Annotated in this window: 68 protein-coding genes (2 of these 68 only partly in view); 30 read left to right on the top strand and 38 right to left on the bottom strand. The window is 61.4% G+C overall.

The features are described 5' to 3' along the window. From AC2T4A_RS27065 to AC2T4A_RS27140, 16 genes are all read right to left on the bottom strand, one after another. On the bottom strand, nt 1-33 hold the 5' portion of the coding sequence (locus AC2T4A_RS27065; RefSeq protein ID WP_486742223.1) for a hypothetical protein. Its footprint begins 147 nt before the window's first position; the window shows 33 of its 180 coding nt (coding positions 1-33); the start codon lies at nt 31-33; its stop codon lies off the left edge, out of view. Further along, nucleotides 33-308 (bottom strand): hypothetical protein, encoded by a 276-nt coding sequence (locus AC2T4A_RS27070; protein ID WP_486742224.1) that lies wholly within the window; start codon nt 306-308, stop codon nt 33-35. Before AC2T4A_RS27070 ends, AC2T4A_RS27065 begins: the two co-directional genes overlap by 1 nt. Continuing rightward, the gene (locus AC2T4A_RS27075) at nt 298-525 is read right to left on the bottom strand and encodes a DUF7940 domain-containing protein (RefSeq protein ID WP_440466890.1); all 228 of its coding nucleotides are present in this window, start codon (nt 523-525) and stop codon (nt 298-300) included. Before AC2T4A_RS27075 ends, AC2T4A_RS27070 begins: the two co-directional genes overlap by 11 nt. 222 nt (nt 526-747) lie before the next feature. Beyond that, complete coding sequence (locus AC2T4A_RS27080) at nt 748-1,065, bottom strand: hypothetical protein (RefSeq protein ID WP_486742225.1); 318 nt, start codon at nt 1,063-1,065, stop codon at nt 748-750. Continuing rightward, on the bottom strand, nt 1,065-1,292 hold the full coding sequence (locus AC2T4A_RS27085) for a hypothetical protein (RefSeq protein ID WP_486742226.1): 228 nt from the start codon (nt 1,290-1,292) through the stop codon (nt 1,065-1,067). Before AC2T4A_RS27085 ends, AC2T4A_RS27080 begins: the two co-directional genes overlap by 1 nt. A gap of 96 nt (nt 1,293-1,388) precedes the next feature. Continuing rightward, the gene (locus AC2T4A_RS27090) at nt 1,389-1,967 is read right to left on the bottom strand and encodes a hypothetical protein (RefSeq protein ID WP_486742227.1); all 579 of its coding nucleotides are present in this window, start codon (nt 1,965-1,967) and stop codon (nt 1,389-1,391) included. Nucleotides 1,968-2,027: 60 nt separating this feature from the next. After that, complete coding sequence (locus AC2T4A_RS27095) at nt 2,028-2,276, bottom strand: hypothetical protein (protein WP_486742228.1); 249 nt, start codon at nt 2,274-2,276, stop codon at nt 2,028-2,030. Then, nucleotides 2,273-2,851 (bottom strand): recombination protein NinG, encoded by a 579-nt coding sequence (locus AC2T4A_RS27100; protein WP_486742229.1) that lies wholly within the window; start codon nt 2,849-2,851, stop codon nt 2,273-2,275. The genes AC2T4A_RS27095 and AC2T4A_RS27100 overlap by 4 nt, the downstream gene beginning before the upstream one ends. Further along, nucleotides 2,851-3,378: a KilA-N domain-containing protein gene (locus AC2T4A_RS27105; protein WP_486742230.1), complete on the bottom strand. Its 528-nt coding sequence runs from the start codon at nt 3,376-3,378 to the stop codon at nt 2,851-2,853. The genes AC2T4A_RS27100 and AC2T4A_RS27105 overlap by 1 nt, the downstream gene beginning before the upstream one ends. Beyond that, the gene (locus tag AC2T4A_RS27110) at nt 3,375-3,821 is read right to left on the bottom strand and encodes a recombination protein NinB (RefSeq protein ID WP_486742231.1); all 447 of its coding nucleotides are present in this window, start codon (nt 3,819-3,821) and stop codon (nt 3,375-3,377) included. Before AC2T4A_RS27110 ends, AC2T4A_RS27105 begins: the two co-directional genes overlap by 4 nt. Next, nucleotides 3,814-3,939, bottom strand: a complete 126-nt coding sequence (locus tag AC2T4A_RS27115; protein WP_256233804.1) for a hypothetical protein — start codon at nt 3,937-3,939, stop codon at nt 3,814-3,816. The genes AC2T4A_RS27110 and AC2T4A_RS27115 overlap by 8 nt, the downstream gene beginning before the upstream one ends. Further along, on the bottom strand, nt 3,932-4,117 hold the full coding sequence (locus AC2T4A_RS27120; RefSeq protein WP_486742232.1) for a hypothetical protein: 186 nt from the start codon (nt 4,115-4,117) through the stop codon (nt 3,932-3,934). Before AC2T4A_RS27120 ends, AC2T4A_RS27115 begins: the two co-directional genes overlap by 8 nt. A 118-nt stretch (nt 4,118-4,235) precedes the next feature. After that, nucleotides 4,236-5,576, bottom strand: a complete 1,341-nt coding sequence (gene dnaB, locus AC2T4A_RS27125; RefSeq protein WP_486742233.1) for a replicative DNA helicase — start codon at nt 5,574-5,576, stop codon at nt 4,236-4,238. After that, nucleotides 5,573-6,562, bottom strand: a complete 990-nt coding sequence (locus tag AC2T4A_RS27130) for a replication protein (RefSeq protein ID WP_486742234.1) — start codon at nt 6,560-6,562, stop codon at nt 5,573-5,575. Before AC2T4A_RS27130 ends, dnaB begins: the two co-directional genes overlap by 4 nt. Beyond that, a complete protein-coding gene (locus tag AC2T4A_RS27135; protein WP_486742235.1) occupies nt 6,559-6,750 on the bottom strand; it encodes a hypothetical protein in 192 nt (63 codons plus the stop codon). The genes AC2T4A_RS27130 and AC2T4A_RS27135 overlap by 4 nt, the downstream gene beginning before the upstream one ends. Nucleotides 6,751-6,817: 67 nt before the next feature. Further along, nucleotides 6,818-7,249: a phage regulatory CII family protein gene (locus tag AC2T4A_RS27140; RefSeq protein WP_064979670.1), complete on the bottom strand. Its 432-nt coding sequence runs from the start codon at nt 7,247-7,249 to the stop codon at nt 6,818-6,820. A 90-nt stretch (nt 7,250-7,339) separates the two neighbouring features. Here AC2T4A_RS27140 and AC2T4A_RS27145 point away from each other — a divergent pair, with 90 nt between their 5' ends. After that, on the top strand, nt 7,340-7,573 hold the full coding sequence (locus tag AC2T4A_RS27145; RefSeq protein WP_486742236.1) for a hypothetical protein: 234 nt from the start codon (nt 7,340-7,342) through the stop codon (nt 7,571-7,573). Here AC2T4A_RS27145 and AC2T4A_RS27150 read toward each other — a convergent pair. Next, nucleotides 7,533-7,733: a Cro/CI family transcriptional regulator gene (locus tag AC2T4A_RS27150; RefSeq protein ID WP_486742237.1), complete on the bottom strand. Its 201-nt coding sequence runs from the start codon at nt 7,731-7,733 to the stop codon at nt 7,533-7,535. The two genes, AC2T4A_RS27145 and AC2T4A_RS27150, sit on opposite strands and share 41 nt — an antisense overlap. A 107-nt stretch (nt 7,734-7,840) precedes the next feature. Between AC2T4A_RS27150 and AC2T4A_RS27155 the strand changes: the two genes are divergently transcribed. The 26 genes from AC2T4A_RS27155 (at nt 7,841) to fdxA (ending at nt 27,215) form a co-directional block, all read left to right on the top strand. Continuing rightward, a complete protein-coding gene (locus AC2T4A_RS27155) occupies nt 7,841-8,353 on the top strand; it encodes a helix-turn-helix domain-containing protein (RefSeq protein WP_486742238.1) in 513 nt (170 codons plus the stop codon). Next, entirely contained in the window at nt 8,313-9,173 is an 861-nt protein-coding gene (locus AC2T4A_RS27160) for a HipA family kinase (protein WP_486742239.1), read from the top strand. The genes AC2T4A_RS27155 and AC2T4A_RS27160 overlap by 41 nt, the downstream gene beginning before the upstream one ends. Nucleotides 9,174-9,208: 35 nt before the next feature. After that, nucleotides 9,209-10,033 (top strand): hypothetical protein, encoded by an 825-nt coding sequence (locus AC2T4A_RS27165; protein ID WP_486742240.1) that lies wholly within the window; start codon nt 9,209-9,211, stop codon nt 10,031-10,033. A gap of 22 nt (nt 10,034-10,055) precedes the next feature. Continuing rightward, on the top strand, nt 10,056-10,679 hold the full coding sequence (locus tag AC2T4A_RS27170; RefSeq protein ID WP_486742241.1) for a hypothetical protein: 624 nt from the start codon (nt 10,056-10,058) through the stop codon (nt 10,677-10,679). 175 nt (nt 10,680-10,854) lie between these two features. Further along, complete coding sequence (locus tag AC2T4A_RS27175) at nt 10,855-12,294, top strand: ATP-dependent nuclease (protein ID WP_486742242.1); 1,440 nt, start codon at nt 10,855-10,857, stop codon at nt 12,292-12,294. Nucleotides 12,295-13,564: 1,270 nt separating this feature from the next. Next, on the top strand, nt 13,565-13,846 hold the full coding sequence (locus tag AC2T4A_RS27180; protein WP_486742243.1) for a hypothetical protein: 282 nt from the start codon (nt 13,565-13,567) through the stop codon (nt 13,844-13,846). A gap of 33 nt (nt 13,847-13,879) precedes the next feature. Continuing rightward, nucleotides 13,880-14,164, top strand: coding sequence for a hypothetical protein (locus tag AC2T4A_RS27185; RefSeq protein WP_486742244.1), 285 nt, complete (start codon nt 13,880-13,882; stop codon nt 14,162-14,164). 261 nt (nt 14,165-14,425) lie between these two features. After that, nucleotides 14,426-14,866 carry a hypothetical protein gene (locus tag AC2T4A_RS27190; protein WP_486742245.1) on the top strand — a complete coding sequence of 147 codons (441 nt, stop codon included), beginning with the start codon at nt 14,426-14,428 and terminating at the stop codon, nt 14,864-14,866. A 10-nt stretch (nt 14,867-14,876) separates the two neighbouring features. Continuing rightward, nucleotides 14,877-15,197 carry a hypothetical protein gene (locus tag AC2T4A_RS27195; RefSeq protein WP_486742246.1) on the top strand — a complete coding sequence of 107 codons (321 nt, stop codon included), beginning with the start codon at nt 14,877-14,879 and terminating at the stop codon, nt 15,195-15,197. Continuing rightward, a complete protein-coding gene (locus AC2T4A_RS27200; protein WP_486742247.1) occupies nt 15,194-15,586 on the top strand; it encodes a hypothetical protein in 393 nt (130 codons plus the stop codon). Before AC2T4A_RS27195 ends, AC2T4A_RS27200 begins: the two co-directional genes overlap by 4 nt. Continuing rightward, nucleotides 15,583-15,780: a hypothetical protein gene (locus AC2T4A_RS27205; RefSeq protein WP_486742248.1), complete on the top strand. Its 198-nt coding sequence runs from the start codon at nt 15,583-15,585 to the stop codon at nt 15,778-15,780. Before AC2T4A_RS27200 ends, AC2T4A_RS27205 begins: the two co-directional genes overlap by 4 nt. A 384-nt stretch (nt 15,781-16,164) precedes the next feature. Then, complete coding sequence (locus AC2T4A_RS27210) at nt 16,165-16,308, top strand: hypothetical protein (RefSeq protein ID WP_486742249.1); 144 nt, start codon at nt 16,165-16,167, stop codon at nt 16,306-16,308. A gap of 165 nt (nt 16,309-16,473) precedes the next feature. Beyond that, nucleotides 16,474-17,271, top strand: a complete 798-nt coding sequence (locus AC2T4A_RS27215; protein ID WP_486742250.1) for a hypothetical protein — start codon at nt 16,474-16,476, stop codon at nt 17,269-17,271. Next, a complete protein-coding gene (locus AC2T4A_RS27220; RefSeq protein ID WP_486742251.1) occupies nt 17,268-17,594 on the top strand; it encodes a hypothetical protein in 327 nt (108 codons plus the stop codon). The genes AC2T4A_RS27215 and AC2T4A_RS27220 overlap by 4 nt, the downstream gene beginning before the upstream one ends. Before the next feature lie 42 nt (nt 17,595-17,636). After that, entirely contained in the window at nt 17,637-18,368 is a 732-nt protein-coding gene (locus AC2T4A_RS27225; RefSeq protein ID WP_486742252.1) for an ERF family protein, read from the top strand. A 3-nt stretch (nt 18,369-18,371) separates the two neighbouring features. Continuing rightward, on the top strand, nt 18,372-18,989 hold the full coding sequence (locus AC2T4A_RS27230) for a lambda exonuclease family protein (RefSeq protein ID WP_486742253.1): 618 nt from the start codon (nt 18,372-18,374) through the stop codon (nt 18,987-18,989). Further along, nucleotides 18,986-19,333 (top strand): LytTR family transcriptional regulator DNA-binding domain-containing protein, encoded by a 348-nt coding sequence (locus AC2T4A_RS27235; RefSeq protein ID WP_486742254.1) that lies wholly within the window; start codon nt 18,986-18,988, stop codon nt 19,331-19,333. The genes AC2T4A_RS27230 and AC2T4A_RS27235 overlap by 4 nt, the downstream gene beginning before the upstream one ends. Before the next feature lie 8 nt (nt 19,334-19,341). Continuing rightward, a complete protein-coding gene (locus AC2T4A_RS27240) occupies nt 19,342-19,506 on the top strand; it encodes a hypothetical protein (protein WP_486742255.1) in 165 nt (54 codons plus the stop codon). Nucleotides 19,507-19,565: 59 nt separating this feature from the next. Continuing rightward, nucleotides 19,566-19,814 carry a hypothetical protein gene (locus tag AC2T4A_RS27245; RefSeq protein WP_486742256.1) on the top strand — a complete coding sequence of 83 codons (249 nt, stop codon included), beginning with the start codon at nt 19,566-19,568 and terminating at the stop codon, nt 19,812-19,814. Then, a complete protein-coding gene (locus AC2T4A_RS27250; protein WP_486742257.1) occupies nt 19,807-20,688 on the top strand; it encodes a DNA cytosine methyltransferase in 882 nt (293 codons plus the stop codon). Before AC2T4A_RS27245 ends, AC2T4A_RS27250 begins: the two co-directional genes overlap by 8 nt. A gap of 278 nt (nt 20,689-20,966) precedes the next feature. Continuing rightward, on the top strand, nt 20,967-22,274 hold the full coding sequence (locus tag AC2T4A_RS27255) for a hypothetical protein (RefSeq protein ID WP_486742258.1): 1,308 nt from the start codon (nt 20,967-20,969) through the stop codon (nt 22,272-22,274). A gap of 204 nt (nt 22,275-22,478) precedes the next feature. Continuing rightward, on the top strand, nt 22,479-22,682 hold the full coding sequence (locus AC2T4A_RS27260; RefSeq protein ID WP_243778939.1) for a DUF4224 domain-containing protein: 204 nt from the start codon (nt 22,479-22,481) through the stop codon (nt 22,680-22,682). Between the two features lie 10 nt (nt 22,683-22,692). Beyond that, on the top strand, nt 22,693-23,691 hold the full coding sequence (locus AC2T4A_RS27265) for a tyrosine-type recombinase/integrase (RefSeq protein WP_486742259.1): 999 nt from the start codon (nt 22,693-22,695) through the stop codon (nt 23,689-23,691). Further along, nucleotides 23,681-24,250 (top strand): hypothetical protein, encoded by a 570-nt coding sequence (locus AC2T4A_RS27270; RefSeq protein ID WP_486742260.1) that lies wholly within the window; start codon nt 23,681-23,683, stop codon nt 24,248-24,250. The genes AC2T4A_RS27265 and AC2T4A_RS27270 overlap by 11 nt, the downstream gene beginning before the upstream one ends. A gap of 8 nt (nt 24,251-24,258) precedes the next feature. Continuing rightward, a complete protein-coding gene (mutS, locus tag AC2T4A_RS27275; protein ID WP_486742261.1) occupies nt 24,259-26,826 on the top strand; it encodes a DNA mismatch repair protein MutS in 2,568 nt (855 codons plus the stop codon). Nucleotides 26,827-26,891: 65 nt separating this feature from the next. Further along, nucleotides 26,892-27,215 carry a ferredoxin FdxA gene (gene fdxA, locus AC2T4A_RS27280; protein WP_015476292.1) on the top strand — a complete coding sequence of 108 codons (324 nt, stop codon included), beginning with the start codon at nt 26,892-26,894 and terminating at the stop codon, nt 27,213-27,215. A gap of 433 nt (nt 27,216-27,648) precedes the next feature. Here the strand turns inward: fdxA and rpoS are convergent, their stop codons facing one another. From rpoS to AC2T4A_RS27320, 8 genes are all read right to left on the bottom strand, one after another. Then, nucleotides 27,649-28,653: an RNA polymerase sigma factor RpoS gene (gene rpoS, locus AC2T4A_RS27285; protein ID WP_045210031.1), complete on the bottom strand. Its 1,005-nt coding sequence runs from the start codon at nt 28,651-28,653 to the stop codon at nt 27,649-27,651. 95 nt (nt 28,654-28,748) lie between these two features. Continuing rightward, nucleotides 28,749-29,597: a peptidoglycan DD-metalloendopeptidase family protein gene (locus tag AC2T4A_RS27290; protein WP_416747712.1), complete on the bottom strand. Its 849-nt coding sequence runs from the start codon at nt 29,595-29,597 to the stop codon at nt 28,749-28,751. A 73-nt stretch (nt 29,598-29,670) separates the two neighbouring features. Then, the gene (locus tag AC2T4A_RS27295; protein WP_088418250.1) at nt 29,671-30,306 is read right to left on the bottom strand and encodes a protein-L-isoaspartate(D-aspartate) O-methyltransferase; all 636 of its coding nucleotides are present in this window, start codon (nt 30,304-30,306) and stop codon (nt 29,671-29,673) included. 25 nt (nt 30,307-30,331) lie between these two features. Further along, the gene (gene surE, locus AC2T4A_RS27300) at nt 30,332-31,090 is read right to left on the bottom strand and encodes a 5'/3'-nucleotidase SurE (RefSeq protein WP_416747710.1); all 759 of its coding nucleotides are present in this window, start codon (nt 31,088-31,090) and stop codon (nt 30,332-30,334) included. After that, complete coding sequence (gene truD, locus AC2T4A_RS27305; protein WP_486742263.1) at nt 31,078-32,136, bottom strand: tRNA pseudouridine(13) synthase TruD; 1,059 nt, start codon at nt 32,134-32,136, stop codon at nt 31,078-31,080. Before truD ends, surE begins: the two co-directional genes overlap by 13 nt. After that, complete coding sequence (gene ispF / locus AC2T4A_RS27310; RefSeq protein WP_416747706.1) at nt 32,133-32,606, bottom strand: 2-C-methyl-D-erythritol 2,4-cyclodiphosphate synthase; 474 nt, start codon at nt 32,604-32,606, stop codon at nt 32,133-32,135. The genes truD and ispF overlap by 4 nt, the downstream gene beginning before the upstream one ends. A 59-nt stretch (nt 32,607-32,665) precedes the next feature. Next, nucleotides 32,666-33,517, bottom strand: coding sequence for an S-formylglutathione hydrolase (gene fghA / locus AC2T4A_RS27315; protein WP_486742264.1), 852 nt, complete (start codon nt 33,515-33,517; stop codon nt 32,666-32,668). A gap of 45 nt (nt 33,518-33,562) precedes the next feature. After that, nucleotides 33,563-34,675: an S-(hydroxymethyl)glutathione dehydrogenase/class III alcohol dehydrogenase gene (locus tag AC2T4A_RS27320; RefSeq protein ID WP_486742265.1), complete on the bottom strand. Its 1,113-nt coding sequence runs from the start codon at nt 34,673-34,675 to the stop codon at nt 33,563-33,565. Between the two features lie 215 nt (nt 34,676-34,890). Here AC2T4A_RS27320 and AC2T4A_RS27325 point away from each other — a divergent pair, with 215 nt between their 5' ends. The 3 genes from AC2T4A_RS27325 to yedF all read left to right on the top strand — a co-directional run bounded on the left by AC2T4A_RS27325 (nt 34,891) and on the right by yedF (nt 37,293). After that, nucleotides 34,891-35,784 carry a LysR substrate-binding domain-containing protein gene (locus AC2T4A_RS27325; protein WP_486742266.1) on the top strand — a complete coding sequence of 298 codons (894 nt, stop codon included), beginning with the start codon at nt 34,891-34,893 and terminating at the stop codon, nt 35,782-35,784. 68 nt (nt 35,785-35,852) lie between these two features. Further along, complete coding sequence (gene yedE, locus AC2T4A_RS27330) at nt 35,853-37,079, top strand: selenium metabolism membrane protein YedE/FdhT (protein WP_486742267.1); 1,227 nt, start codon at nt 35,853-35,855, stop codon at nt 37,077-37,079. Then, nucleotides 37,045-37,293, top strand: a complete 249-nt coding sequence (gene yedF, locus AC2T4A_RS27335; protein WP_486742268.1) for a sulfurtransferase-like selenium metabolism protein YedF — start codon at nt 37,045-37,047, stop codon at nt 37,291-37,293. The genes yedE and yedF overlap by 35 nt, the downstream gene beginning before the upstream one ends. Before the next feature lie 194 nt (nt 37,294-37,487). On the opposite strand, the gene ispD is transcribed toward yedF, so the two are convergent. The 13 genes from ispD to lpxD form a co-directional block, all read right to left on the bottom strand. Then, the gene (ispD, locus tag AC2T4A_RS27340) at nt 37,488-38,186 is read right to left on the bottom strand and encodes a 2-C-methyl-D-erythritol 4-phosphate cytidylyltransferase (RefSeq protein ID WP_478377120.1); all 699 of its coding nucleotides are present in this window, start codon (nt 38,184-38,186) and stop codon (nt 37,488-37,490) included. Further along, nucleotides 38,183-38,467, bottom strand: coding sequence for a cell division protein FtsB (gene ftsB / locus AC2T4A_RS27345; protein ID WP_416747694.1), 285 nt, complete (start codon nt 38,465-38,467; stop codon nt 38,183-38,185). The genes ispD and ftsB overlap by 4 nt, the downstream gene beginning before the upstream one ends. A gap of 63 nt (nt 38,468-38,530) precedes the next feature. Further along, nucleotides 38,531-39,820, bottom strand: a complete 1,290-nt coding sequence (gene eno, locus AC2T4A_RS27350; protein ID WP_416747692.1) for a phosphopyruvate hydratase — start codon at nt 39,818-39,820, stop codon at nt 38,531-38,533. Between the two features lie 107 nt (nt 39,821-39,927). Then, a complete protein-coding gene (gene kdsA, locus AC2T4A_RS27355; RefSeq protein WP_416747690.1) occupies nt 39,928-40,773 on the bottom strand; it encodes a 3-deoxy-8-phosphooctulonate synthase in 846 nt (281 codons plus the stop codon). Nucleotides 40,774-40,775: 2 nt separating this feature from the next. After that, the gene (gene pyrG / locus AC2T4A_RS27360; RefSeq protein WP_169940904.1) at nt 40,776-42,404 is read right to left on the bottom strand and encodes a CTP synthase; all 1,629 of its coding nucleotides are present in this window, start codon (nt 42,402-42,404) and stop codon (nt 40,776-40,778) included. Between the two features lie 171 nt (nt 42,405-42,575). Further along, the gene (gene tilS / locus AC2T4A_RS27365) at nt 42,576-43,895 is read right to left on the bottom strand and encodes a tRNA lysidine(34) synthetase TilS (protein ID WP_486742269.1); all 1,320 of its coding nucleotides are present in this window, start codon (nt 43,893-43,895) and stop codon (nt 42,576-42,578) included. 69 nt (nt 43,896-43,964) lie between these two features. After that, complete coding sequence (accA, locus tag AC2T4A_RS27370) at nt 43,965-44,915, bottom strand: acetyl-CoA carboxylase carboxyl transferase subunit alpha (RefSeq protein WP_416747685.1); 951 nt, start codon at nt 44,913-44,915, stop codon at nt 43,965-43,967. Nucleotides 44,916-45,029: 114 nt separating this feature from the next. After that, nucleotides 45,030-48,560, bottom strand: coding sequence for a DNA polymerase III subunit alpha (dnaE, locus tag AC2T4A_RS27375; RefSeq protein ID WP_478377123.1), 3,531 nt, complete (start codon nt 48,558-48,560; stop codon nt 45,030-45,032). Between the two features lie 154 nt (nt 48,561-48,714). Further along, nucleotides 48,715-49,326 (bottom strand): ribonuclease HII, encoded by a 612-nt coding sequence (gene rnhB / locus AC2T4A_RS27380; protein ID WP_486742270.1) that lies wholly within the window; start codon nt 49,324-49,326, stop codon nt 48,715-48,717. Next, on the bottom strand, nt 49,326-50,468 hold the full coding sequence (gene lpxB / locus AC2T4A_RS27385) for a lipid-A-disaccharide synthase (protein WP_486742271.1): 1,143 nt from the start codon (nt 50,466-50,468) through the stop codon (nt 49,326-49,328). The genes rnhB and lpxB overlap by 1 nt, the downstream gene beginning before the upstream one ends. Before the next feature lie 2 nt (nt 50,469-50,470). Continuing rightward, a complete protein-coding gene (lpxA, locus tag AC2T4A_RS27390; RefSeq protein ID WP_416747677.1) occupies nt 50,471-51,247 on the bottom strand; it encodes an acyl-ACP--UDP-N-acetylglucosamine O-acyltransferase in 777 nt (258 codons plus the stop codon). Then, on the bottom strand, nt 51,244-51,684 hold the full coding sequence (fabZ, locus tag AC2T4A_RS27395) for a 3-hydroxyacyl-ACP dehydratase FabZ (RefSeq protein ID WP_138522697.1): 441 nt from the start codon (nt 51,682-51,684) through the stop codon (nt 51,244-51,246). The genes lpxA and fabZ overlap by 4 nt, the downstream gene beginning before the upstream one ends. Nucleotides 51,685-51,732: 48 nt before the next feature. Next, nucleotides 51,733-52,357, bottom strand: partial view of a UDP-3-O-(3-hydroxymyristoyl)glucosamine N-acyltransferase gene (lpxD, locus tag AC2T4A_RS27400; RefSeq protein WP_416747675.1) — the 3' portion only. 437 nt of this gene lie beyond the right edge of the window; 625 of the gene's 1,062 nt are visible here — the last part of the coding sequence; the start codon falls outside the window, past its right edge — the gene reads right to left on this strand; it ends in the stop codon at nt 51,733-51,735.

Below are 52,357 nucleotides of genomic sequence, written 5' to 3' on the forward strand. Positions count from 1 at the left end.
CTTGATGGAGACGGTCATGGTGCAGGTGGCCATCAGCAGGTAATCACCGGCTGGCCCAGGTAGTACGGGTCGTGCGGGCGGCGGAATGGCCACACATCGTGCGATCGCTTTCCGGCCTCACGGATCGACTCCACGATCTTGTCGAGGTCGCCAGTAGGCGCCTTGATGTCGACCCTGACCTCCGGCGTCACCTTCACGAACACGGTCTTCAGGTGATCCTTGATGGACTGCCATTGCTCGGCGGTAGGCTCGGAGCCGTTCAGCTCAACGAAGCCTTGCAGCCAGTAGGCGAACTGTTCAGACGTCATCTTGCTTCACCTCTCGCGGAATCGAGGGCTGAACGATCACCCGGGACACCGCAACCGCCACGCCGAGAACCATGTTCACGGCAGCGAAGATCATCGGGTCCACGGCGCCCTGGAATGCAGACCACCCGGTTGCCGCGGCGTTGAGCGCCACTCCGAGGATGGACAGCTGCACACTGCTCAGCCGCCACCAGTGCTTGGCTTCAGGGATGAGCTTCATCGGGTTTCACCGCGGGTAGTTGTTCGAGGCTTTCGGCGTAGCGCTTCCACTCGGCCGCTTCTTTCATGGCCTGGCGGAGCTTTCGCCGGATCGGTCCAATCGGTTCGCACTGACAGTCGCACTCGCGGACTATCGGTGTTGGCGTGTACGGCCTAGAGGGCATTGGCGCCATCTCCTGCTGGTTCGCGCAACCGGCGAGCAGTAGGACCAGCAGCAGCCGTTTCACTTCGGCCTCGTCTGAAGAACCAGCCCCTTCTGCCAATCCATGATCTGGGTGACTTTGAACTTGTTCTCTTGGACGTCGATGCGCAGGTTATCGACCAGCCGGTCGTTGGCATCGCGCGAACGCTCCAGGCCTTCAACTCGCTGAGTGATAAGGGCCTGATTGGTCTGGTAGCTGTTGATCTGGGCCTGCATCGATTGGATGGAGCCATACACGTACATGAAGGCACCTACAGCAACGGACGCGAGGAGAGTCTGCAGCAATGGTACGAAAAGCTTGAACCATGTGCTGTCAGCAATCCGGGAGGCGTCGGTCACTACGGTGTCTCCAGGGGATAAAACGCCGGTGATGTGCCATTGGGCCCGGCAGAGGGCTCCGGATTCTCCAGAGCGGGGGTTTGGTAGCCGAGCACGCGAATGGGCAGGAATGGAAAGTCCCGGCAGGCTCGGTCGTAGTCGTTGGGATGGATCAGGATGCTCTGGAGCGTGATTCCGCGTCTCTGCGCCTCGTAGTACCAGCGCTTGATGCGGGCTTCGAGAGGCATGCGGACTCCAGAAACGAAGAAGCCCCGGCAATTTGCCAGGGCTCCGAGCGGTAAAACCGCAGAATGGGGAAATATTCGGCCATGCGGCCACTAATGTCAAGCGGCCATATTCAGAAGCACACCTTCCGAATCAAGAATCTCACCGGCAGCAATCAGCGCCTCTTCCTCCATCTGGTTGAGTGTACTGTTTACGTCAGCTTTCCAACGGCGCCTGGTTCGCTCAGGCGTGGCCTCGGTATCCCAGTTGTTCATGTCGTAGAAGTGGCCTGGCAGTACGATCATGTCAGTGCTGCGCTTGCCTTCAGCTCCTTTCAGTGGGGGTATCGCCCAAGCGGTGACGGCCTTCTGGACGAAGAGCTGCGGCGCATGGCTGGCAATCAGGGGGCAAAGCCTGCCGATGGATTGAACCTTACGGGCCTTGTGCGTGCTGTACTTGGCGACGAGCGAGTCCCAGTGCCGGGGCTTAAGCATGCTGTGCAGGCGGGCGAATACCCAGCAGTCTGCATCAGTGCGCTGGATCCCTTCGGAGCCACCGCTACGGATCAGGGTGGCCAGGTCTAGCCCATTCTGGTAGCCCGGCCGATAGAGCTTCTGCCATGCCTGCTTGCTAGTGTTGTCGATTGTCTCGGCGGCGAGGGCCGAAACGACGGCGGCAAGTACGCTGGTATAGATCATTCCACTTCTCCCCTGATCAGCCCGTATTCCCGAAGGATTGCCCAATGCTGGGCGATGTATTCAGAAAGACTCATTGCCAGCCTTCATTGCCCGAGCCTTGTCCCGCTTTATGATTGCCGTGCAGCGGGCATCGCCGTAAAAGCATTCATCAGGCATTCCATTTGGCGCAGAGCCGCAGCAATCAGAGCAAATCCACCCGCATTCGCCGCGGGCGGCCTGGTCTGTCCACTCCCGAGTCGCGGCATTCATGCCTTCAATGTGGGACTCAAGATTCGCTGCAGGCATTACCGTCACTTTGAGTTCCATCATGCTGCTCTCCCCTTCAGCTCGCGCACCTTGGCGCGGTAGTGGGCCTTGATGGCCTTGATCTCTTCTTTGCTGAGCTTCTGTGGCTCGTGCGGGCCTTCCAGCCTCGCAACACGCTCGGCGCCGATCTTTGCCACCAGGTTGATCCGGTAGTTCACGATGTCGCCGGACTTGTGGTTGTTGCAGGGCGCGCACTGCTTGTGGACGTTGTCCTCGTCGAACCGAAGCTCTGGGTTCGCTCCTATGGTGCGGTAGTGGCCGGCGTGGTATTGGCCGTCATGGTGCCGACCGCAGGAGATGCAGGGTTCATGGGCATCTCGGAGCCGAATGAACTCGTTGAACGCTGCTTGGGCTTCGCGCAGATGGTCGCTCTTCGACTTGATTCGCTCCTGCGAGGCGCGCAGTTCCTTCCGCTGTCGGTCGGCGATCGCTTTGCGCGCCGGCGCCTGGTGCTTGTCCTTGGTCGCCAGGGCACAGGCCGGGGAGCAGACACGCTGCCCAATGCGTTGCGGCACGAACTTGGAGCCGCATTCCACGTTCTGGCATTTCTTGGGCTTGGGTTGGCGAGCAGACAGCATCACGCAGCGTCCAATCCAAGTGTCAGCTGAAGCTGATGCTTCCAATGCTCAACCTCATGCACCAAGCTCGGCTTCTGCCAGCGCCACTGAGCAAGCTTCTGCCCGCTCAGACTCGCCACCTTCTGCCCATCTGCCAAAGCTTTACACGCTCGGTCAAACCGCTGCTTCTCATCCAGTTCGCCGCGAAGCAAGGCATCGATGTGAAGGTCACACCACACCGAGAACTTGGCGTCGCACCAACGTGCAAATGCCACAGCAAGCTTGGGATGGAGCCAAGTGCCGCCGCCGCGGTCCACGCGCGCCTTGCTGGTTTTTACATACCCGGAATTCCGGGGATCTATGATCCCGGACTCGACGCCGGTCAGAACTTCATCAAGCGCCTGGATGTACTTCAACGTTTCGGCATTCTCCATCCAGCGATCGAGTCGCTTCCCGAAGCGCTCGGCAATCTTGGTCGCATGGAGCCAGCCCTCGCTATCGAAGCGCACCGGTTGACCTTGGTAGTGGAAAGGAATGATGTTGTTCATGCAGCTCTCTCCTTGCGGTCGCCGTAAATGGCGAGCATCAGGTCTTCTGGGTGCGGCAGAAGTAGGCCCAGGTGCTCAGCGCAGTACGCATCGAGGAGCTCCAAGTAGGTCGTCATCTGCTGGATGTTGAATGAGCGCGTCTTGGCCCGGCCGACGCGGTATTTAGAGCCGTCTGGCAACTGGACCGGGTGAACCTCACTGGGCCACAGCCGGCTCACCATGATTTCGTGCCACTCCTCGGAACTGGCGATCTGGCCAAAGGAGTCGCGCAGGTGCTTCTGGATCACGCCGTTCCACATCCAGAGCAGGCGGTTCTGGGCGTCGCTGCGCTTGCTGCGAACCTCGCTGATTGCCACCTTGCGGGGCTTGCTCAGGTCCAGGCCCGCGATGAAGCCCATCAGCCGGCTGCGGTCTGACTCGGTGCGGAGTTGAAGGTCAGCCATGGCTCGCTCCAAAGGCGACAGCGAGCGCCATGCAAAGGCCAATTCCGATAAGGCTGCTGCGATTCAGCGAGAGCCAGCCGAAGAACGACAGGATGGCGATGATGGATAGGTCAGCCATTGCACGCCCTCCTCTCTACCTCGATGCCGGCATCGCCGCGCTCGACGATCTCGTCACCGATCACGCCGTTGGACTTCATCGACTCGAAGGCCTGGTAGGCGTCGCGGTGGTCGTCGGCGAGGATGATCGCCACCCGGTGGGCGCCGTTGTGGATGTACTCGATCTCGAATTCAGCCATCACGCGACCTCCGCTTCCGGCCAGATGCTCTTCACGACCTGCAGCGGGTCGCAGTCTTCCATCAGGATCATCGTGAATGCCGGGCGGCCCGGCAGGATTACCTTCCAGCAGCGCTTCATCACCAGTCCTCCTGCTTTTCTTCTTCGCGGCGGAAGTGGCTGGCCAGAGGCATGAAGCGAGACTTCTCGCCCTGGAATGCGGTCAGCACGGTTCCGATTTGGCCGTCACGGTTCTTGCGGATGATGATTTCCCCGATGCCCTTGTCCTGGGTGTTCGGGTGATAGACCTCGTCGCGGTAGACGAACATCACGATGTCGGCGTCCTGCTCGATGGCTCCTGATTCGCGGAGATCGCTGAGCACCGGGCGCTTGTCCGGGCGTGACTCACAGCCGCGATTTAGCTGGCAGAGCAGCAGCACTGGGCAGCCCATTTCGCGCCCGAGCAACTTCACCTGACGGGACATGGTGGTTACGTCATCGACCCGCCCCTTGCCGTCGCCCTCGACGAGACCTAGGTAGTCGATAGCGATCAGGCCTAGGCCACCCATGCGGTGCTTCTGCCGGCGCGCGATGGAGCGAATCCGCGGCATGGTCATCACTGGAACGTCGGAAACAACGATCGGAGCATCGCGCAGCTTCAGGGTCGCCGCGCCGAGCTCCGTCGAGTCCTTGTGGGCGCAGGAGCCGTCCTTCAGGTTCGGCAGCGGGATACCGCCTACAGCGGCCAGCAGGCGGTCAGTCAGCTGGGTCTTGGTCATTTCCAGGCTGATGACGAGGGCCGGCTTCTTCTGGGCGATGGCCACATCAGCAACGATGTTCATTGCCAAGGTGGTCTTGCCCATGGCCGGCCGACCAGCAATCACCACCATCTGGCCTGCCTTGAGTCCTTGGGTGAACTTGTCCAGATCCGGGATTCCGGACTTCAGGCCGTCGATGACCTCGCCACGTATCGCCCGGTCGTGTCGTTCCTGGATCACCTCAACGTGATCTCGAAGAATGTCACCGATCAGTTGGCACTCACCGTCGGCGCCGCCGACATCCAAGCCGAGCACAAGGGCCTGAGCCTGGGCGATCTTGTCCTCGATGGAACCGCTCTGGTGAGCGATCTCCTCAATACCGCTCGCTGCGCCTGCGATCTGCCGGGATATGGCTCGCTCACGGACGATGCGAGCGTACTCCTTGGCGTTTGCCACGCTGGGCGTGTTCGCCAAGATCTCGCCGACGTAGGCCATGGTCCGCGTTTCGTCGTCCAAAAACTCCTTGGCTTCGCCGAGGGTGATGATGTCGATCGGCGTGCCGGCCAACTCCAGATCGAGGATCAGGCGGTACAGGTCGGCGTTGATGGCGTAGGCGAAGGCATCCGGCGCGAGCTCATCGGAAAGAACGCTGATCAGGTGCGGCTGCTTGAGCATGGCGCCGATGACGCCGTGTTCTGCTTCCAGGCTGTGGAGTTCGATCATGCTTGCTCCTCCAGTTGGCGGAACACTGCACGGGAGCAGATCACTTCGAGACGAGGAACAACGTTTGCGCCGCGGTACCAGACCTGAGTCATGCGGTTTGCGCGGTCGAAGATGGTCTTCCAGAGTGGGCTGGCCTGGTGCTTGTCGCTCTCGTTCCAGCGCTCAACGATCAGGGCGCGGAGAACCTTGTCGCCGGCAACCGAGACAGCGGGCAGGTTCTGGCAGGTGCGGTGGTACAGATCGATGATCTTGTCGACCGGAACGCCAGCCTCGCTCACGGCCTTGGTGGCGCGCTTAGCCATCCAGTTGACCAGGAAGCGGCGCCAGTCTTTCTTCGCTTTGCGAGGGTTTGCAGCAGCCCAGACCGCAGCACGGGAGACTTCGGTTTCCACGTCAACCGGGGCATAGACGCCAGCCCACTTCGCGATCAGCTCTGGCTCGACGTGGAAGTCTTCGCCATCGAACGAAACCCCGTTGGATTTCTCGACTGGAGAGTGATTAGCCCCCTGGGGGGCGGAAATCTGTTCCGAAGGAACAGTTTCTAGGGGGAGATCTTCTTTCTTTGTATAGAGAAGGGTCTGAGCAGATTTGGTCTCACTCGACTGCGTTCCCAGTGAGACCACATTGTCCGAGTGAGATGATTTGGTCTCACTGAGACTGTTTTCCTTCTCCTCGAAGAAGACCCACTCGTTAGCCGGAGAGACACCCAACTCACCGCGGCTTCCACCGATACGGAACAGGATGCGACGCTCGAGTAGGTGGCTGATCGCTTTGGAAACTACGTCGCGGCGCATGTTGGTTAGAGCGCCAATCTCGTCGGCAGTGAGGCGCTTTGCCTCTACCTGGTAGCCGATCGTCTGACGGCTTACTGCGAAAAGAACGCGGAACTCACGGGCAGGCAAATCAACCTTGGCCAGTGATTCCATCAGGCTGTTGTCCATCCGGGTAAACCCCCCGGTATTGCGCAATGAGATAACGTTGCTCATACTGACTCCGTTGCTCGAGTTTCCAACTGCACTCCGGCTGCCACCGGTTTGCGCATTGCCAAGGCCCTGTAGTACTGCTGCAGGGCCTTGTTCATTTCTCGCCGCGCATCATTCGCGCAAAGCGATTCCATCTCTTCCGCCGCTTTGGCCATCGCCTCGTAGTCCCCTTGAGTCAGTCGCTTTCTCATCAGCTTTCTCTGGTTGCCTACTGGTTAATGCGAAGCCGCAGGGACATTTCCGCGCATGCGCGGAAAATCAGGCGACCTTCACCGAGTGCTCGAGCACTTCCACAGCGGAGCGAATCTCACTGATCGAACGGCTCAGGGTTGCCTTCTCGAACTGGGTAATGCGGTTGTCTTCCAGCGCGTCGTGAAGCTCACGGGTCACGTCGCCGACTTCAGCCAGGAGGCCTACCAGAGCCTGCAGGGGCGCTTCTGCGCGCGGAGTGGCTCGTGCCACCAGGTCGTAGCCGTACTCGCCCAGCAGCGAGCGCAGGATGCGGCGACGGCCTTCCTCGGGAACGTGGGCCAGCACCAGGCCGAACATCTGCAGGTTCATGCGGTGCTCTTCACGGTTCGGGTTGGCGCAATCCAACAGGCGGGTGCGGTTCACCCCCATGCTCTTGGCCAGATCGGTGCCGCCGTGGGCGATCACCTCGTCGTGAATGGCCTTCTCGAAGTTTTCCATCTCGCGAATCCTCGTTTCGTTTCGCGTTCCGTCGCTGACGGCGCGCTGGCAACCTGTCATCACTCGATCAACCGACAGGGAAACTTCCCCATGGCCGACCTCTCCGAACTTCGTGGCGAAGTGCTCGCCCTGCACTGCGCCTTCGCCGCCCTACTCCAGACTCTGCCGCTGACTTACCAGATGCCGATGTGGCGACGCTTCGAGCATCTTTCCGGCCTGGTCCAGGACCGCATGGACGAACCGGGCAAGGTGGGATTCGCGAGCGCAGTTGTGCGCCTGCGGGTTAAGCGGCCGTCTTCGAGTTCTGCGTCGGGAACGGCTTGATCTCCTCCGCGGAGAAAGAGCCGTCGGCGTTCTCGGTTACGTAGATGTCACGACCGACTCGCAGGGCTTTGTTCAGCGCGCCCTGGGTGAGCCCGAGAAGCGCGGCAGCTTTGGTCTGGCCCTTCTCGGCGGCGAATTCATTGAGGGTTATGCGGTGCATGGATCTGCTCCCCATGGTGGCTTGTGAGAACAGATTATCTCCCATGGCGATATTTAGCAACTCCATTGGAGATAGCCGATTATCTCCGCCGGGAATACGATCAGGCGATGAAGAAAGAACGACGCGAACTGGAAGACTGGGAAAAGCAGGAGTGCGCAGCGCTGAAGGCTGCCATTGCTGAGTTCAATGCCGGGAAGCCGCGCGAGAAACGAGTCACCCAGGAAGAGTTGGCCCACGAGCTGAAGATGAGCCAGGGAACCCTGAACAGTCATCTGAACGGCACTCGGCCGCTTAACAAGGAGATGGCTGCCAAGATCTCGGCGTTCATGGGGATTCCGGTTTCACGTTACAGCCCTCGACTGGACCAAGAACTCCTGGATCTAGCGAAGGCTGTGCATAACAGGGACACAGGACCAGGCCTTGTTCTGATCGATGAAGTCGAACTTGGCTTGAACATGGCCGCACTGGAGCGGCTGAAGGGCAAAGCAACACCAAGAAGTCTCGAAGCGCTGAAGCGCATCGAAGGGGCGGCCATGAAAGGCCACCTGAAGGAAGAGGACATCGTCCTCCTAGAAGGGATTGCAGCTCGATTTGAAAAACTCAACAAGAACGAGCCTTGAGGCAATTGATGTCGCTGAGGTCGTAACCCTGCTGGGGCGAATGACCGAGGGAAACGACGGCGAGACCTACAAGGCCGAACTGCTGACTTCTGCTGATCATTCAGTGACCGGCTACGTGAAGCTTTCCACGGATTCGAGAAAGCTCATTGCAGAATTGGTTACCGCCCAGGTCGGCAGAGCGCTTGGACTTCGAATTCCGCGCCCATTCATCGCGATCCTTGATACTGCAGACCTCCGCGCGGAGTTCTCGTCGGCTTTCTCGGACCAGGGATTCATGGTTTGTTACGCCAGCGAGCAAGCCGGCAAGCGCAGCTACAGTCTAGAGCGCGGCCTCAACAAGCCCAGCAAAGCACTGCGAATAGCAGTAGAAAACCAGTTCGACCTGGCCGGCACGGTGGCACTGGACGAATTGGTGGCCAATGACGACAGGCACCTGGGCAACATCATCTATACGCCCGGCAGTCATGAGTTCTGGCTGATCGACCATGGGCGAGCCCTGACCGGAACTTATTGGGCTCTGTGGGGCCTTGATGACCCGTCCATCTCGGTTCGGAACCAACTGGCCGACACTGGTGCCCCAGTATGGGATCAGGCCAAGCGCAAGGGTATTATTGATAAGGCGCGTGACCTGGTAACCAAATGCTCCTTGCTTTGCTTGGACGAGCTTGACCGAGATGGTCATTTCGCCAAAATTGACCCAGCCACGGACAGGCAGGAAATCATTGGTTTCTTGCGCGAACGCATTAATCACACGGTGCCACTCCTATGCAATCGACTACAGATGGGGCATCTGTCTTTCACGCAGCCGAAGCTTTCCTGACTCCAGGCAGAGAACGTTTCGTCAAGGCTAGGTGGATGGCAGTCCACCTTGAGCCAATCACATTCTCTGGAGAGAGGATCACCATCGCGGTCGCGATAGTGCCTGAGGATGAAACTGCACCGAAGGTCATCAGCACTCTCCTCCCAGAGCCCTTGGAGCAAGTGTTCGGTCAGTACGGCAAGCATCTCTTCAATCTCGCTGGAAACGTGATATCCGAGCTGCAGGCCTATCTGTCCACGGGAGGGCCCCTGGAATCTTGGGAGTCATCGATGCAGGGCGTGTTCGCCGGCAAGGTTATTCCAACGCGGAACACATCTATCCAGGCCATCATCAAGTCCGCCCTGACGCACTCCTCCTTGTTCAGCGCAAAAGGAAATGACGCGGCCAAAGGCGACGCCGCAGAGCGCTCCCTGAACAAGTTCCAGGAAGAGATAAAGAAGCTGGTGCTTGCCTCCCGCGAAGGAATGAAAGTCCGTTTCAACCAGAAGATGCCGCTGTACGGTGGCAAAGCGAAGGTGTCGATCACCTACGTTGGGACGCACCTGGCGATAAATCTGGCAACTCTCGATACGACCCTAACTTCGCACTCGCAGCAACGCGATGCAGCTCATCGGAAGATCAATCAGCTTCTGGCGCTTCGTGAGATTGCAATCGGTCACAAGCATGACCAGTTGATGATGGGGTTGTGGACGCCCAATCGAGAACTGAGCAAGCACCAAGAAGACCTTTTTGATGCGTACACGACAGAACTTGAATTCGCATCAAATCGAGCCGGCGTTCAATACGTTCTGGCGGATGGCGGCGTTGATCTAGGCCAGGCCGCCCTACCCTTTGCAAAGAAGATCCTGGAAGACGCCTAGCACACCCAGACAAGGAGGTCTTATGCGTATCGCTATTCTGCTCGTCGCTGCACTTGCTCTCGCCGGCTGCGGCCACACTCAGGTTGCTTACACCCCCGCCCCGCGCGCCGGCATGGACACTAAGCAGGCCGCCTCAATCGTCGAGCAAGGCTTCTACGAGGACTACGGCAGCGAGAAGGCTCAGTCCGCCATGGTGACGCCCGAGTACATCGCGCTTTCGAATGGCACAGTCAGCCGCGGCGTGAACGTCGGCCAGGCATCGGCGTATAACGGCGTGGTCGTCGGCCTTGGCTCGACCTTCATGACGACCCAGGAGATCAACCAGCGGATCTACTACCGCTCGGTCGGTGCCATCCAGGTCTACAAGAAGAACATGCGCGACAACCGGTATGCGGTGATCATCCGTACCTCCGAGGGCGCCAACGCCCGGCGCATTTTTTTCCGCTCCGAGTCGCGCGCCGAAGAATTCGCCGATGCGATGGAATACCTGAAGCGCAGCTACGCGGCCGGAACTCTCACGCCCCAGGCACCTGCGTCCTCGATCGGGTCCACCCCGACGCGCGAGCAGCAGGTTCAGCAGCTCCAGCAGCGCAACCTGCCCTACGAGCAGTACCAGCAGGAGTACCGGAGGATCATGGGGCAGTGAGCGATAAGCGCATTGTCGCCTATCGCTTTGTTGCTCGCGCTTGTTTGTGCATGCAGGGAAGCATGTATCCGCTGTACCGCATCTAGCATGCACGCCTAGCTTCGGAGCGTTGCCAGAGCGTCGAAAGTATGCGATTAATTTTCCCACTGGAAAATTGATCACGATGGAGATAGCGATGGCCCTTAGCAACGAGATGCGTCGCCTTCAGTCAAAATGGAACAGCGGCGGCGCGTGGCCTAAACGCTTAGAAAGCATTGAGATCAACAACATTCGCGGCTGGACAGGTCAGCGTCTCGATTTCAAGTTCCCGATTGTCGCAATCGTCGGCGAGAACGGCTGCGGAAAAAGCACGGTCATTCAAGCTGCTGCCAGCATCTACAAGGGGCGGAACAAGAAGTCGACTAGATTTGCTTCGGACTTTTTCCCAGCTACCGCATGGGACGATTATCGAAACGCCCAGATTCGATATCACTTCAGAGAAGGTGAGTCGACCAGAACTGGACTAGTTCGCAAGCCAACCACTAGATGGCTAGGTAACGATGAGCGTCCTACCCGTGATGTCGAATATGTGGACCTGAGCCGCATTCAGCCTGTATCTGCGCGTGTTGGCTATTCAAAGATCGCCAAGTCCAATCACATTGAGACCTCAGCGGCCGAATTCGAAGAACGCAGAGTTGAGCGACTCTCTACGATCATGGGGCGGAAGTACAAAGCTGCCAGAATGGCGCTCAGCAACGTAGATGCAAAGCGCAGAATCCCTGTTCTTGAGGATGAAAACTACTCCTACTCAGGCTTTCACCAGGGCACCGGTGAAACAACGATGCTGGAGTTTCTCCAGGCCGACATCAACGAATATGGGATGTTGATCATCGATGAGATCGAGACATCACTTCATCCTCGGGCGCAGCGGCGGCTAATTCGGGCGCTGGCTGAGATCTGCCGTGAGAGGCAAGCACAAATCATTCTGACGACCCACTCCCCCTACATCCTCGACGAGCTCCCTATGGAGGCCAGAATGTACATCCTCGGGAGAGGCCAATCGCGTCAAGTTGTGTCTGGCGTAAGTGCTAATTTTGCAATGACCAACATGGACGATGAGTCCCATCCTGATTGTGAGCTGTATGTCGAGGACGAAGCTGCAAAAGCGATGCTGATTGAGATCATCTCAGCACACGCGCCAAGCCTATCTCGTCGGTGCAGAATCATACCGTTCGGAGCAGCGAATTTGGGTCGAGCCCTTGGCGAAATGGCAGCCAACAAGCGATTCCCACGACCAACTTGTGTTTTCTTGGATGGTGACGTATCAGAATCCAAAGGCTGCATTCTCCTCCCAGGTGATGACGCACCCGAGCGAGTCGTTTTTGAAGCACTGTGCACGTCCAATTGGGGCGCTCTGCACGAGCGCTTAGGAAGGGAGTATTCCAAGGTTGCAGACGCATGTGGAATGGCAATGACATTAGATAATCATCACCAGTGGGTTGACGCAGCTGCTAGCCAACTTCATATCCCTGGCGCATACCTTTGGCAGGCCATGTGCTCGGTTTGGGCCAGCGATGTATTGGACCAGCATGATGCACGCAGAATCATTCAGCATATCGAAGACGAAATGATGTGATGCCCAAAGCCCCGCAGCGCGGGGCTTTTCGTTTCTGGCTCTGCCCGGTAACCTGATCTGCTGTGCTTCGCATGGCGAGCCGCCTCCTGGTGCGCTCAACCTGCTGGAAACGCACCATGAGCAGAAGCCGTCGCAAGACTCCAATATGTGGCATCACCACCGCCGCCAGTGAGCGCTTTGATAAGCAGACCTGGCACCGGTCCTTCCGTAAGGCTGAGCGTCAACGCCTGGCCGTCTCTCCCCTCTCCGAGCCCCACCACTTCCGAGAGTTCAGCGATGACTGGACGATGAACAAGGACGGCAAGTGCTATTGGGGCGAGGAGCATCGCTCCGCTCGGTGGCTGCGGAAATAGCACCGCCCTCCCCTGACACCGAATCCAGAGCCCGCCCCGTGCGGGCTTTGTCGTTTCTGCATCACTCACCTCCTCTACCGGCGATCTCCAATGGAAATATTTTATCTCCATTGGAGTTGACGAAAGTATTTCCATGGGAGATATTTATCTCACGCCGAGCAACACACCGCCGGCCAGGCCAAAGCGCCGAACGCTCTTTAGACAACTCGGGAACCTCGCGGCGGAATCCCCGGAAACGGGCACAGCGCGAGCAATAAATTTCCGCCCGGTGCTGCGGCCGATCCGCAGCCGTGCAAGCCCATGCGTTGCGCGCGAAGTCTCGTGAGTCACCTGCCAATAGACCAAAGAAGCGAACGCAGGAAGTGGGAACGATCCCCGACACGGAAAGCGAGATGGAGAGGAAGGATTTACCACCGCTGAGTACGACGCCGCGCGAGACGCCAGATTGCTGAGCGCGGCGGGAAGCACCGAATCGAATTAGCGCGCCGAGCTTCGGCTGAAGGCGCGCCGGACCTCATGCACCCTGCCCCATCACTCGGGCGCCTGCTCTGTAGCGTGCATGTTGTATGGACCTTTGATCCGCAACGGAGAGAGCTGATTGATGCTGCGGGGAGGAAGAGCGAGCCCAACCACCGAGAACCCAGAACCTGCAATCAGCAGCGGGAGCGGGCATCGCCAGGGATGAGTCCTGGATGACAGCCGGGAAGAGACCGGCATCCAAGCTTAGAACCTTGGAGTCATGAGGGGAGCGGTCTGAATCTGCAGGCTGATGCAGCGGTGCCGGGGTTGGACTCCCCGGGGGTAAAGAGGCCCATTGTCATAGACCGTGCCGTCCCGAAAGACGGCTTAACAGACTAAGCCGGAGATCAGCACCGGCCAGACCGCTCCCCCATGGCTCCGCCAATCAGGAGAAAGAGATGGACCTAATGCATACCGCAGGGCCGTGGCGAGCGGCCCCTACTGGAAAGATCGTAACCGTCGACAAAGGTCGGCCAATTGGTCGCGTATGGAACGGCAAGGTTCGCGCGGAATGGGAAGGAAATGCGAGCCTCATGGCTGCGGCGCCAACCATGTTTGAAGCTCTGGAACGCATCGTCGAACACTACGACATGGATGGCTACGGCGAAGACGCATGGAAGAACCTTGCGCTTGAAATGGCCGATATCGCCAGAGCCGCAATCACCAAGGCCACCGCCTAACGCGCCCTTGCGCATACACACACTGGAGGCGAGATGAGCAAACTCATGGCGTTTCGAGTCGTACACCACGACTCGTGGGGCGAGTACTCGTCCACCGTAATTGCTGAGTCAAAGTGGGATGCCAGCCTTTCTGTCGAAGGAAAGGTCATGCACGTCGGTGACGGTGAAGACCTTTACGCTGGCCTTGTCCTGCGCAGTAGCGGGTGGAGCTTCAGCTGCTCGAAGCCCAACTACCCCGCTGTCTCCGAAGAATGGAGGCAGTACCTGATCAAGCGACATCTGAACCACGGCACCGAAGACCCGCGTTCAGCTGCCTGACTTCCCCGGCAAGGACGCCACCCTTCAATGGGGATGAGAGCTGAGGCTGATCAGCAGCGACGCAGGCTCACAAGCGGGGCGCCGGTGGGCGAAAGCTGGCCGGCTCGGTTAGAACCTGACACTTCACACCCAAGCGGGAGATCAGCACCCGCCATCCCCACCCTACCCCTAATTAGCCCGGCAAGTCCGGGCATTTTTTCGCCTGTATGACGACAGCGAGACAGGACGTTGCCGCATGCACGCGACCACGAGGTCATAGACATGAACGAACTTGGATACGAAGAAGGCGCCACCTGCAACCGTGATGGGTGCGAAGGCGTGATTGAGCTGGAGAAAGTCAGTAACTGCAGCTGCCATATCAGCGCACCGTGCTGGGCACATGAGAACGCTGACATGTGCTGTAAGGAATGTGGGTGGCGCGCGGCGGAAGATCCGCTCTGCGTGCGCGAGATTAATACCATCACTCTGGACCTCTCAGGGTACGGGACCTTCTTTGACAGAAAACCTCGCGTGCTGGACCCGACCAAGATCGATTGGACATGGGAGCCGCACACCGGAGCATCGATGATCAAGAAAGGCGTTTTCCCCATCGGCACCCCGCGCGCCGAGGTTGAAAAGGCTGTGATCGGGACGTTTGGCGGCCGCTTCGAGCACTTCGACGAAAAGAAAGGGAAATTCAAGTACATCGCGTACACCGACTGAGGACGACGCAATGAACGACAGAGAACTGCTTGAACTGGCGGCGAAGGCTTCCGGCATTGAAATTGCCACTTGGAGTAATGCGCAGGCAGGAGGATTCCAGTCGCAAGCTTCGGCCGAAGGAAAATTCTGGAACCCACTCACCGATGATGGCGACTCGCTGCGGCTGGCGGTGAAATTGCGCTTGATGGTTGACCTTCAGGAATCGCTCACAGATGTCTTTGGTGACTGGCCGAGCAGCACGTTACGCGAATACCACGTAGAAGACTCCTTGCAGTCAACCCGCCGCGCCATAGTCCGCGCCGCCGCCGAGATCGGGAGGGCCATGCCATGACCGCCATCCGCAAGCTGCAGGAAGCGTATGACGCTTTGGTGCCTGACGACTCGCCTACCTGGGCCGAGAGTTCGGAGTGGGCGAACATTCACGATGGGTGCGTTACTGATCTGATCCATCGCGGTAAGGCCACGCTGTACGGCCGCACGCTGGTCGAAGCCGACGTGCTCGCCATCAAGGTCCAGAAGGCCGTCGAGGACGCCATGCCCGGCGACTTCGAGTGGAACCTTGGGCAGCTCATGGTCGCCCTCGAAGCCGACAACTTCGCCGAAGCCAAGCGCCTCATGCGCTGCCTATTCGGCAAGGACAAAATCCGCGATCTGGCCGGCGATCTGGTCAACGCGAAGGAAGACGAAATCTACCGGCTGTATGTGCAGGAGGCGGCATGAGCATCATCCGAGAGAACCTGATGACTCGTCCCGGCTATACGCCTTACTGCGGTAAAGGGGGATGCATCTTTTCGATGCCTCGCACCACCCGGGATGGGGAGCAGTTCAAGTGCCGCTGTGGTTGGCGCTCTCAGTTCCCTGAGGACTTTATCGCTGAGTACAAGGCCAAGTGGCATCCGGAGGCGAAGCAATGAACTTCATCGCAAGCTCCTTCCCCGCCCTAATCCAAGCCCTGCAATCGCAGGGCTTTTCGTATCTGGAGTTCAGGAGATCGCCGTTTAAGTGCAAGGGCATGTGGCGGTGTGAGATGGAGGTGCCGAAATGAGCCAGTGCAAGTTCGATATCTGCTGGGTCGGCAGGTGCAAGGGCGAGGCAACGCATGGCGATTTCTGCGGAAAGCACTCCGAAACACGCTGCTGCGTTTGCCATGAGCAGGCCGTTACTGAATGCAATCACACCGGACAGTTCGTCTGCGGCGCCCCTCTCTGCGCGAACTGCGAAGGTCACACAGACACCAGCCAGTCCCCTGGTGGTTGGGGATTCATGAATCACACCCACCGCCAGAAGGAGCCAAAGCCATGAAGTTCAAGACCATCGACCTCGGCTGGCTCGGCGCCCTTGCGTTGCTGTTCCTCTTCTTCAAGGCCATCGACGTTGCGAACGGCTGGACTGCCGAGCAGCCTGCCTACCCCATCACGCACGCCAGCACGGGGCGCCGGTAAGCCGGATAGCCGTGAGCCGGTAGGCGGTTAGTCCGGCGCCATCAACGCCGCCAGATGTGGTCTGGAGCGCACCCTTTACCGGCTAGTACAGCGGTTTTCTCACGCCTGGATGACACATCCGAGTGGCGCACGTTACGCGCCTTTCCCTTCTACCTGGAGAACGATATGACGACTGACAACAGTATCGTCTCACCTGATTCTCGCATCGTAGTCCAATTCAGCTGTGGCGCGGCCTCTGCCGTAGCCGCGAAGCTGGCCATAGCTCAGTACGGGGCTACCCACGATGTGCAAATCCTGAATGCCTTCATAGCTAACGAGCACGAAGACAACAGACGATTTCTAATTGACTGCGAAGCATGGTTTGGACGCCAAGTGACGGTACTCCGCGATGAAAAATATGGAGCGGACGCCCATGAAGTTTTCAGGCGAGAGCGGTTCATGAAGAACCAGTTTGGAGCCCCATGCACCAAGATCCTCAAGCGACGTTTACTAGACAGCTGGAAGAAGCCAGGCGATGTCATGGTGTTTGGCTATACAGCCGAAGAAGCAGATCGGCTAGACGACTTCCGCGAGAGGAATCCAGACAGACCTGTTGTTGCTCCGCTGATCGAGCGAGGTCTTGGAAAAGAAGACTGTAAAGCAATGATCCAACGTGCTGGTATCGAACTACCGATGATGTACCGACTTGGCTACGAGAACGCGAACTGTATTGGTTGCGTGAAAGGCGGGGAAGGTTACTTCAGAGCTATACGCCAGGATTTCCCAGAACAATTCGAGGCGCTTTGTGTGATCCAGGATTCACTTGGCCCAGGGTCCTACCTATTCAGAGACAGAGCGACAAATACCAGGCGGTCTCTTCGTGATCTTGGAGAGGGCCCTGTCAGAAGAAACGAAAAGATTCCGGCCTGCTCCTTCTTTTGCGAGCTGGCAGAAGCCGATCTCATCTACAAGGAGTCAGCATGATTCATCAAGTTGCAGAAACATACTGGATCAAGCTCTACCTGTCCGGCCCCATCGAAATAGCCAAGAACATCATTCGTCAGGAGTGCCTGCGCGAAGGGCTATGCATAACGATAGATCCAACCACCTTTATCTACACAGGTGGAGAGGAGACAGGGTATGTGGTTGGTCTCATCAACTATCCGCGTTTCCCTACTTCTCCAGAGGCTCTTGAAGATCGAGCGCGCCAACTCATGCATTTGCTGCTGGAAGGTACTTACCAGCATTCGGCTCTCATGATGACTCCCACCACCACTGAGTGGGTAAGCATCAGACCTCAGGCATAACCCCTCCCTTCACTGGCTGCGCATGCGCGGCGAGGTATTACCATGTCTCAAGTACAGCGAGTCGAGCAGGCTGATAAGCCGCTCGCCGTAGCAGGCGGAAACGCCGAAGTCCTTTCCGTGATTATGCGGGTAGCAGCCGACCCAAACTGCGACTTGGAGAAGATGGAACGTCTGCTCCAGATGCACGAACGCATGCAGGCGCAACAGGCCAAGGTCGAGTTCAGCGCTGCCATGGCCGCCATGCAGTGCGATATCCCCAGCATTGCAGAGCGCGGCAAGGCTCACGGGAACATCCGCTACGCCACCCTGGAAGACATCAACGACGTGATCAAGCCGATCATGCAGCGCTATGGCTTCGCCATGTCATTCCGCGTCGAGCACCACCAGGGCGGCATCAACGTAACCGGCGTACTCATGCACCGTGCTGGCCACCGAGAAGAGACAACCATCCTCCTGCCCAGTGATACCAGCGGCAGCAAGAACGCTGTGCAGGCCGTGGCCTCCTCCGTCAGCTACGGCAAGCGATATGTGATGTGCGCCATGCTGAACATCACCACCCGTGGCGAGGACGACGATGGAAACGCCGCCGCACCGACGAAGACTGTCACCGCAGCACAGGCTGCGCAGCTCAGCCGCATGCTCGCCAAGTGTAGCGAGAAGGCACAGCAGGCCTTCGAGTCTATGCACGGAACACCTGAGCAGGTGGCAAAGGCTGATTTTGACCATGTGCTGGCCGCGCTCACCAAGTCTGCAGAGAACAATGCGCAGGGGTGATCCATGCAAATCATCAGAGATGTGGCCCAGGGGTCGCCCGAGTGGCTGGCTGTGCGGCTAGGAATTTTGACCTGCTCCGAGCTGGCCCCTGTGCTGGTGAATGGCAAGGGTCCAAGCGGCTTCGGTGTTGAAGCCATCAGCTACATGGACCAGCTGATTGGTGAGCGGATCACCGAAGAGGCGGCTGCTCCATTCGGTGGGAACTCGCATACGCAACGCGGGCATGAACTGGAAGATGTGGCCCGCGACCTGTATGTGGCCCGCACCGGGTCAGAGCTGGAACAGGTCGCGATCATCCTGAACCACGGAGCCGGCTACTCACCTGACTCTCTGGTTGGCGCCAACGGGCTAACCGAGATAAAGACCAAGCTGCCTAAGTTTCAGGTAAGCGTGATCCTCGCGAACGAAGTCCCCAAAGAACACGTGGCCCAATGCCAGGGCGGCCTGTGGATCAGCGAGCGCGAATGGATCGACTTCATCAGCTACTGGCCGGGCATGCCCCTGTTCATCAAGCGCATGTACCGCGACGAAGCCATGATCGCCAAGATCGCCGAGCGCGTAGCAGCCTTCTACGAGCTTCTGGAGGCGCGCATGGAGCGAGTCATGGAGGTGGCCGTATGAGAACCATCATCACTGCCCAGCTATTCGGCAAGAAGCTGTCTATCCCAGTCTCACAGATCACCCACTTCACCAGCGGCGACAAATACGTCACTGCGCACTACCCGGGCGGTGAGCTGATTCTGAACGACACGCTCAACGCCCTGGAAACAGAGTTCTGGGCGTACACCACCCGAGTCCACCGCGGCGCTCTGGTCAAGACGCACCTGATCAAGACCATGTTCCGCGACGAACAGAACAAGAACGCCCTGCTCCGTTTGGTAGGCGTGGACGGCTACATCAAGGTCAGCCGGCCGCACATCTCGGAAGTCGCGCAGATCATCGACAGCCGCGCGATGGCGGCATAGGTGGCGCCATGAGCAGACCTCTCTGCCTTCACTTCGCCTACTACCAGGGGCGCAAGGCACGTGATGCGCACGAAGCATGCGAGCCACCCCATGGTTTCAGCGCCGCGCGCTTCTGGTGGCTGGCCGGCTGGAACGATCGCGACATCGAGTGCCACGCCCTCGACGCTGCATAACCCCATCACCACGCCATCCGCTGCACTCGCGGCGCGGCGGCGCTCTACCTGGAGAAACCATGATCGCCCAGATCGGAATCGCGCTCTTCGGAGTGATCGCAGTATGGCTGTCTCAGGCATCCAACGCTGAGCACAGGAGATACGCCTGCCTGTTCGGCATGGCCTCGCAGCCGTTCTGGTTCTACTCCGCCTACACCGCGCAACAGTGGGGAATCCTAGCTCTGTGCTTCCTATATGCAGCCTCTTGGCTGAGAGGGTTCCACACGCACTGGGTGAAACAATACTTCGAACGGAGATGCCATGAATGAGTTGGCTATTTTCGCAGGCGCTGGTGGAGGAATTCTCGGTGGCCACCTGCTCGGCTGGCGTACCGTCTGCGCCGTTGAGCGTGATGCCTACGCAGCACAAGTTCTGGCGCAACGACAAAACGATGGAATCCTCCCGCCTTTCCCAATTTGGTCTGACGTGTGCAGTTTTGACGGAAGACCTTGGCGCTGGCTTGTTGACGTGGTTTCTGGCGGATTCCCGTGTCAGGACATATCAGCTGCCGGGAATGGCATCGGAATCACTGGAGCCCGCTCAGGACTCTGGAAGCAGATGGCAAGAATTGTCCGTGAGATACGACCTCGAAAGGTCTACATGGAGAACTCACCTCTGCTTGTGGGACGAGGACTTGCCGTGGTCCTCGGTGACCTTGCCGAAATGGGGTATGACGCGCGATTGGGCATTGTTGGAGCGGCTGATCTCGGCGCCCCTCACCAGCGCGATCGAATCTCTATCAAGCGCAGTGAAGCAATGGCCAACGCCGACTGCGACCTTAGCCAGCAAGAGTGGTCGGATAACCCCTCGCAAGAGCAGGGAGGGTGGAACCCTGATAGAAGCCGTTTCTGCCAGGACTTGGCCAACGCCAGTCGCGAGCGCGAGCGCGAGCGCGAGCGCGAGCGCGAGCGCGAGCAAAGGATCGTCGCCGGCGGCGCTGAAGCGCAAGTCGGGAGCAGACCGATCCAACGACAGGCTGGACCATGCGGTTATGGCTACGGACGGTGGCCAACTGAACCCGGAATGGGTCGAGTGGCTAATGGGGTGGCCAATCGGGTGGACCGCATTAAAGCCCTTGGAAATGGACAAGTTCCACGAGTGGCAGCGGCAGCATTCGAAATCCTCACCGCAGAAGACATCTAGCGCAGCTTGATCCGGACCCATGCCGGGCCATCCGAACCTACCCCACTCCATGCCATTGCGCCACTACGGCGCGAGGAACCAGCCATGCAACCACGTAGCAGGGCGCGCATCGTCGCGCCCGTCGAAGACTACTCGCACCACCAGGAACCGCTGGAAGCTGCGCTTAACCTGATCCGGCGCCTGAAGGTATACGCGGACCGTAGCGCCTCACCGATAGCCCACGAGCTTTGCGTTGAAGCGACTGAGTTCGTGGCGAAGCACAGTAAAGGAGTTCGAGCATGACTACAGAACACGAACTGCCCGCCGACCTCGACAACCTGATCGCAGGGCTTCGGATCGAGAACATCAACCTGAAGCTGGCGGCGAAGCAGAAGGATCGCGCACTAGCTGGGATGCTTTTTGCCTTCGACGACGGTGTGGGTCAGGAATGGAGCGCTCCAGTTCTCGACTTTGCGCGGAAACTGGTCAAGGCGAAAGAGTTCGACGCCTCGCAGCAGGAGGATCAGTGCATCAGCGATACCGGAAGCTGCGGCGCAGGCGGGTATTGCGCTGAGTGCCCGCGCAAGCACCCCGAGCAGGCAGAGGGCGCGCAGGGGGAGCGGGAGGCGTTTGAGGCGTGGTGGGAAAGCTCAGGCCTAACCAAGTTCAAGGACACTGCGCAGGCCGCATGGGAAGCCCGCGCCGCCCTGGCGCAACCCTCCCCGGCGCCGGAGCTGGTATCTCAGGTAGCTTTCGTCATGCGCAATATCGGCGCTTTGGAGGCCGAGGACATCGACGGTGACAACGTGGACCTGCGTTTCGAAGACGCTGACGGCCGCGATAAGGGCTGTGATGTTTCGATTGTCGAATACGCCGAGAAGGCCGCCGACTTGCTGGAGCAGAACGACCGCATCGTTGGGGCGCTGCGGGCTGAGAACGCGAAGCTTCATGAAGAGAAACTTGAGTGGGTGCGCCGAGCCAGCCGTCCCTGTTGCGCCGAGGAACATGCCGCCCAAGAACTGCTTTTTGAGACGCAGCAGAAGCTCAACGCCGCCAAGGCCAGGGTGGTGGAGCTGGAGCTGAAGCTTTCCACGTCCGACTACGCCTACGACAGCCGCCACGACCATATGCGCGGTATGGCGCGGGAAGCGGCGGATGCCATCCAAGTCTTCACCGGGCACGACAGCGTGACGAGCCTGACACATCGCTACGGCGAGAAGTGGTGGGAGCCGCTGAACGAGTTGCGCGACATGCTTCAGGCCTTCGTGAAAGGAGCACCGGTCGCCCAGGCTGGGCAGGTTCCGGAGACGACCAACGAGGAAGCCAACTCTTTCCTGCGGATAGCTGACGCCGGCCAGTTCAAGGACAACGCAGTCGCTGTGCGGACGGCGGCAGTGATCATCCGTGGCCTGCTGAATCGCCCGGCCATCATGCAATCCATCATCCGCCACCGTATCGGACTTACCCCGGAGTATGAGGGTCAGTGGCATGCGGACCTGTACGGCGAGGCTGGAGAGGTTCAACACCATGCCGAAGCTGACACACCAGATGAAGCCATGCGCGCAGTAGTAGCGCTCGCCGCCGCGCCGGCGCAGGGAGGTGAGTGATGATCGCAATCCACTTCGTGCGCGAGACCGGAAAGACCGCCTGCGGGCTACGACCAGTCGGCCTGGCGTGGTCACACGACAAGCCATCCACCACCTGCATGCGCTGCAAGATCTGGCTCAGGTGGAGCGAAAGCAAGCAGCCGAAGGCATGACTACCCCCCCAACACTGAACCCGCCGGCGCCAGCCGGCGAGGAGGCCTCGTCATGTTCATGACACAGGAAGAAGTGGCCGACCTGACCGGCCGCACCCGCGCCAGCGCGCAGATCCGCTGGCTCGACGAGCATCAGCTCGGCTACGTGATCGACGCAAACGGGCGTCCGAAGGTCCTGCGGGAGGTAGTATTGTCCCGTCTGGGCTCTCGCCAACAGCAGAAGAAAGAGCCGCGGCTTCGCCTGACAGGCTCGTGAGGAGAGAGGCATGCGCCCGAGGAAGAAGGACCGTCACCTGCCGGCGTGCATGTATCACAAGCACGGCGCGTACTACCTGGTGAGGAAAGGGAAATGGGAGCGCCTGGGCGAGGATTACCAGGCGTCGCTGCTGGAGTACGCCCGGAAGACTTCCCAGACGAGCATTGGCGGAATGGCAGCGCTGATCGACAAAGCGCTGAAGCACCACATCAAGATCAAGAAGCTCGCGGCGAACACGGTGCTGCAGTATGAGCAGGCTGCGGAGCGGCTGAAGGACATCTTCGCCGAGTTCGAACCTGAGCAGGTGCTGCCGAAGCATATCGCGGCGGTGAAGGTCGACCTGGCCGGCACGCCGAACATGTGCAACCGGATTTTGTCCTTCGCCCGGGTGGTGTTCGGCTATGCCCTTGAGTGGGGAATGGTGGACTCCAACCCCTGTGTCGGCATCAAGCGGCATGAGGAGGCGCGCCGCGATCGATACATCACGGACGCGGAGTTCGCAGCGATCCTCAACGCCTGCAGCCCATACATTCGAAACATCCTGGAGATGGCCTACCTCACCGGGCAGCGGATCAGCGACGTGATCAGCATCCACCTCTCCGACATTTCCGAGGACGGGATTTCCTTCACCCAGCAGAAGACCGGGGCGAAGCTCATCGTCTCGATGACCCCAGACCTCGAAGAGGTCATTGCCAAGGCGAAGGCTCTCCCGCGCAAGATCCGCACTCTCACCCTGTTCTGCGCGCGCGCCGGGCGCCCGGTGTCCTACCACACGGTCAAGGAAGCGTTCGCCAAGGCCAGGGAGCAAGTCGGTGTAACCGACGTGACCATCCACGATATCCGTGCGAAGTCACTGACCGACGCCGACAACGAAGGGAAGAACGCCCAGGCCTTGGGTGGCCACTCCGACCCGAGAATGACTGCGCGATACCTTCGCGGGCGGTTGCCGAAGATCGCTCAGGCCCCGACAATGCCGGTCAAATTAAGGAATGGTGCGCATGGAGAGTGACCTTCCGAAGTGTGTGTACCTGAAGCATGGTGCGTATTACCTGGTGAAGGGAGGCAAATGGCACTTCCTCACCCGGGACCGAAGCGGGGTGAACGAGCAGCTGTTCCTCCGCTTCGGTTTCGTTGACGGGGTGGTACCCACCAGATGGAAGGAGCATCAACGCCGTAACGCCATGGAGACGTACATGGCTTCGGTACTTGTGCGAGCGCGTCAGAATGCAAAAGGCCGGAAGCGCGTGAAGGACTTCACGTTGACGGTTGATCAGGCGATTGAGCTGCTGAGGGCGACCAAATACCGGTGCTCAGTGACAGGCACGCCGCTTTCGCTTGAGGTGCTCTCCCACGATGGCAGAAAGCCTTTCGCGCCGAGCATAGATCGAATTGACAACAGCATGGGCTACACAAACGAGAACTGCAGGATAGTTTGCCTGGCTGCGAATATCGCAATGAATACCTGGGGTGAGCATGTCCTCAAGACGATGCTGGGGTATGCCAAGAAGCTGCCGAGTATTGGACAATCGCCAAAAATCAAAAACTCAGTAAAAGACAAAGCACTGTAAGTTATTGAATGGAAAACCTTTCTCAGCACACACCGATGATGCAACAGTACTGGAGGCTGAAGAACCAGCACCCGGATCAACTGATGTTCTACCGCATGGGCGACTTCTATGAGCTGTTCTACGAGGACGCCAAGAAAGCCGCCAAGCTGCTGGACATCACCCTGACCGCGCGCGGCCAGTCCGCCGGCAATTCCATTCCGATGGCCGGCATCCCCTTCCACTCCGCCGAAGGCTATCTGGCCAAACTGGTGAAGCTCGGCGAATCGGTGGTGATCTGCGAGCAGATCGGCGACCCGGCCACCAGCAAGGGGCCAGTTGAGCGCCAAGTTGTACGCATCCTGACTCCCGGCACCGTCAGCGACGAAGCACTGCTCGACGAGCGCCGCGACAACCTGATCGCGGCCGTACTGGGTGACGAGCGCCTGTTCGGTCTGGCAGTCCTGGATATCACCAGCGGTCGATTCAACGTCCAGGAAATAAAAGGCTGGGAAACGCTGCTGGCCGAACTGGAGCGCCTGAATCCCGCCGAGCTGCTGATCCCCGACGACTGGCCCCAGGGCCTGCCGGCGGAGAAGCGCCGTGGCGCGCACCGCCGCGCCCCCTGGGACTTTGATCGTGACTCGGCGAAGAAGGGCCTGTGCCAGCAGTTCGGCGTGCAGGACCTCAAGGGCTTCGGCTGCCAGGAGCTGACCCTGGCCATCGGCGCCGCGGGCTGCCTGCTGACCTATGCCAAGGAAACCCAGCGCACCGCCTTGCCGCACTTGCGCAGCCTGCGTCACGAGCGGATCGACGACACCGTGATCCTCGATGGCGCCAGCCGCCGCAACCTGGAACTGGACACCAACCTCGCCGGCGGCCGCGACAACACCCTGCAATCGGTGGTCGACCGCTGCCAGACTGCCATGGGCAGCCGCCTGCTGACCCGTTGGCTGAACCGCCCGCTGCGCGACCGAGCCGTGCTCGAAGCTCGCCAGGAGTCCATTGCCTGCCTGCTGGAGCGCTATCGCTTCGAAATCCTTCAGCCGCAACTGAAAGAAATCGGCGACGTCGAACGAATCCTCGCCCGTATCGGCCTGCGCAACGCCCGTCCGCGCGACCTCGCCCGCTTACGCGATGCCCTCGCCGCCCTGCCGGAACTGCAGAATGGCATGACAGAGCTGGAGGCCCCGCACCTGGGCGAACTGGCCGTCAGCATCCGTACCTATCCGGAACTGGCGGACCTGCTGGCCCGCGCCGTGATTGAGAACCCGCCGGCGGTGATCCGCGACGGCGGCGTCATTGCCCGTGGCTACGACGCCGAGCTGGACGAACTGCAAATGCTCAGCGAGAACGCCGGCCAGTACCTGATGGATCTGGAGACTCGGGAGAAAGCCCGCACCGGCCTGCCGAACCTGAAGGTCGGCTACAACCGCATCCACGGTTACTACATCGAGCTGCCCCGGGTGCAGGCCGAACAGGCTCCTGCCGACTACATCCGCCGTCAGACCCTGAAAGGCGCCGAGCGCTTCATCACCCCGGAGCTCAAGGCCTTCGAAGACAAGGCGCTGTCAGCCCAGAGCCGCGCTCTGGCCCGCGAGAAACAGCTTTACGAAGAACTGCTGGAACTGCTGATCGGCCAACTGGCGCCGCTGCAGGACACCGCTGCCGCCCTGGCCGAACTGGATGTGCTGTCCAACCTTGCCGAACGCGCACTGAACCTCGACCTGAACCGCCCGCGCTTCGTCGAAGAGTCCGGCATCCTCATCGAGCAAGGCCGCCACCCGGTGGTCGAGCAGGTACTGGATACGCCATTCGTCGCCAATGACCTGAACCTCGACGAAGACACTCGCATGTTGGTGATTACCGGCCCGAACATGGGCGGTAAATCGACTTATATGCGGCAAACAGCGCTGATCGTGCTGCTGGCACATATCGGCAGTTTCGTCCCGGCCGCACGCTGTGAACTGTCTCTGGTGGACCGCATTTTCACTCGTATCGGCTCCTCCGACGACCTCGCCGGTGGCCGCTCCACCTTCATGGTGGAAATGAGTGAAACCGCCAATATCCTGCACAATGCCAGCGACCGCAGTCTGGTGCTGATGGACGAAGTGGGCCGTGGCACCAGCACCTTCGACGGACTGTCTCTCGCCTGGTCCGCCGCCGAACACCTGGCAAAACTGCGTGCCTTTACCCTGTTCGCGACTCACTATTTCGAGCTGACCGTGCTGCCCGAAAGCGAGCCCGCGGTGGCCAACGTTCACCTGAACGCCACCGAACACAACGAGCGCATCGTGTTCCTGCACCACGTGCTGCCCGGCCCAGCCAGCCAAAGTTACGGCCTCGCGGTTGCACAACTGGCTGGCGTGCCGGGTGCGGTAATTCAGCGCGCCCGCGAACATCTGTTGCGCCTGGAAACCACCAGCCTGCCCCACGAAGCGCCGCGTTCGACCGACCCGAAAAGCCCAGCACCACTACAAAGCGACCTGTTTGCCAGCCTGCCGCACCCGATTGTCGAAGAGCTGATGCGTGTCAGCCCCGATGACCTGACTCCGCGCCAAGCTCTCGAATTGTTATATGCATGGAAGATGCGGGTCTGACGGACCGCTGGACAAGCTGCTAGAATCGCGCGCGCTTAGCCGCCCGCCTGAGGAGAAAATTAGAAATGACCTTCGTCGTCACCGACAACTGCATCAAGTGCAAATACACCGACTGCGTGGAAGTATGCCCGGTGGACTGCTTCTACGAAGGCCCGAACTTCCTGGTCATCCACCCGGATGAGTGCATCGACTGCGCCCTGTGCGAACCGGAGTGCCCGGCACAGGCGATCTTCTCCGAGGACGAAGTCCCGGATGGCATGCAGGAGTTCATCGAGCTGAACAAGGATTTGGCCGATGTATGGCCGAACATCACCGAGAAGAAGGATTCCCTGCCGGACGCCGAAGAGTGGGACGGCAAGCCGAACAAGATGCAGTATCTGGAGCGCTGATTTCCAGCACCTCCAGAAATAGAAAAGGCCCGCCTAGTGCGGGCCTTTCTGCATCTGAAATGTCACTTTTCTGCGGGCAAAAAAAGGGGCGGGATAACCCGCCCACTCTTTCTTCCCTTCTTCATCATCCTGATGAACCGCATCCTGCGGGGGTCCTGACCGACATCCTTACCGGCCTGCGCCTTTCCGTGTACGCAGGAGTGATATTACCCGCCTGCCGGATCGCGGCAACTAGGGCACTTCCGCGCACCCTACCGCCTCAGCGCCTCTCTCTAGAAGCAAAATACTTATAAAACAATAAGATACGAAAAATCTGCGCCAGAGCTGGCAGTATTTCAAGCTGAATACTCACAGATGATGTAAGCGAATGCTTACATCACGACGCATAAAAAAGCCCGGAATCATCCGGGCTTTTTCGTTGTCGGCCTGAACGCTACTGGAACAGTGCGTCGCTCGACAGGCCGTTCTTCTCGAGGATTTCGCGCAGACGCTTGAGGGCCTCGACCTGGATCTGCCGAACCCGCTCGCGGGTCAGGCCGATTTCCTGGCCGACTTCCTCCAGAGTGCTGCTTTCATGGCCTCGCAGGCCGAAGCGGCGAATCACCACTTCACGCTGCTTATCGGTCAACTCCGATAGCCAAAGGTCGATGCTCTCGCTGAGATCGTCATCCTGCAGCAGTTCGCAGGGATCGGTGGGGCGGTCGTCGGTCAGGGTATCGAGCAGGGTCTTGTCCGAATCCGGGCCGAGGGAAACATCCACCGAAGTGACCCGCTCGTTCAGACCGAGCATTCGCTTGACCTCTTCCACCGGCTTCTCGAGCAGGTTGGCGATCTCCTCGGGCGACGGCTCGTGGTCCAGCTTGTGGGTCAGCTCGCGAGCGGCCCGCAGGTAGACGTTGAGTTCCTTCACCACGTGGATCGGCAAACGAATGGTGCGGGTCTGGTTCATGATGGCCCGTTCGATGGTCTGACGAATCCACCAGGTCGCGTAGGTGGAGAAGCGGAAGCCGCGTTCGGGGTCGAATTTCTCCACCGCGCGGATCAGCCCGAGGTTGCCCTCTTCAATCAGGTCGAGCAGGGAGAGACCGCGATTGACGTAACGTCGCGCGATCTTCACCACCAGACGCAGGTTGCTTTCGATCATTCGCCGCCGGCCGGCCGGGTCGCCCTTCTGCGCAAGGCGCGCAAAGTGGACTTCCTCTTCCGGGGTCAGGAGCGGCGAGAAACCGATTTCATTCAGATACAGCTGGGTGGCGTCGAGCGCGCGGCTGTAATCGATGTGCTTGTGTTGCTTGAGAGAGGAAAGTGAGGTGGCTTTAGGAGTGACTCGAAGCGATACCTGCTCTTCGGCAAATGACTCTTCGAGGATGATGCCAGGCTCCAGCAGGAGCACTTCATCATCGACGTCAAACTCCGGCCCTTCTTTTTTAAGTGCCATGTCGTTATCCCTTGCTGAGTTCGACAACAAGCCCAGGTGCGTCCTTATCCTTAGGACACCTAGGCCCGCTCACCCACGCAGGGGAACAGCTACCGTCAACGACTTGGCAGGTATTGCAGCGGATCTACAGGTTTACCCTGGCGGCGAATCTCGAAGTGCAGCTTCACCCGGTCCGTCCCTGTGGAGCCCATCTCGGCAATGTTCTGCCCGACTTTGACCTGTTGCCCTTCCCGCACCAGCAACCTGCGGTTGTGACCGTAGGCGCTTACGTAGGTATCGCTGTGCTTGATGATCACGAGTTCGCCGTAGCCCCGCAAACCACTACCGGCGTACACCACCGTGCCATTAGACGCAGCCAGGACAGGCTGGCCCAATTGCCCGGCTATATCAATCCCTTTATTCAAACTGCCGTTTGATGCAAAACGCCCAATAAGAGTGCCATTGGTTGGCCATATCCAGCCCCCCGGTGCGCCCCCTGCGACTGCCGGAGTTCCGCCGCTGGCGGGCGTCTGCGCGGGAGTAGTGACGGCGGGAGTGGTCGGTTTACTGGCGGTCGCAGGCTGAGTAGCCGGTTTGTTGACGACCACCGGCGCGACAGACGTCGTGTTTTTGGCGACAGACGGTGCAGTTGACGAGCCACCATCGAAGCGAATGGCCTGACCGGGACGAATGGTGTACGGCGCGGAAATGTTGTTGCGCGCGGCCAGGGCTTTCCAGTCCCAGCCGTAGCGGAAGGCAATGGAATACAGCGTGTCACCGGGACGCACGACGTATTGGCCAGAGGTGACGGTCGGCTTTTGCTGAGCGTTGCGGTCCACCACGGTAGTGGTACTGCGCGAAGTTGAAGAACAGGCCGCCAGCAGAGAGCAAACGGCAATGGCCACCACAGCGTGGCCCAGGCCCTTGATCCAGTTCCGTTGACACAGGGTCGCTGTCAAGCTCACCCATCCCCCTTATCCATGAATTGACGTCCAGCCTCACTGGCCGGCAGTTACCGCAGCCTTGACCGGCTTGCTCTCAGCCTAGCGGACCGTTGAGCAGCGGGACGAAGCGTACGGAATCCAGCACCTGGCGCTGGAAGCCGTCCTCGGTGCGGACGATCAGCATCAGTTGCTGCACCTCGCCGCCACCGACCGGAATCACCAGTCGCCCTCCAGGCGCCAGCTGGTCCAGCAATGCCTGCGGGACCTCGGCCGCCGCGGCGGTGACGATGATGCCGTTGTAAGGCGCCAGGGCAGGCCAGCCTTCCCAGCCGTCGCCCCAACGAAAGACAACATTTCTCAGGTTTAGCTCCGCAAGTCGTTCTTTCGCGCGGTCCTGCAAGGCCTGGATGCGCTCGACGGAGAATACCCGCTCCACGAGCTGGGACAGCACGGCTGTCTGGTAACCCGAACCGGTTCCGATCTCCAGCACCTTGTCCAGAGGGCCTGCGGCCAGCAGTAGCTCGGTCATCCGCGCCACCATGAAGGGCTGCGAGATGGTCTGGTTGTGCCCGATGGGCAGCGCGGTATCTTCATAGGCGCGGTGCGAAAGCGCTTCGTCGACGAACAGATGGCGCGGCGTACGGCGAATCACTTCCAGCACATGGGCGTTGGACAGTCCCTCTTCGTACAGACGCTGGATCAGACGCTCACGGGTGCGCTGGGAAGTCATGCCAATCCCGCCGCGGCGCGACAATTCATTGGCCATGGTCGAGCCCTCCGAGCCAGTCGCCAAGGACATTGAACGCCTCCCGGAAGGTCCGGTCCATCTGCAGCGGCGTGACGGAAACGTAGCCCTGCATGACCGCGTGGAAATCGGTGCCCTCTCCACCATCCTCGGCATCGCCGGCAGCGGCGATCCAGTAGCCTTCCTTGCCGCGCGGGTTGACCACCTTGACCGGCGGCTTGGCGCGGGCGCGATGGCCCAACCGGGTCAGCTGGATACCCTTGATCCGCTCCAGCGGCAGGTTGGGAATGTTCACGTTGAGCACGGTGCGCGGTGGCAGCGCGAGCTTCTCGTGGGACTCGACCAGCAGGCGAGCGAAGTGCATGGCGGCTGGCAGGTTGTCCGTCAGGCGCGAGCACAGCGAGAAAGCGAAGGCCGGGCGGGACAGGAAACGCCCTTCCAGCGCCGCCGCCACGGTACCCGAATAGAGCACGTCGTCGCCCAGGTTGGCGCCGAGGTTGATGCCCGACACGACCATCTCCGGCACGTCTTCGAGCAGGCCGTTGAGGCCCAGGTGCACGCAGTCGGTCGGAGTGCCGTTGAGGCTGATGAAACCATTGCCCAGGCGATGGGGATGCAGCGGCCGATCCAGCGTCAGCGAACTACTCGCTCCGCTACGATCGGCTTCCGGGGCGATCACGATGCAGTCCGCATAATCGGACAACGCGTCGTGAAGCGCGGCGATACCGGGTGCAGTGACCCCGTCGTCGTTGGCAATCAATATGCGCATGGGCTTTCCGTCTGCCCTGCCGGCACGAGGTCGATCAGCTCGCGCACTACCACGGTGGCGAAGCAGCCCGCCGGCAGGACGAATTCCAGTTGCAGAATGTCAGGGGCGGGATAATGCCATGTAAGACCCGGGATGGGGAGGCGCAGAATGCGCCGTTCGTGCGCCATGTCCGCACCGGCAAGCCACTGGCAAAGCGCCATCTCCGCCTGCTGCACGCTGCTTTCGATCTCTCCGGGCTGGCTCGTCGCCGGTGAATCGCCCTCGCCCCACATCGGACCGGTGGGATGCAGGTCGAGTACCGCAAGGCGCGGGTCGGAGCATTCCGCTTCGCCAGCGGGGAAGAAGCTCCGGCTGTCGGTGAACGCCAGCAGGTCACCGACCAGCGCCTGATTCCAGGTGCCTTGCGCCACGCGGCGGGCCAGCACCTGGTTGAAGACATAGCTGCGCGCCGCCGAGAGCAGGCGCGAGCGCATGTTGCGATGCTCCGGCAGCTTACCGCGCTCGGCAAAGCCACGGGCATCGAAGACGTTGCCGCCCTCATGGCCGAAACGCTGGGTACCGAAGTAGTTCGGCACGCCGTTGGCGGCTATGGCCTTCAGACGTGCTTCGAGCTGTTCGCGATCCGCCTGCAGCTCGGTCAGACGCAAGGTGAAACCGTTGGCTGAATGCGCGCCACGCTGCAATTTGCGGCGATGGCGATTGCGCTCGAGGATGCGCAGGCTGTCGTCCTCGGCCGCCGCCAGATCAGGATCGGACTTGCCCGGCAGATGCAGACTGAACCACTGGCGGGTCAGAGCCTGGCGGTCCTTGAGCCCGGCATAGCTGATCATCTTCACCGGTACGCCGGCCGCACGGGCCAGGCGGCGCGCAGCTTCCTCGGTGTTCAGGCCACGCTTCTCTACCCACAGCCAGAGGTGCTCGCCGTCACCCGAGAGTGGGATATCCAGTACTTCGTCGACCTGGAAGTCTTCGGCCACAGCCTTGAGCACGGCACTTCCGCACGCTTCGCCATGGGCGCGCGGGCCCAGCAGTTCCAGCTCGGTCATGCGCGGCCCAGCAAGGCAACAGCGTGAACCGCGATGCCTTCTTCACGGCCGGTAAAGCCGAGTTTCTCGGTAGTAGTGGCCTTGACGTTGACCTGGTCCAGTTCGACCTTCAGGTCGGCGGCGATGGTCTCGCGCATGCTCTGGATGTGCGGCGCCATCTTCGGTGCCTGGGCAATGATGGTGGTGTCGACGTTTTCCACTTTCCAGCCCTTGGCTTCGACCAGGCTCAGCACGTGGCGCAGCAGCGCACGGCTGTCAGCGCCCTTGAACTGCGGATCGGTATCCGGGAAGTGCTTGCCGATATCGCCCAGCGCGCAGGCGCCCAGCAGGGCATCGGAAAGTGCGTGCAGGAGTACGTCGCCGTCGGAATGGGCAATCAGCCCGAACTTGTGGGGAATGCGCACGCCGCCGAGGGTGATGAAGTCGCCCTCGCCGAAGCGGTGCACGTCGTAGCCATGTCCGATACGCATGAAAAAACGCCCTGTAGATGTCAGGGCGTCGATTCTACCGGATCACTGCGCCGAGGGTGTCAGCCACAGAGCGCTGCGGCGTGGTGGCGCAGGTGATCTTCGATGAAGCTCGCAATGAAGTAGTAGCTGTGGTCATAGCCGGGCTGCAGGCGCAGCTCCAGCGGACGGCCGACCGCAGCGGCCGCTTCGCGCAGGGCCTCCGGCTTGAGTTGCACGGCGAGGAAGTCGTCGCGGTCGCCCTGATCCACCAGGATCGGCAATCGCTCGCTGGCATTCGCCAGCAGCTCCACGGCATCCCACTCGCGCCAGGCGGCCGGATCCTCACCCAGGAAGCGGCCCAGTGCTTTCTGGCCCCATGGGCAATCGCTCGGGTGGGTGATAGGCGCGAAGGCCGATAGCGACAGGTAGCGCCCCGGATTGCGCAGCGCGCAGATCAGCGCGCCATGGCCACCCATGGAGTGCCCGCTGATGCCGCGCTTCTGGGAAACCGGGAAGTTCGCCTCAATCAGCGCCGGCAGCTCCTGTACCACATAGTCGTGCATCCGGTAGTGGCGCGCCCAGGGTTCCTGGGTGGCGTTGACGTAGAAGCCGGCGCCGAGGCCGAAGTCCCACGCGCCATCCGGATCGCCCGGCACTTCCGGCCCGCGGGGGCTGGTGTCCGGCGCGACGATGACAATCCCAAGCTCGGCAGCCATGCGCTGGGCGCCGGCCTTCTGCATGAAGTTCTCGTCGGTGCAGGTCAGGCCGGACAGCCAGTACAGCACTGGCAGGCCCGCCTCGGGCTCGGCCTGGGGCGGCAGGTAGACCGCGAAGGCCATGTCGCAGCCGAGGGTTTCGGAACGATGGCGGTAGCGCTGGTGCCAGCCGCCAAAACTCTTCTGACTGCTGATGAGTTCGATGGAATCCGTCATGGAGCCTCCTGTGAGGCCGGGCGCGCAGGGCGCCCGGCGGTTCGATCAGTAATGGATGACGGAGCGGATGCTCTTGCCTTCGTGCATAAGGTCGAAGGCTTCGTTGATCTTCTCCAGACCCATGGTGTGGGTGATGAAGGTATCCAGCGGGATTTCGCCCTTCTGCGCCTTTTCCACGTAGCTCGGCAGTTCGGTGCGGCCCTTCACGCCGCCGAAGGCGGAACCACGCCAGACGCGGCCGGTGACCAGTTGGAACGGACGGGTGCTGATTTCCTGGCCGGCACCGGCAACGCCGATGATAGTGGATTCGCCCCAGCCCTTGTGGCAGCACTCCAGCGCCGCGCGCATCAGTTGAACGTTGCCCACGCACTCGAAGGAAAAGTCCACGCCGCCGTCGGTCATTTCGACGATGACGTCCTGAATCGGCTTCTGATGATCCTTCGGATTGACGAAGTCGGTAGCGCCCAGTTCCTTGGCGATGTCGAACTTGGCCGGGTTGATATCAACAGCAATGATGCGCGAGGCCTTGGCCATCTTCGCGCCGATGATCGCCGCCAGGCCAATGCCGCCCAGGCCGAAGATGGCGACAGTGGCGCCCTCCTCCACCTTCGCGGTATTCAGCACGGCGCCGATGCCGGTGGTCACGCCGCAACCGAGCAGACAAACCTTCTCCAGCGGCGCCTCCTCGGGGATCTTCGCCAGGGAGATTTCCGGCAATACGGTGTACTCGGAGAAGGTCGAGCAGCCCATGTAGTGGAAGATCGGCTCGCCCTTGTAGGAGAAGCGGCTGGTGCCGTCGGGCATCAGGCCTTTGCCCTGGGTGGCGCGCACGGCCTGGCAGAGGTTGGTCTTGCCGGATTTGCAGAATTTGCACTCACGGCATTCGGCGGTGTACAGCGGGATCACGTGGTCACCCACTTTCAGCGAGGTCACGCCCTCACCGACTGCTTCGACGATGCCTCCACCTTCGTGGCCGAGGATGCACGGGAACACGCCCTCGGAATCCTGGCCGGACAGGGTGTACGCATCGGTGTGGCAGACGCCGGTGGCGACGATGCGCACCAGCACTTCACCCTTCTGCGGCGGCGCGACATCCACTTCGACGATTTCCAACGGCTTGTTGGGGGCGAAGGCTACGGCGGCACGGGACTTGATCATCGGGAAACTCCTGAACGAGAAAACGACAACGCCCGCCAATGGCGGACGGGTTCGGCGCAGAGGCCGAGAAACCGGGACGGGCCGGAGCCACGTCGGGGAGCGGTGGGGGCAATAGGCCAAAAGCGCGCCCCAAAGCCTTGGAAGTGTAGAAAACCCCGTTTGAGGGAATAATCAGGCAATAATCAAAACATTATTGCAATACAGGGATAATCCAGATGCACCGCTGGGAAGGACTGGACGAATTCGTCGCCGTCGCCGAAACCGGCCAATTCACTGCCGCCGCGGAACGCCTCGGCGTGTCTTCGTCCCATGTCAGCCGGCAGGTCGCCCGACTGGAAGAGCGCCTGCAGACGCGCCTACTCTACCGCAGTACACGCAAGGTGACGCTGAGTGAAGCCGGGCAGACGTTCCTGCAGCATTGCCGGCGTCTGCAGGATGCCCGCGAGGAAGCATTGCGCGCTGTCAGCGATCTGTCCGCCGAGCCCAAGGGCTTGCTGCGGATGACCTGTGCTGTGGCCTATGGCGAGCGTTTCGTGGTGCCGCTGGTGAACGAGTTCATGGCGCAGTTCCCGCAACTGCGGGTAGAGATCGAGTTGTCCAACCGCCAGTTGGACCTGCTTCACGAGGGCTTCGACCTGGCGATCCGCCTCGGCCGCCTGAGCGATTCACGCTTGGTGGCCACACGTCTGGCACCCAGGGTGATGTACCTCTGCGCAACGCCGGAGTACCTCGCCCGCCACGGCACGCCGCAGAGCGTGGCGGAGCTGGCGCGGCACAACTGCCTGGTGGGCAGCAGCGACCAATGGAGCTTTCTCGAGGACGGCCGCGAAACCCAGCACCGGGTCCAGGGCAACTGGCGCTGCAACAGCGGTCAGGCCGTGCTCGATGCGGCGCTGCGCGGGTTCGGCCTGTGCCAACTGCCCGACTACTACGTGCTGGAACACCTGCGTAGTGGGCGCCTGACATCGCTGCTGGAGGGGCACCAACCGCCCAATACCGGGGTCTGGGCGCTGTATCCCCAGCAGCGGCATCTGTCGCCCAAGGTGCGACAATTGGTGGACCATTTGAAGAAAGGCCTACAGCACCTTCAGCACTCTCCGTTGCCTTGAAGCAAGCACCGGGAAATTGCGTTGGCTAGAATGCGCGGTTTCCCACCGCAAGCTTCAAGGACGACGACATGTCTGCCCTTTCCTCCTTCCGCGAGCGCTATCTCCTGCGCTTCTGGTCACCACTGCCGACGCTGGTCGCGCTGGGCGTCATCTCCGCCTACTACTTCGCCATGACCGGCACCTTCTGGGCGGTCACCGGCGAGTTCACCCGTTGGGGCGGCCATGTGCTGTCCTGGTTCGGCCTGCAGCCGCAGGAATGGAGCTACTTCAAGATCATCGGCTTGCAAGGCACACCGCTGGACCGCATCGATGGTGTGATGATCATTGGCATGTTCCTCGGCGCACTGGTCTGTGCACTCTGGGCCGGCAACGTCAGCCTGCGCTGGCCAACCAGCAAGCGTCGCCTGCTGCAGGGCCTGATCGGCGGGGTGATCGCCGGCTTCGGTGCGCGCCTGGCGATGGGCTGTAACCTGGCGGCCTTCTTCACCGGTATCCCGATGTTCTCGGTGCACGCCTGGGCCTTCATGTTTTCCACCGTGATCGGCGCCTGGTTCGGCGTGAAGATCAGCCTGCTGCCCTTCCTGCGTATTCCCCTGAAAGTGGGCGGCAAGGCCGCGGCGCTTCCCAGCGCCGAAGCCCTGGCTCGTCGCGCCAAGCTGCAATGGCGCCTGGGCATGGGCGTGCTGGCTATTGCCGCGCTGTTCGCCGCCTGGCGCTTCGAGGTCTCGCTGGTGCTGGGCATGGCCTGCCTGTTCGGCCTGCTGTTCGGCGGTCTGATCGAGCGCGCGCAGATATGCTTCACCAGCGCTGCCCGCGACCTCTGGACCACCGGCCGGACCCAGGCCGCGCTGGGCATCCTGCTGGGCATGGCGGCCGCCTGCGTCGGCACCTTCGCGGCGATCCACAATGGCCTGCCGCCGAAGATCTTCTGGATGGGCCCGAACGCGGTGATCGGCGGCGTGCTGTTCGGCATCGGCATCGTGCTGGCCGGCAGCTGCGAGACAGGCTGGATGTACCGCTCGATGGAAGGCCAGGTGCACTTCTGGGTAGTCGGCATCGGCAACGTGATCGGCGGCACGCTGGTCGCGGTGTATTGGGACCAGCTCGGCACCAGCCTCGCCCTGCCCTACCCCAAACTCAACCTGCTGCAGGAGTTCGGCCCTGGTGGCGGCCTGCTGATCACCTTCGCCGGCCTCGCCCTGTGCATGCTGCTGGAGCAACTGAACGCGCAACGATTCACTCGTAAACGGAAAGCCTACGATGTCCGAAACCAAGACGCCGACGCTGTCGCTTGATTTGCGCGGCGAACACTGTCCGTACAACGCCATCGCCACCCTGGAAACCCTGGAGACGCTCAACCCGGGCGACCTGCTGGAGGTCATCACTGACTGTTCGCAGTCGGTGCACGGCATTCCGGAAGACACCCAGCGCCATGGCTACCATTGCCTGGCGGTGGAGCAGCATGGGGCGCTGTTCCGCTTCCTGATCGAGGTCCCGCTGCTGGGCTGAGGTTGTTTTTGTAGGAGCGGACTCCGTCCGCGATGAGCCCGAATCGCGCCGGAAGCCAATCGCGGACAAAGTCCGCTCCTACGGCCCAGCCCGGCGCGCAGCCTGTAGGAGCGAGCTTGCTCGCGAACCTGCCCAGCACTGAAGTCGCCGGAAACTTTGTTCGCGAGCAAGCTCGCTCCTACAGAGATACAGGATCAGTGCTTGGCGAAGTTACGCTGCAGGCGCTGCAGGTCTTCCGGGGTGGTGACCTTGATGTTGTCCACCCGCCCTTCCACCATGCGCGGCGCATAGCCCGCCCACTCCATGGCAGAGGCTTCGTCGGTGATGGCCGCATCGGCCACCAGCGCATCGGCGAGTGCGCGATGCAGCGCGCCGAGGCGGAACATCTGTGGGGTGTAGGCCTGCCAGACCACGCTGCGATCGATGGTCTCGACGACTCGGCCATCAGCGCCAACGCGCTTCAACGTATCCCGCGCGGGTACACCGAGCAGCCCGCCCACAGCGTCGAATTCCAACTCGTCCAGCAGACGATCCAGGTCGGCGCGCGCAAGATTCGGCCGGGCGGCGTCATGCACCAGCACCCAGTCATCCGGCGCGGCGCCCAGCTCGCTCAGGCGCAGCAGGCCGTTGAGCACGGAATCCGCACGCTCGCGGCCACCTTCGGCGCGCTGGATCAGCTCGTTGGAGGCACTGGGCAGGGTCGGCCACCAGGGATCGTCGGCAGCCAGGCACACTACGAGGCCCTTGAGCCTGGGATGGCCAAGGAAGCAATCGAGGGTGCGTTCGAGAATGCTGCGACCGGCAAGGTCGAGGTATTGCTTGGGGCGATCGGCGCGCATCCGCGAACCGATACCGGCGGCCGGGATTACGGCCCAGAAGGCGGGAGTGGTCATTGCGCGAGCTGGTAGAGGGTTTCCTTGTCCTTGACCATGCCAAGTTCGTGGCGTGCACGCTCCTCGACGGTCTCGGTGCCTTTCTTGAGCTCGGCGACTTCCGCCTCGAGGATGCGGTTACGCTCGAGCAGGCGCTCGTTCTCACCCTGCTGGTCGGCGATCTGCTTCTGCAGGTCGCGCACTTGCGCCAGGCTGCCTTCGCCTACCCACAGGCGATACTGCAGGCCGGCCAGCGCCAGGATCAGCACGACGAACAGCCAGTAAGGGCTACGTAACCTCAAACCATCAGCTCCCTATACGCGAAGGGGTGGCTTGTGCCACCCCTTCACCGTACCAGACTAGGATCAGCCGCGGAATTCCGCGCGACCACGGTACGGCGCCTTGGCGCCCAGCTGCTCTTCGATGCGCAGCAGCTGGTTGTACTTGGAAACGCGGTCGGAGCGGCAGAGGGACCCGGTCTTGATCTGACCAGCGGCAGTGCCGACAGCCAGGTCAGCGATGGTGCTGTCCTCGGTTTCGCCCGAACGGTGCGAGATCACCGCGGTGAAGCCGGCAGCCTTGGCCATCTGAATGGCTTCCAGAGTCTCGGTCAGCGAGCCGATCTGGTTGAACTTGATCAGGATCGAGTTGCCGATCTTCTCGTCGATGCCGCGCTTGAGGATCTTGGTGTTGGTCACGAACAGGTCGTCACCGACCAGCTGTACCTTCTCACCGATCTTGTCGGTCAGGACTTTCCAGCCAGCCCAGTCGGACTCGTCCATACCGTCTTCGATGGAGATGATCGGGTAGCGCTGGGTCAGGCCAGCCAGGTAGTCGGCGAAACCTTCGGCGCTGAACACCTTGCCTTCGCCTTCCAGGTCGTACTGGCCGCCCTTGAAGAACTCGGAGGAAGCGCAGTCCAGGGCCAGGGTCACGTCGTCGCCCAGCTTGTAGCCAGCGTTGGCGACGGCTTCGGCGATGGCGGCCAGGGCGTCTTCGTTGGAAGCCAGGTTCGGCGCGAAGCCACCTTCGTCACCTACGGCGGTGTTCAGGCCACGGGCCTTCAGCACGGCTTTGAGGTGATGGAAGATCTCGGCGCCCATGCGCAGGGCGTCGGCGAAGTTCTTGGCGCCAACCGGCTGAACCATGAACTCCTGGATGTCGACGTTGTTATCGGCGTGCTCGCCGCCGTTGATGATGTTCATCATCGGAACCGGCATGGAGTACTGGCCCGGGGTACCGTTCAGGTCGGCGATGTGCGCGTACAGCGGCACGCCCTTGGCCTGGGCGGCGGCCTTGGCGGCGGCCAGGGACACAGCGAGGATGGCGTTGGCGCCCAGCTTGCCTTTGTTCTCGGTACCGTCGAGGTCGATCATCGCGTGATCCAGACCTTTCTGGTCAGCCGCGTCCTTGCCCAGCAGCAGGTCGCGGATCGGGCCGTTGATGTTGGCCACGGCTTTCAGCACGCCCTTGCCCAGGTAACGGCTCTTGTCGCCATCGCGCAGTTCGAGAGCCTCGCGGGAACCGGTGGATGCACCGGACGGGGCGCAAGCGCTGCCGACGATGCCGTTGTCCAGGATCACGTCCGCTTCAACGGTCGGGTTGCCGCGGGAGTCCAGGACCTCACGGCCCTTGATGTCGACGATCTTTGCCATTCTTGATAACACTCCGAAGATAGAGATAAACGGGGCGGCTGGTGAGACATCAGAACCTGCTCAATGCCCCGCCGAGCTTGACGCTACGGGGCACATTGAGCGGATTCTCAGGCAGTCTCGATAGTGGGGAAACTCTTGACCAGGTCGTCCAGCTGCTTGAGCTGGGACAGGAAAGGCTCGAGCTTGTTCAGGCGCAGGGCGCACGGACCGTCGCATTTGGCGTTCTCTGGGTCCGGGTGGGCCTCCAGGAACAGACCGGCGAGGCCCTGGCTCATGCCGGCCTTGGCCAGGTCGGTGACCTGGGCGCGGCGGCCGCCGGCGGAATCGGCGCGACCGCCCGGCATCTGCAGGGCGTGGGTCACGTCGAAGAACACCGGGTACTCGAACTGCTTCATGATGCCGAAGCCGAGCATGTCCACCACCAGGTTGTTGTACCCGAAGGAGGAGCCACGCTCGCAGAGGATCAGTTGGTCGTTACCCGCCTCCTCGCACTTGCGCAGGATGTGTTTCATCTCCTGCGGCGCGAGGAACTGGGCCTTCTTGATGTTGATCACCGCATTGGTCTTGGCCATGGCCACGACCAGGTCGGTCTGCCGGGACAGGAAGGCCGGCAGTTGGATGATGTCGCAGACCTCGGCCACCGGAGCGGCCTGGTAGGGCTCGTGCACGTCGGTGATGACCGGCACGTTGAAGGTCTTCTTGATCTCTTCGAAGATCTTCAGCCCTTCTTCCATGCCCGGACCACGGAACGAGGTGATCGAGGAACGGTTGGCCTTGTCGAAGCTGGCCTTGAACACGTAGGGGATACCGAGTCTCTCGGTGACCTTCACGTACTCTTCACAGACCTGCATCGCCAGGTCGCGCGACTCCAGCACGTTCATGCCGCCAAACAGCACGAACGGCAGGTCGTTGCCAATCTGGATATCACCGACGCGGATGATCTTCTGGGTCATGTTCAGGCTTTCCCGGCTTGCTTCAGGGCGGCGTTGACGAAGCCGCTGAACAGCGGGTGGCCATCACGCGGGGTGGAAGTGAATTCCGGGTGGAACTGGCAGGCCACAAACCACGGATGATCCGGAGCCTCGACCACTTCGACCAGCGCACCGTCGCCGGAGCGGCCGGAAATCTTCAGGCCAGCGGCTTCCAGTTGCGGACGCAGGTTGTTGTTCACTTCGTAGCGATGACGATGACGCTCGACGATCACTTCCTTGCCGTAGCAGTCGTGCACCAGGGTGCCAGCCGACAGCAGGCATTCCTGGGCGCCCAGGCGCATGGTGCCGCCCAGATCGGAAGCTTCGGTGCGCACTTCGGTGGCGCCGGTAGCATCCTGCCACTCGGTGATCAGACCGACGACCGGGTGGCCGCTGGACTTGTCGAACTCGGTGGAGTTGGCATCGGTCCAGCCCAGCACGTTGCGGGCGTATTCGATGACGGCCACCTGCATGCCCAGGCAGATGCCCAGGTACGGAACCTTGTTCTCGCGAGCGTACTGCACGGCGGTGATCTTGCCTTCTACGCCGCGCAGGCCAAAGCCGCCCGGGACCAGGATGGCGTCGGCGCCTTCGAGCAGGCTGGTGCCCTGCTGCTCGATGTCCTCGGAGTCGATGTAGCGCAGGTTGACCTTGGTGCGGCTCTGGATGCCGGCGTGGGTCATGGCTTCGATCAGCGACTTGTAGGCGTCGAGCAGTTCCATGTACTTGCCGACCATGGCGATGGTGACTTCACGCTCAGGGTTGAGCTTGGCGTCGACCACACGGTCCCACTCGGACAGGTCGGCCGGGCCGCACTCCAGACCGAAGCGCTCGACGACGAAGTCATCGACGCCCTGGGCGTGCAGGACGGACGGAATGCGGTAGATGGTGTCGACGTCTTCCAGCGAGATGACCGCGCGCTCTTCCACGTTGGTAAAGAGAGCAATCTTGCGGCGGGAAGAAATATCCACCGGATGGTCAGAACGGCAGACCAGGATGTCCGGCTGCAGGCCGATGGAGCGCAGCTCCTTGACCGAGTGCTGGGTCGGCTTGGTCTTGGTCTCGCCAGCGGTGGCGATGTACGGGACCAGCGTCAGGTGCATCAGCATGGCGCGGCGCGAACCGATCTCCACGCGCAACTGGCGGATGGCCTCGAGGAAGGGTTGCGACTCGATGTCACCAACGGTGCCGCCGACTTCCACCAGGGCCACGTCGGCATCGCCGGCGCCCTTGATGATGCGACGCTTGATCTCGTCGGTGATGTGCGGGATGACCTGCACGGTAGCGCCCAGATAGTCACCACGGCGCTCCTTGCGCAGCACGTCCATGTAGACGCGGCCGGTGGTGAAGTTGTTGTTCTGGGTCATCGTGGTACGAACGAAACGCTCGTAGTGGCCCAGATCGAGGTCGGTCTCGGCACCGTCGTGGGTGACGAACACCTCACCGTGCTGGAACGGGCTCATGGTGCCCGGATCGACGTTGATGTAGGGGTCCAGCTTGAGCATCGTGATCTTCAGGCCACGCGCTTCCAGAATGGCAGCCAAGGAAGCCGAGGCGATGCCTTTCCCCAATGAAGAAACAACACCACCCGTGACGAAGATGTAGCGCGTCATGAAAAGCCCTGAATGTCAGCGTTTAGGCGGCTCGGCCGCCGGGGAAGCGAAGGTGTCGGGTACAAGACCCGGCTCACGACTTCGTCGTGAAAATAGCGAACTCCCACTGATTCGCAGGCGAATCAACAGGAGCGGTACAAGACGGGAGCGTAGTCTACCGGAAAGCCGCTATCAGCTCAAACCCGAGTCATTCGTCGGAGGTGTCCAGCGCAGGGTCCAGCCCTGCCCCACCTCAACCTGCAGGTCCGGCAACAGCGCCACGCCGAGCAGTTCGTCGGCTCGCCAGAGCAGCGGCAAACGGCCACGCAAAAAAGCCGGCACAGCCGCCTCGTTGAGCAGACGCTTGAGGTCGCGCGAGCCTCGACCGGCCAGCGCCATCGCCTCCCCACCCTGGCGATAGCGAACCTCCAGCGGTCCGCCCGGCGGCTCGCCGTCGAAACGCAGCGAACCGTTTCCCGCCAACGAAAGCGGCCGTGCAGGGTCAGGCCAGGTCTGATTCCTCGGCACGAACCCGAGCCAGGGATTGGCCAGCCACCAGAGCCGTCCGTGAGCACGGCGCAGTTCGCCATCGGCGAGCCGCCAGATGGGCTCGGCGTCTTCGCGAGCGTCGCGCAGGTCTCGCCAGCCGGCCCAGTGTGCGCTGTCAGGCAAACGCGCCAGTGGCGCAAGCCAGTGACGCAATGCATTGCGCTGGCGTGATTCGCTCAACTCCGCCAGCGCCGCGATGGCCAGCGAAGGCAATTGCATACCAATGTATTCATTGCGTGCGCCGGCGCAGATCAGGTCGTTCTGCGCCAGCTCCCCCAACAGCCCGTCGGCTTCCGCCAAATGCTCAGCGCTCCGGGCAATGGTTTCGACCGCGGCGGGCCAGCGCCGGATGATGCCCGGCAGCACCTGGTTGCGCAGGTAGTTACGGTCGTAGTCGTTGCTGGCGTTGGACGGGTCTTCCACCCAGCTCAGCCCGTGCCTGCGGGCATAACGCTCCAGCTCTGCACGATTGAGACCGAGCATGGGGCGCAACAGAATCCCTGCTCCCAAGGGGCGACTGGCAGCCATACCGGAAAGCCCGCGCACGCCTGCCCCCCGGAACAGCCGGAACAGCACGGTTTCCGCCTGATCGTCACGGTGCTGGCCAGCCAGCAGGCATTCGTCCTCCCCCAGTGCTGCGACGAAAGCCGCGTACCGCGCTTCGCGCGCCGCACGCTCCAGGCTGGCGCCGTCATCGACCTGCACCCGCGCCAGCTGCAAGGGAATCCCAAGTGAATCGCAGAAGCGCTGGCAATGCTCTGGCCAGGAGTCCGCAACAGCCTGCAGGCCGTGGTGCACGTGAATCGCGGAAATCGGCGGCAAGGCCTCGCGATGGGCGAGTTGCGCCAGGAGATGCAGGAGAACAGTGGAATCCAGCCCGCCGGAAAAAGCCACGCGCCACACCGGCGCATGACGCCAGGGAGCGAGGAAATTCAGCAGCCGGGATTCGAAGTCAGCAGACATGGCGCAGGTCGGCAGGGTCGGGGACGAGGCAAGGATACCTCGTCACCCGCGCTGCGCCGAAGGCGTCGATCAGGCGACGCCGTAGCTCATCAGGCGCTCGTAGCGGCGCGCGAGGAGTTCTTCGGTGCTCAGCTGGTTCAGCGTATCGAGCTGGCCGAGCAGGGAACTGCGGATGGTCTCGGCCATGGCGGCCGGATCGCGGTGGGCGCTGCCCAGCGGCTCGGGGATGACGTTGTCGACGATACCCAGGTCCTTCAGGCGGTTGGCGGTGATGCCCATGGCTTCGGCCGCTTCCGGTGCCTTTTCGGCGGTACGCCAGAGGATCGAGGCGCAACCTTCGGGCGAGATCACCGCATAGGTGGAGTACTGCAGCATGTTCAGCTGGTCGCACACGCCGATGGCCAGTGCGCCGCCGGAGCCGCCTTCACCAATCACGGTGGCGATGATCGGGGTCTTCAGGCGCGCCATGACACGCAGGTTCCAGGCGATCGCCTCGCTCTGGCCACGCTCTTCAGCGTCGATGCCCGGGTAGGCGCCGGGGGTGTCGATGAAGGTCAGAATTGGCATCTTGAAGCGTTCGGCCATCTCCATCAGGCGGCAGGCCTTGCGGTAGCCTTCCGGACGCGGCATGCCGAAGTTGCGGCGCACCTTCTCGCGCACTTCGCGGCCCTTCTGGTGGCCGATGATCATCACCGGCTGGTCTTCCAGGCGGGCAACGCCGCCAACGATGGCCGCGTCGTCGGAGAAGTGGCGATCACCGTGCAGCTCTTCGAACTCGGTGAAGATGTGCTCGATGTAGTCCAGGGTGTAAGGGCGACGCGGATGGCGTGCGAGCTGGGCGATCTGCCAGCTGGACAGGTTGCCGAAGATGTTCTCGGTCAGCGCCTTGCTCTTCTCCTGCAGACGGGAGATTTCGTCGGTGATGTTCAGGGCGTTGTCGTTGCCAACCAGGCGCAGCTCTTCGATCTTGGCGTGCAGGTCGGCAATGGGCTGTTCGAAATCGAGAAAATTCGGGTTCATGGGCTATCCGTCGTTCTGTTGGCGGCTGGGCCTGGTCCGTAGGCGCCCTACCTTACGGTATCGGGCGCCGAGGGTCGAGACTGGCGGGCGGGCGGCCTTTGGCCACCGGCCTCACTAGCGGTAGTTCAGGAAGACGTTGTCGCGGCCGAACTGGTCACGCAGCGCTTGAATCAGGTTGTCTGCCGGGTCGATCCGCCACTGCTCGCCGAACTGCAGCAGCGCGCGCGCCGACTCGCCACTGTAGTCCACGGTGACGGGGCAACTGCCTCTATGGCGGGTGCACAGATCAGCCAGCCAGCGCAGGCGGTCACCCTTGAGTGCATCGGCATGCACGCGCACGCGCAGGCTTTCCGCCAGCGAGGTGCGAGCCTCTTCCAGCCCCATTACGCGCTTGGCACGCAGACGCAGGCCGCCGGAGAAATCGTCCTGGCTGACTTCGCCCTCGATCACCACCAGCGCGTCGGTCTGCAGCAGCGCCTGGTTGGCGGCGAAGGCTTCGGCGAACAGCGAGGCCTCGATACGGCCGGAGCGGTCGTCCAGCGTCACGAAGCCCATCTTGTCGCCACGCTTGTTCTTCATCACCCGCAGGTTGACGATCAGGCCAGCAACGGTCTGGGTATCACGCGCCGGCTTCAGTTCGACGATGCGCTGGCGGGCAAATCGTCGCACCTCGCCCTCATACTCATCGATCGGGTGACCGGTCAGGTACAGGCCGAGGGTGTCCTTCTCGCCCTTCAGGCGCTCCTTGAGGTTGAGTTCCTTGACCTTGCGGTGGTTGGCGTAGACGTCCGCCTCGGGCTCGGCGAACACGCCGCCGAACAGGTCCATGTGGCCGCTGTCATGGCTGCGCGAGGTCTGCTCGGCGGCTTTCACGGCTTCTTCCATGGACGCCAGCAGCACGGCACGGTTGATGTCGACGTGGGCGTGGTAGGCCTTCTGTTCCTCATGGAAGTGCGGGCCAAGTCGGTCCAGCGCACCGGCGCGGATCAGCGCTTCCAGGGTGCGCTTGTTGACGCGCTTGAGATCGATACGGTCGCAGAAGTCGAACAGGGTCTTGAACGGCCCGCCTTCGTTGCGGCATTCGGTGATGGCTTCCACCGGGCCTTCACCGACGCCCTTGATCGCGCCCAGACCGTAGACGATCTGGTTGTCCTCGTCGACGGTGAAGCGGAATTCGGAGTTGTTCACATCCGGCGCCAGGATGCGCAGCTTCATGTGGCGGCACTCTTCGATGAGCGTCACCACCTTGTCGGTGTTCTGCATATCCGCGGTAAGTACCGCGGCCATGAACGGGGCTTTCCAATGGGTCTTCAGCCAGGCGGTCTGGTACGACACCAGGCCGTAGGCAGCGGAGTGCGACTTGTTGAAGCCATAGCCGGCGAACTTTTCCACCAGGTCGAAGATGTTGCCCGAGAGGTTGGCGTCGATGCCGTTATTGGCACAACCTTCGATGAAGCCGCCGCGCTGCTTGGCCATTTCCTCGGGCTTCTTCTTGCCCATGGCGCGACGCAGCATGTCCGCGCCGCCGAGGCTGTAGCCCGCCATCACCTGGGCGATCTGCATCACCTGTTCCTGGTACAGGATGATGCCGTAGGTGGGCTTGAGCACCGGTTCGAGGCCTGCGTACTGGTAGTCCGGGTGCGGATAGGAGATTTCTTCACGACCGTGCTTACGGTTGATGAAGTCATCCACCATGCCCGACTGCAGCGGGCCGGGACGGAACAGCGCCACCAGTGCGATAAGGTCTTCCAGGCAGTCCGGCTTGAGCTTCTTGATCAGCTCCTTCATGCCGCGCGATTCAAGCTGGAAGACCGCGGTGGTCTCCGCCTTCTGCAGCAGGTCGTAGGTCTTCTTGTCGTCCAGCGGGATGCGGTCGATATCGACCAGCTCGGTCTCGCCATTCTTCTGCTGGATACGATGGATGATCTCCATCGCCCATTTGATGATGGTCAGGGTACGCAGGCCGAGGAAGTCGAACTTCACCAGGCCGGCGGCCTCCACGTCGTCCTTGTCGAACTGGGTCACCAGGCCGGCGCCCTCTTCGTCACAGGCGATAGGAGCGAAGTCGGTCAGCTTGGTCGGTGCGATCACCACGCCGCCGGCGTGCTTGCCGGTACCGCGGGTGACGCCTTCCAGCTTGAGCGCCATGTCCCAGATTTCCTGGGCTTCCTCGTCGGTCTTGAGGAAGTCGCGGAGCATTTCCTCCTGCTCGAAGGCCTTCTCCAGGGTCATGCCCACTTCGAAGGGAATCATCTTCGACAGCTTGTCGGCCAGGCCGTAGGACTTGCCCTGCACCCGCGCCACGTCGCGTACCACCGCCTTCGCAGCCATGGAGCCGAAGGTGATGATCTGGCTCACCGCGTTGCGGCCGTAGGCGCCGGCCACGTAGTCGATCACCCGGTCACGGCCTTCCATGCAGAAGTCGACGTCGAAGTCGGGCATGGAAATACGTTCGGGGTTCAAGAAACGTTCGAACAGCAGGTCATAGGCCAGCGGGTCGAGGTCGGTGATCTTCAGCACATAGGCGACCAGCGAACCGGCACCCGAGCCCCGGCCGGGGCCCACGGGCACGCCGTTGTTCTTGGCCCACTTGATGAAGTCCATCACGATCAGGAAGTAGCCGGGGAAGCCCATCTGGATGATGGTGCCCAGTTCGAACTCCAGACGATCGACGTAGATCTGCCGCTTCTCTTCGTAGTTCGGCGTGGTGTCCTTCGGCCAGAGCACCGCGAGGCGCTCTTCCAAGCCTTCGTAGGAGACATGGCGCAGGTAGTCGTTGATGTCCATGCCGTCGTAGGGGATCGGGAAGTTGGGCAGGAAGTACTTGCCCAACTGGACGTCGATGTTGCAGCGCTTGGCGATCTCGACGGAGTTTTCCAGAGCCTCGGGAATGTCGCTGAACAGCTCGGCCATTTCTTCCGGGCTCTTCAGGTACTGCTGGTCGGAATAATTGCGCGAACGGCGCGGATCATCCAGGGCACGGCCTTCGCCGATGCATACGCGGGTCTCGTGGGCTTCGAAGTCCGCTTCCTTGATGAAGCGCACGTCGTTGGTCGCCACCAGCGGCGCGCCGCTGCGCGCGGACAGGGCCACGGCGGCATGCACATGCTCTTCATCATTGACCCGATTGGTACGCTGGATGTCGAGGTAGAAGCGATCCGGGAAGACCTCCAGCCACTCAGCCAGCAGAGAATCGGCCAGGGCGTCGTCACCTTCGAGCAGAGCCATGCCGATCTCGCCTTCCTTCGAGCCGGACAGCGCGATCAGGCCTTCGGCGGCCTCCTTGACCCATTGACGCTCGATGATGATCTCGCCGTTGCGCTGGCCTTCCTGCCAACCACGGGAAATCAGCTCAGTCAGGTTACGGTAGCCCTTGGCATTCATCGCCAGCAGGGTCAGGCGCGTCAGCGGGCCGTCCTCGTCGCGGTTGGCCAGCCAGATATCGGCCCCGCAGATCGGCTTGATGCCGCCGCCCATGGCCGTCTTGTAGAACTTCACCAGCGAGCACATGTTGCTCAGGTCGGTCACCGCCACCGCCGGCATGCCCGCCCCGCCGACCGCCTTGATCAGCGGCTTGACCCGCACCAGGCCGTCGACCAGGGAGAATTCGGTGTGCAGACGCAGGTGAACGAAGGTGGCGGTCATGGTGGTCCTTGGCAAACGCGAAAAACGGCAAGCCCCGGATTGTACCGGGGCTGTCCGCAAAGCTACAGGGATCAATGGGCCAGCCGTCGCACCGGGTGATTGAAGTCACCGGCGGCCCGCTGACCGAAAGGAATTCCAGAGTAATAACAGGGTGTTACAGGATGCCGACGGGGTTTTCCAGCAGATCGCGCACCGGACCGAAGGAGCGCCGGTGGATGGGCGTCGGCCCCAGGCGCTTGAGCGCTTCGAGGTGCACTGGAGTGGGATAGCCCTTGTGCCCGCCGATACCGTAACCGGGGTACAGAGCTTCCATTTCCTGCATTTCGCGATCGCGGCTGACCTTGGCCAGGATCGAGGCAGCAGCGATGGCCGGCACCTTGGCGTCGCCCTGCACGACCGGCGCAGAGGACACCTGCAGTTTCGGGCAGCGGTTGCCGTCGATCAACGCCAGCTTCGGCGTGACACTCAGGCCTTCCACCGCGCGCTGCATGGCCAGCATGGTGGCGTGGAGGATATTCAACTGATCGATCTCGTGCACATCGGCACGCGCGATGCACCAGGCCAGGGCCTTCTCGCGGATCTCGTCGAAGAGTTTTTCACGCTTGGCTTCGGAGAGCTTCTTGGAGTCGTTCAGCCCGCTGATCGGGCGCGCCGGATCGAGAATGACCGCTGCCGTGACCACGGGGCCGCACAGCGGGCCACGGCCGACTTCGTCAACGCCAGCTACCAGCTCTTCCACCAGCGTGAAGTCCAGGCCCATCTGCATCAGTGTTTCTCCACCAGGGCAAGGACCGCTTCGGCGGCCTGCGCGGACGCATCCTGGCGCAAGGCGCGATGGATGGCGTCGAAGGATTCAGTCTGCACGCTGCCATCATCAAGCAGCGGCAACAGCGTAGTGGCAAGCGCCTCGGGCGTGGCCGCATCCTGGATCAGTTCCGGCACCAGCAGTCGCCCGGCCAGCAGGTTCGGCAGGGAGATATAAGGGCTCTTTACCAGGCGTTTGAGAATGCGATAAGTCATGGGCGCCACCTTGTAGGCAACGACCATCGGGCGCTTGTACAGCAGCGCTTCCAGCGTGGCGGTGCCGGAGGCAATCAACACGGCGTCGCATGCGGCAAGCGCCTCGTGGGAAGCGCCGTCGAGCAACTGCACCGGCAAGTTGCGGCCGGCCAGCATCGCCTCGATCTGTACGCGACGCTCAGGGCTCGCGCAGGGCAGCACGAAACGCAGGCCGGGGCGATCCTGCAGCAAGCGCTGGGCGGTATCGAGGAACAGCGCGCCAAGCTTGCCGACCTCGCCTCCCCGGCTACCGGGCAGGAGCGCGACAACGCTGGCATCGTGCGGCAGGTCGAGACGCTCGCGCGCACCGGCTCGGTCGGCTTCCAATGGGATGGTGTTGGCCAGCGGGTGGCCGACGAAACGCACCGGCACCGCATGCTCTTCGTAGAAGCGCGCCTCGAACGGGAAGAGCGCGAGCATCAGGTCGCAGGCTTCCTTGATCTTCAGCACGCGTTTCTGCCGCCAGGCCCAGACCGACGGACTGACATAGTGCACCGTGCGGATGCCCGCGCGGCGCAGCTTCAATTCGATGTTGAGGTTGAAGTCCGGCGCATCGATACCGATGAACACGTCCGGCTTCGCCGCGATCAGCATCTGCACCAGGTCCTTGCGGCGGCGCAGCAGTTCGCGCAGGCGCCCCAGGACTTCGAACAGCCCCATGACCGCCAGGCGCTCCATAGGGAAATGCGTCTTCAGCCCTTCAGCTTCCATGCGTGGACCGCCGACGCCGATGAACTCGATGCCGGGGTGGCGCTGCTTGAGCGCCTGCATGAGGCCGGAGCCAAGGATATCGCCGGACGCCTCGCCCGCGACCAGGGCGACGCGCAGCTTGTGTGCGGTCGGTTGCATGGTCAGCGGGTGATGCCGCGGGTGGAGCTCTGGATGGAATCGCGGAATACCGCGACTTCCGGGAACTGCTCGGAGACTTCGGCCAGTTCGGCCAGCGCCTCGTCCACCGTCAGGCCCTGGCGATAGACCACTTTGTAGGCGCGGCGCAGCGCCTGGATCGATTCGGCGCTGAAACCACGACGGCGCAGCCCCTCGAAGTTCATGCTGCGCGCCTCGGCTGGGTTGCCGAAGACTGTGACATAGGCCGGAACGTCCTTGCCGATGGTGGTCCCCATGCCAGAGAAGGCGTGGGCACCGATGCGGCAGAACTGGTGCACCAGGGTGTAGCCGGAGAGGATCGCCCAATCATCCACGTGAACATGGCCCGCCAGCGCAGTGTTGTTCACCAGGATGCAATGGTTGCCGATCACACTGTCGTGGCCGATGTGCACATAGGCCATGAGCAGGTTGTGATCACCGATAGTGGTTTCCGAGCGATCCTGGATCGTGCCGCGATGGATGGTGACACCCTCGCGGATCACATTGTGGTCGCCAATCACCAGGCGAGTCGGTTCGCCCTTGTACTTCAGGTCGGGGGTATCTTCACCCACGCTGGAGAACTGGAAAATCCGATTGTGCTTACCGATCTTCGTGGGGCCTTTGACCACCACGTGCGGACCGATCACCGTACCTTCGCCGATCTCCACATCCGGCCCGACCATGGACCAGGGGCCCACTTCTACGTCGTCAGCCAGCTTTGCGCGCGGGTCGATGATGGCGCGAGGATCGATCAAACTCATAGTTTGCGTTCCGCACAGATGATTTCAGCCGAGCATACCGGCTTGCCGTCCACGGTGGCATTGCAGTCGAACTTCCAGATGCCGCGCTTGACGCTGATGAACTGGGCGTTCAGTTGCAGCTGGTCACCCGGCAGCACCGGCTGGCGGAAGCGCAGCTTGTCGGAGCCGACAAAGTAGTACAGGGTGCCATCGGCCGGCTTCACGTCGAGCATCTTGAAACCGAGGATACCGGCAGCCTGGGCCATGGCCTCGATAATCAGGACGCCCGGCATGATCGGATGCTGTGGGAAGTGGCCATTGAAGAACGGCTCGTTGATGCTGACATTCTTGTAGGCGCGAATGCGCTTGCCTTCAATGTCCAGCTCCACCACCCGATCCACCAGTAGGAAAGGGTAGCGATGAGGCAGGTATTCGCGAATCTCGTTGATGTCCATCATGTTCAGGGGAGCCTGTTCAGAAAAGGGAAACGCCAAAAAATGCGTGGATCACGCATCTGATGGAGCGTCTCCGCTTGGGGTCACGGCGGCCAGGCGCTTTTCCAGCTGCTGCAGACGACGGGCCATGTCATCCAGCTGACGAATGCGCGCGGCACTCTTCTTCCATTCAGCCGCAGGCTGCATGGCAGTACCGGAGGAGTAGGAGCCCGGCTCGGTAATCGAGCGGGTCACCATGGTCATCCCGGTGACGAAGACGTTGTCGCAGATCTCGATATGGCCAACCAGGCCCACACCACCAGCGAGCATGCAATGCTTGCCGATCTTGGCGCTGCCGGAAATCCCGCAGCAGCCGGCCATGGCGGTGTGATCACCGATCTGCACGTTGTGGGCAATCATGATCTGGTTATCCAGCTTCACCCCATTGCCCACCAGGGTATCGGACAGCGCACCACGGTCGATGGTGGTATTGGCGCCGATCTCGACGTCATCCCCCAGGGTTACGCCGCCAATTTGCGCGATCTTCTGCCAGACGCCTTTATGGTTGGCGAAGCCGAAGCCCTCACCACCAAGCACGGCGCCGGACTGGATCACCACGCGCTTGCCGATGCACACATCGTGGTAGAGGGTCACACGCGGCGCCAGCCAACCGCCCTCGCCGATCACGCTGCGAGCG

Source organism: Pseudomonas sp. PVC-3-1 (assembly GCF_057444315.1).

What these genes read in the sequence shown, in the direction of transcription:
- AC2T4A_RS27215 (WP_486742250.1), top strand. Translation starts at nt 16,474, where the DNA reads ATGACGACTGACAACAGTATCGTCTCACCTGATTCTCGCATCGTAGTC.
- dnaE (WP_478377123.1), bottom strand. Translation starts at nt 48,560, where the DNA reads ATGACCGCCACCTTCGTTCACCTGCGTCTGCACACCGAATTCTCCCTG.
- truD (WP_486742263.1), bottom strand. Translation starts at nt 32,136, where the DNA reads ATGACCGAGCTGGAACTGCTGGGCCCGCGCGCCCATGGCGAAGCGTGC.
- AC2T4A_RS27250 (WP_486742257.1), top strand. Translation starts at nt 19,807, where the DNA reads ATGAATGAGTTGGCTATTTTCGCAGGCGCTGGTGGAGGAATTCTCGGT.
- AC2T4A_RS27240 (WP_486742255.1), top strand. Translation starts at nt 19,342, where the DNA reads ATGAGCAGACCTCTCTGCCTTCACTTCGCCTACTACCAGGGGCGCAAG.
- dnaB (WP_486742233.1), bottom strand. Translation starts at nt 5,576, where the DNA reads ATGATCGAACTCCACAGCCTGGAAGCAGAACACGGCGTCATCGGCGCC.
- AC2T4A_RS27195 (WP_486742246.1), top strand. Translation starts at nt 14,877, where the DNA reads ATGAACGACAGAGAACTGCTTGAACTGGCGGCGAAGGCTTCCGGCATT.
- yedE (WP_486742267.1), top strand. Translation starts at nt 35,853, where the DNA reads ATGTCTGCCCTTTCCTCCTTCCGCGAGCGCTATCTCCTGCGCTTCTGG.
- kdsA (WP_416747690.1), bottom strand. Translation starts at nt 40,773, where the DNA reads ATGACCCAGAAGATCATCCGCGTCGGTGATATCCAGATTGGCAACGAC.
- AC2T4A_RS27075 (WP_440466890.1), bottom strand. Translation starts at nt 525, where the DNA reads ATGAAGCTCATCCCTGAAGCCAAGCACTGGTGGCGGCTGAGCAGTGTG.
- AC2T4A_RS27200 (WP_486742247.1), top strand. Translation starts at nt 15,194, where the DNA reads ATGACCGCCATCCGCAAGCTGCAGGAAGCGTATGACGCTTTGGTGCCT.
- accA (WP_416747685.1), bottom strand. Translation starts at nt 44,915, where the DNA reads ATGAACCCGAATTTTCTCGATTTCGAACAGCCCATTGCCGACCTGCAC.
- AC2T4A_RS27170 (WP_486742241.1), top strand. Translation starts at nt 10,056, where the DNA reads ATGCGTATCGCTATTCTGCTCGTCGCTGCACTTGCTCTCGCCGGCTGC.
- eno (WP_416747692.1), bottom strand. Translation starts at nt 39,820, where the DNA reads ATGGCAAAGATCGTCGACATCAAGGGCCGTGAGGTCCTGGACTCCCGC.
- AC2T4A_RS27320 (WP_486742265.1), bottom strand. Translation starts at nt 34,675, where the DNA reads ATGATCAAGTCCCGTGCCGCCGTAGCCTTCGCCCCCAACAAGCCGTTG.
- AC2T4A_RS27205 (WP_486742248.1), top strand. Translation starts at nt 15,583, where the DNA reads ATGAGCATCATCCGAGAGAACCTGATGACTCGTCCCGGCTATACGCCT.
- AC2T4A_RS27185 (WP_486742244.1), top strand. Translation starts at nt 13,880, where the DNA reads ATGAGCAAACTCATGGCGTTTCGAGTCGTACACCACGACTCGTGGGGC.
- AC2T4A_RS27190 (WP_486742245.1), top strand. Translation starts at nt 14,426, where the DNA reads ATGAACGAACTTGGATACGAAGAAGGCGCCACCTGCAACCGTGATGGG.
- AC2T4A_RS27085 (WP_486742226.1), bottom strand. Translation starts at nt 1,292, where the DNA reads ATGCCTCTCGAAGCCCGCATCAAGCGCTGGTACTACGAGGCGCAGAGA.
- fdxA (WP_015476292.1), top strand. Translation starts at nt 26,892, where the DNA reads ATGACCTTCGTCGTCACCGACAACTGCATCAAGTGCAAATACACCGAC.
- AC2T4A_RS27105 (WP_486742230.1), bottom strand. Translation starts at nt 3,378, where the DNA reads ATGAACAACATCATTCCTTTCCACTACCAAGGTCAACCGGTGCGCTTC.
- fghA (WP_486742264.1), bottom strand. Translation starts at nt 33,517, where the DNA reads ATGACGGATTCCATCGAACTCATCAGCAGTCAGAAGAGTTTTGGCGGC.
- AC2T4A_RS27295 (WP_088418250.1), bottom strand. Translation starts at nt 30,306, where the DNA reads ATGACTTCCCAGCGCACCCGTGAGCGTCTGATCCAGCGTCTGTACGAA.
- rnhB (WP_486742270.1), bottom strand. Translation starts at nt 49,326, where the DNA reads ATGCAGATGGGCCTGGACTTCACGCTGGTGGAAGAGCTGGTAGCTGGC.
- AC2T4A_RS27140 (WP_064979670.1), bottom strand. Translation starts at nt 7,249, where the DNA reads ATGGAAAACTTCGAGAAGGCCATTCACGACGAGGTGATCGCCCACGGC.
- rpoS (WP_045210031.1), bottom strand. Translation starts at nt 28,653, where the DNA reads ATGGCACTTAAAAAAGAAGGGCCGGAGTTTGACGTCGATGATGAAGTG.
- AC2T4A_RS27155 (WP_486742238.1), top strand. Translation starts at nt 7,841, where the DNA reads ATGAAGAAAGAACGACGCGAACTGGAAGACTGGGAAAAGCAGGAGTGC.
- AC2T4A_RS27110 (WP_486742231.1), bottom strand. Translation starts at nt 3,821, where the DNA reads ATGGCTGACCTTCAACTCCGCACCGAGTCAGACCGCAGCCGGCTGATG.
- yedF (WP_486742268.1), top strand. Translation starts at nt 37,045, where the DNA reads ATGTCCGAAACCAAGACGCCGACGCTGTCGCTTGATTTGCGCGGCGAA.
- fabZ (WP_138522697.1), bottom strand. Translation starts at nt 51,684, where the DNA reads ATGATGGACATCAACGAGATTCGCGAATACCTGCCTCATCGCTACCCT.
- surE (WP_416747710.1), bottom strand. Translation starts at nt 31,090, where the DNA reads ATGCGCATATTGATTGCCAACGACGACGGGGTCACTGCACCCGGTATC.
- AC2T4A_RS27230 (WP_486742253.1), top strand. Translation starts at nt 18,372, where the DNA reads ATGCAAATCATCAGAGATGTGGCCCAGGGGTCGCCCGAGTGGCTGGCT.
- AC2T4A_RS27130 (WP_486742234.1), bottom strand. Translation starts at nt 6,562, where the DNA reads ATGAGCAACGTTATCTCATTGCGCAATACCGGGGGGTTTACCCGGATG.
- AC2T4A_RS27090 (WP_486742227.1), bottom strand. Translation starts at nt 1,967, where the DNA reads ATGATCTATACCAGCGTACTTGCCGCCGTCGTTTCGGCCCTCGCCGCC.
- tilS (WP_486742269.1), bottom strand. Translation starts at nt 43,895, where the DNA reads ATGTCTGCTGACTTCGAATCCCGGCTGCTGAATTTCCTCGCTCCCTGG.
- AC2T4A_RS27220 (WP_486742251.1), top strand. Translation starts at nt 17,268, where the DNA reads ATGATTCATCAAGTTGCAGAAACATACTGGATCAAGCTCTACCTGTCC.
- AC2T4A_RS27175 (WP_486742242.1), top strand. Translation starts at nt 10,855, where the DNA reads ATGGCCCTTAGCAACGAGATGCGTCGCCTTCAGTCAAAATGGAACAGC.
- AC2T4A_RS27260 (WP_243778939.1), top strand. Translation starts at nt 22,479, where the DNA reads ATGTTCATGACACAGGAAGAAGTGGCCGACCTGACCGGCCGCACCCGC.
- AC2T4A_RS27325 (WP_486742266.1), top strand. Translation starts at nt 34,891, where the DNA reads ATGCACCGCTGGGAAGGACTGGACGAATTCGTCGCCGTCGCCGAAACC.
- AC2T4A_RS27210 (WP_486742249.1), top strand. Translation starts at nt 16,165, where the DNA reads ATGAAGTTCAAGACCATCGACCTCGGCTGGCTCGGCGCCCTTGCGTTG.
- AC2T4A_RS27265 (WP_486742259.1), top strand. Translation starts at nt 22,693, where the DNA reads ATGCGCCCGAGGAAGAAGGACCGTCACCTGCCGGCGTGCATGTATCAC.
- mutS (WP_486742261.1), top strand. Translation starts at nt 24,259, where the DNA reads ATGGAAAACCTTTCTCAGCACACACCGATGATGCAACAGTACTGGAGG.
- AC2T4A_RS27165 (WP_486742240.1), top strand. Translation starts at nt 9,209, where the DNA reads ATGGCAGTCCACCTTGAGCCAATCACATTCTCTGGAGAGAGGATCACC.
- pyrG (WP_169940904.1), bottom strand. Translation starts at nt 42,404, where the DNA reads ATGACGCGCTACATCTTCGTCACGGGTGGTGTTGTTTCTTCATTGGGG.
- AC2T4A_RS27180 (WP_486742243.1), top strand. Translation starts at nt 13,565, where the DNA reads ATGGACCTAATGCATACCGCAGGGCCGTGGCGAGCGGCCCCTACTGGA.
- AC2T4A_RS27270 (WP_486742260.1), top strand. Translation starts at nt 23,681, where the DNA reads ATGGAGAGTGACCTTCCGAAGTGTGTGTACCTGAAGCATGGTGCGTAT.
- AC2T4A_RS27070 (WP_486742224.1), bottom strand. Translation starts at nt 308, where the DNA reads ATGACGTCTGAACAGTTCGCCTACTGGCTGCAAGGCTTCGTTGAGCTG.
- AC2T4A_RS27255 (WP_486742258.1), top strand. Translation starts at nt 20,967, where the DNA reads ATGACTACAGAACACGAACTGCCCGCCGACCTCGACAACCTGATCGCA.
- AC2T4A_RS27145 (WP_486742236.1), top strand. Translation starts at nt 7,340, where the DNA reads ATGGCCGACCTCTCCGAACTTCGTGGCGAAGTGCTCGCCCTGCACTGC.
- AC2T4A_RS27115 (WP_256233804.1), bottom strand. Translation starts at nt 3,939, where the DNA reads ATGGCTGACCTATCCATCATCGCCATCCTGTCGTTCTTCGGCTGGCTC.
- AC2T4A_RS27100 (WP_486742229.1), bottom strand. Translation starts at nt 2,851, where the DNA reads ATGCTGTCTGCTCGCCAACCCAAGCCCAAGAAATGCCAGAACGTGGAA.
- lpxA (WP_416747677.1), bottom strand. Translation starts at nt 51,247, where the DNA reads ATGAGTTTGATCGATCCTCGCGCCATCATCGACCCGCGCGCAAAGCTG.
- AC2T4A_RS27225 (WP_486742252.1), top strand. Translation starts at nt 17,637, where the DNA reads ATGTCTCAAGTACAGCGAGTCGAGCAGGCTGATAAGCCGCTCGCCGTA.
- AC2T4A_RS27150 (WP_486742237.1), bottom strand. Translation starts at nt 7,733, where the DNA reads ATGCACCGCATAACCCTCAATGAATTCGCCGCCGAGAAGGGCCAGACC.
- AC2T4A_RS27245 (WP_486742256.1), top strand. Translation starts at nt 19,566, where the DNA reads ATGATCGCCCAGATCGGAATCGCGCTCTTCGGAGTGATCGCAGTATGG.
- AC2T4A_RS27095 (WP_486742228.1), bottom strand. Translation starts at nt 2,276, where the DNA reads ATGATGGAACTCAAAGTGACGGTAATGCCTGCAGCGAATCTTGAGTCC.
- AC2T4A_RS27235 (WP_486742254.1), top strand. Translation starts at nt 18,986, where the DNA reads ATGAGAACCATCATCACTGCCCAGCTATTCGGCAAGAAGCTGTCTATC.
- lpxB (WP_486742271.1), bottom strand. Translation starts at nt 50,468, where the DNA reads ATGCAACCGACCGCACACAAGCTGCGCGTCGCCCTGGTCGCGGGCGAG.
- AC2T4A_RS27120 (WP_486742232.1), bottom strand. Translation starts at nt 4,117, where the DNA reads ATGGCTGAATTCGAGATCGAGTACATCCACAACGGCGCCCACCGGGTG.
- ispF (WP_416747706.1), bottom strand. Translation starts at nt 32,606, where the DNA reads ATGCGTATCGGACATGGCTACGACGTGCACCGCTTCGGCGAGGGCGAC.
- ispD (WP_478377120.1), bottom strand. Translation starts at nt 38,186, where the DNA reads ATGACCACTCCCGCCTTCTGGGCCGTAATCCCGGCCGCCGGTATCGGT.
- AC2T4A_RS27135 (WP_486742235.1), bottom strand. Translation starts at nt 6,750, where the DNA reads ATGAGAAAGCGACTGACTCAAGGGGACTACGAGGCGATGGCCAAAGCG.